This window comes from Polycladospora coralii (genome assembly GCF_014773435.2).
GTDB lineage: Bacteria > Bacillota > Bacilli > Thermoactinomycetales > Thermoactinomycetaceae > Polycladospora > Polycladospora coralii.
In genome coordinates, this window is sequence record NZ_JACXAG020000002.1 from 1 (window position 1) to 57,671 (window position 57,671).

The following is a 57,671-nucleotide window of genomic DNA, read 5'->3' on the forward strand; positions in this document are numbered from 1 at the left end:
ATCATTGTGTTTGCGGCTATACCGCACATCGTGATGTGAACGCGGCTCGGAACATCTTACAAAAAGCTTTAGGCTCGGTTCGAGCCTTCGTGGAGGAGACGGCAGTAGCCGCCCAATGAAACGAGAAGCTCCCACCTCTTAGCGTTAGCGTAGGTGGTGAGTAGTTCACTAGGGGTATCAGTTGTAATAACTGTTATTGCAGTGGCATTATTTGGTGTAAGTATTGGGCTAAAAACTCCCGTGCCGTGGGCATCCATCATTAAGTGTATTGCTTTCCCGTATATGGCGGCATTCCCCATTCTTTGCATTCAGTTATGGTTATCTATGATTTTAAAGAATCAAGCATTTCTTATAACCATCGGTATTGCAGGGGCTTTTATTGGTGGTTCGTTATCCAATACGAAATTTGCAATTGCCGATTGGCTACCGTGGATCTATCCTTATCGCGCATTTGATCTGCGAATTACGCAATCTTTTATTGAAACATGGGCATTTACAGGAATTTGGGTAGGGTTGATATTGCTCATAATCGGGGCACTACATTTCTCCAGCAAAGAAGTAGTAGAGTGAGGGAGTGTATTTTATGACGTATAACCGTATTTGGATAGCAGAATGGATGAAATTGAGATGGAGCATCATACTCAGTTTGATCTGGATCGGTCCTTTGCTGGGCGCGATCAATAGTATAGCTTCTCGTTCATTAGCGTTAAATTTGGGTAATGAGTGGTTAGTTTTATGGATGGCCGGTTCCTTTCAGTATGCATATTTGTCCATCCCCATCATGACGGGTGTGTTTGTAGCTTTGATCTGCAGAAGCGAACACTTAAATGGTGGCTGGAAACAACTTCTTTCCTATCCGGTTTATCGTTATCAAGTTTATTTGGTGAAGTATTTCATTGCTGTCTCCTTGGTATGCATGATGCAGATCTTATTTTTTATCATGATTATACTCATGGGTTTATATGTGGGAATCTCTGATCCGATACCATGGACACAATTCTTAAAAAAGGTAGGTTTAGCATGTCTTGCGACGCTTCCACTCGCCGCTCTACAAATGTGGGTTTCTTATCAGTGGAAAAATTTCGCTGCGCCATTGGCCTTAAATATTGTTTTCACCATCCCGGTTGTCTTAGTTTCTTCCTCTGAAAAAATAGGGGCTTGGTATCCGTGGTCACAGCCTTATTTGTCCATGGTGCTCTATGATATGCATAAAAATCAAGTTCCCTATTCATTTTATACGATTATTGGATGTGGTTTTGTTCTTTTATTGATGATTGGAATGGTTCATTTCCAAAGGCGGGATTGGGTGTGAAAATGGCAATTTATCAAGATTAGGGGTTTGATAGCGGACATATATCATCGCTCTTATTTCGAGGGTCGATGATATTTTTGTAAACTTCAAAAGCGCAATGTGATCAAAGTCACATCATAAAGTTTGCTCATATACTAAAATAGCGTATATAAATGCCGATTTTCAGAAGTTATTCTGTTAAAGAAAGAAAATTTTATTTTATAATCGAAAGGGTATTCGTATTCATTGTAATAATATCAATTAATATGCAGGAAAAAAATAACTGTATATAGAAGTATATAACAGTAATCAAAAAATCAGGTTTTGCGTAATATCATGCAATGCTGATCGATATGAGCATACAATCATATCTAAGTATTAACTATATAGAATAAAAATTCATAAATATAAAAGATTGAATTTTTACATTTTACACTGAAGAAGAAATCATTTGTAAAGGTTTGTTGTTGTACTGAAACGAGGTTAATGAAATAAAAGCACTTAAAAATGTGATCGTTTTAGACACATAAGTAAAAAAGGAAATTTGTGTCTAATTTATAAATTTATATAAAATCTAGTTGAAATACAATAAACATTATTTACATGAATATAATCTTTACGTTAAAATTGTTATGTCTTACCATTTTTAATATGGAGAGATGACCATGAAGTTAATTCCGCGCATCGAAAGTATTATGATTAAACGAAGAGAAGAAGGGTTTACGATTGAGGGAGAAAAAGTGAGCCAAACTTCTCTTGCGAGAGAATTGGGAGTTCGAAAACAACAAGTTTCATTGTGGAGTAGAGGTGGTGCTCTCCCACGGCCTGATACATTATTTCATATGGCCTCTATTCTAAATGTACGTCCTGATGAACTGTATGAATTTATTCCACCAACCGAAGAAGAGCGCTTAGAGAATATTCGTAACTTTGAAGAGAAAGAAAAAGAAGATCTGCTAAGGCGTAAGCAGAAAAAAACGGAAGAGTTGGAAAAGCTAGGTTTAACAGAAGAGCAAATTCACTTCCAACTTCGTCAACTTGGTTTATTAAAGTATGATGAAGAACGCGTTTAAAACAAAAAAGCTGTCTCAGCAGGGACAGTTTTTTTTGTTTTTTCGAAAGCGATGCAAGTACTATTTTTGTTAGTACCAACAAATTGATTCCATAGAAATAAGTGAATAAGAATCTGCTTTTTTACCAGGCATATCAAGAGAATGGAAGTATTTAAATAGGAGATTAGAAAAATTGTGTATTGCCCCCTTGACGAATGGCGCAAACAGAGAAATAATAGTATTGAAATCAGTCATCAGGAGGGGCGAAATTTCTGTATCTTATGAATGGAATTGGTCTCTTTTGGTAATTTTCTTTATGTGTGTAGAACGTATTTGTGACCTATCCTAAGGACAGGTTTTTTTCTAACCATTAAGTGAATGACTGTTCATTCAGACGGCAGGCTCAACTTCAGAGAGGAGGAGCAAAGGTGGCACGGATTAAAAAAGCTGCAGTACTAGGTGCTGGTGTGATGGGGGCTTCCATCGCTGGACATCTAGCCAATGTAGGAATCCCAACCATTTTGTTGGATATTGTTCCACGTGAGTTAACGGAAAAAGAAGAGAAGAAAGGTCTTACTCTAGAGGATAAAGTGGTACGTAATCGCTTTGCTCAGACAGGAAAAGATCGCCTATTTAAAGAAAAACCAGCTCCGCTGTATACGAAAGAAACAGCTGAACTGATTACTGTAGGAAACTTAGAAGACGATTTTGATAAACTAGCTGAAGTAGATTGGATTATCGAAGTTGTTATTGAAAACCTTAAAATTAAGCAAGAATTGTTTGCTCGTATTGAAAAAATTTGGAAACCTGGAATTATTGTTAGTTCCAATACTTCAGGTATTTCAATTAACCAAATGGTGGATGGACGTTCTGAGGAATTTAAGAAGAACTTCCTCGGTACACATTTCTTCAACCCACCACGTTACATGAAGTTACTTGAAATCATCCCAACGGAATCGACAGATAGAGAACTTCTAAATGAGATGAAAGCGTTTGCTGAAGAAACATTGGGCAAAGGTGTCGTATTTGCAAAAGATACACCTAACTTCATCGCGAATCGTATTGGGACATATGGACTTCAAATTACGCTCGATGTGATGAAAGAAATGGGACTGGGTGTAGATGAAGTTGACGCGATTACCGGCCGTGCAATGGGACGACCTAAAAGTGCTACTTTTCGTACATTAGATCTAGTAGGGCTAGATACATTTGTTCATGTTGCTCAAAACGTACATGATACCGTAGAAGATGCTGAGGAAAAAGCGGCTTTTGCTACTTCGCCAATCTTAGCGAAGATGGTAGAACACAAATGGCTTGGAGATAAGACCGGACAAGGCTTTTATAAAAAGGTAAAGACCGAAAAAGGCAAAGAAATTTTAGCTCTTGATATTGAAACAATGGAATATCGTCCGCGTAAGAAGCTAAAAGCGCGTTCCTTAGATAATGCCAAACGTGCGAAAACATTAGCTGATAAATTACAAGCATTAGTGTATGCAGATGATGTAGCAGGCAAGTTTGCTTGGGAAGTCATGAAAAAAGCACTTCTTTACTCCGCAAATCGTTTACCAGAAATTGCTGACGATATCGTAGCGATTGACGATGCGATGAAGTGGGGCTTCAATTGGGATTTTGGACCATTTGAAACATGGGATGCGATTGGCGTAGAAAAATCAGTTGCACGTATGCGTGAAGAAGGCGAAACCATTCCGAAGATGGTGGAAGACTTACTCGCTACTGGTGAAACTTCTTTCTACAAAACGGTTGATTATAAACCACAAGCATTTTCAATTGGTGGCCAATTCGGTGAGATCGATCTAAATGAGAAAAATATCTCACTTCACTCCTTGAAAGAACAAGGTAAACTAATCAAAGGTAATAAAGGAGCTAGTTTAGTTGACATTGGAGATGACATCGCATGTCTTGAATTCCATTCACCTAAACAAGCAATTGGTTCTGATATTATCAGCCTGATTAATTACACCGTTAAAGAAGCACCTAAGAATTATCGTGGAGTTGTCATTGGGAACCAAGCGAACAATTTCTGCGTAGGTGCCAACATTATGATGATGTTGATGGAAGCACAAGATTATAACTGGCCAGAAATCGATATGATGATTCGTCAGTTCCAAGGAGCAATGGGTGGTCTACGCTACATGGATATTCCAGTGGTTGCGGCTCCATTTGGTATGACGCTTGGTGGAGGTACAGAAGTCGTTCTTCCAGCTGATCGCGTGCAAGCTTCTGCTGAAACCTATATGGGACTTGTTGAGGTTGGTGTAGGACTCATTCCTGGTGGTGGCGGTAACAAAGAAATGCTACTACGTTGGACTGAAGGGGTAGATCCAAAAGATAAAGTCTCCTTGCAACCTCTCGCAAACCATGTCTTCATGACCATCGCACAAGCAAAAGTGTCGATGAGTGGTGAAGAGGCTCGTAAATATAAGTTCTTACGTCCTTACGATGGCATTACAGCTAATAAAGATCATTTGATCCACGATGCGAAACAAGTAGCACTTGGACTTGCGAATGCTGGATATAAAGCGCCTCAAGCTCGTAAAATTCCAGTTGTTGGGGAAACCGGTTATAGTGTACTCCGTCTTGGCGCATACGGCTTGTTGAAATCGGGCTATATCTCAGAGCATGATTATAAAATTGCAAGTAAACTTGCTTTTGTACTCTCTGGTGGTTCAGTACCAGAAGGTACATTAGTAGACGAACAATACATCCTTGACCTTGAGCGCGAAGCCTTCTTAAGCTTGATTGGTGAGCCAAAAACTCAACAACGGATGCAATATATGTTGGCGAAAGGTAAGCCATTACGCAACTAAGAAATGGAAAGGGAGGAGAGAGACTTATGCGTGAAGCAGTGATTGTTGCAGGTGCCCGTACTGCTGTGGGCAAAGCAAACAAAGGATCGCTTCGAAACGCTCGCCCTGATGACTATGGTGCGGCAGTAATCGAAGATTTGTTAAAGCGTGTACCACAATTAGATCCTAAAGAAATTGAAGATGTGATTATTGGATGCTCTTTCCCAGAGGGAGAGCAAGGGATGAACATGGCACGTTTGATTGCACAACGTGCAGGTTTACCAGATGAAGTACCTGGTATGACTGTAAACCGTTATTGTTCTTCTGGATTAAACACCATTGCGATTGCAGCTGAAAAAATCATGAGTGGTTTTGCTGATATCATGGTTGCAGGCGGTGTAGAAAGCATGAGTATGGTACCAATGGGGGGTTACAAACCAGCTCCAAACCCGTATCTCATGGAAAATAAGCCAGAAGCATACATGTCAATGGGACATACGGCTGAAGAAGTAGCTCAGCGCTACAATGTGTCACGTGAAGAGCAAGATGCATTTGCAGTCGACAGTCATCGTAAAGCGGCAGCGGCGATTGCCGCCGGCAAATTTAAAGATGAGATTGTACCCATTACAGTTAAACATCAATATATTGATGAAAACGGTAAGCTACAAGTGAAAGAGCAAGTCTTTGATACGGATGAAGGCGTACGTCCAGATAGCAATACGCAAGTACTTGGTAAATTACGCCCAGCGTTCCATATTAAAGGGAGCGTAACAGCAGGTAACTCTTCACAAACATCTGACGGTGCAGCTGCTGTCATCGTGATGTCACGTGAAAAAGCAGAAGAACTTGGTATTAAGCCGTTAGCGATTTTCCGTGGGTTTACGCTTGGCGGCGTAGCTCCAGAAGTTATGGGAATTGGTCCAGTGGTTGCGATACCTAAATTGCTTGAAAAAACGGGTATTAAACTAGAAGAAATTGATTTAATCGAACTAAATGAAGCATTTGCTTCTCAGTCGATTGCGGTTATCAATGAGCTGGGTCTAAACAAAGACATCGTCAATGTAAATGGTGGCGCGATTGCGCTTGGTCATCCACTTGGATGTACAGGAGCAAAATTAACGGTTCAAATGCTTAATGAGCTTGAGCGTCAAGATAAAAAGTATGGATTAATCTCAATGTGTATTGGTGGCGGTATGGGAGCTGCTGGTATTATCGAGCGCGTTTCATAATAGATGGGAGGAAATAACATGTCCACAGATATCAAAAAGCTTAAAGGTGGCGCGTTTCTGGTTGAAGAAACTGAGCCAAAAGATATTTTTACACCAGAAGATTTAACTGAAGAACACAAGATGATTGCGAAAACCACTGAGGATTTCGTAATGGAAAAAGTACGTCCAGTACTAGAAGAGATTGAAAACCATAACTTCGATCACTCTGTGAAATTATTAAAAGAAGCTGGGGACCTCGGACTTTTAGGTGCAGATGTACCTGAGAAATATGAAGGGCTTGGCTTAGACAAAATTAGCTCTAGCTTAATTACAGAGAAAATGTCCTTAGGTCGTTCTTTTGGTCTTTCTCATGGTGCACATGTTGGAATCGGTACGCTTCCAATCGTTTTCTTTGGTAATGAAGAGCAAAAGAAAAAATATTTGCCTGATTTAGCAACAGGTCGTCGTCTTGCGGCATACTGTTTAACTGAGCCTAGCTCTGGTTCGGATGCCTTAGGCGCAAAAACAACTGCTGTGCTAAGTGAAGATGGCAAACACTATATCTTAAATGGTGAAAAACAATGGATTACCAATGCTGGCTTTGCTGAAGTATTTGTTGTCTATGCGAAAGTAGATGGAGAGCATTTCTCCGCATTTATCGTTGAAAAATCATACGATGGTGTTTCTGTTGGGCCAGAAGAAAAGAAAATGGGTATCAAAGGTTCTTCTACACGTACACTTATCTTAGAAGATGCAAAAGTACCTGTTGAAAACTTGCTATATGAAGTAGGCAAAGGGCATCAAATCGCTTTTAACATTCTAAATATCGGTCGCTATAAATTAGCTGTAGGTACGGCTGGATCAGCAAAACGTATTATCGAAGTATCTGCCAAGTATGCAAACGAGCGTAAACAGTTTAATATACCAATCGCCAAATTTGGCTTAATTCGTGAAAAAATAGCAAACATGTCGATTAAAACTTTTGCTGGTGAGTCCATGTACTACCGTATTGGTGGCATGTTCGAGCAAGGACTTGAGGGCGTACAAGACGCTGAAGGTTCTGTAGTTGCCAAAGCAATTGGTGAGTATGCGATCGAGTGCTCTATTGCTAAAGTGTTCTGTTCTGAAGTGCTTGACTATGTAGCAGACGAAGGTGTTCAAATTCATGGCGGATATGGCTTCATGAATGAGTATGAGGTTGAAAATGCTTATCGTGATTCCCGTATTAACCGTATCTTTGAAGGAACAAACGAGATCAACCGTCTCTTAATTCCAGCTACTTTAATGCGTAAAGCGATGAAGGGTGAAATTCCACTCTTACAAGCAGCACAAGAGCTACAAGAAGAAATCTTAACCATGATGCCTTATATGGCGGATGAAGATGCGCCTACACTTGAAGAGGAAACTGTACTCGTAGAAAATGCGAAGAAAGTTTTCCTCATGATTGCTGGCCTTGCGGTTCAAAAGTATGAACAAAAACTAAATCGTGAACAAGAGATCTTACGTGACTTAGCTGATATTGCAATGGAAGCATTTGCAATGGAAAGTGTACTTTTACGTACGAAAAAAGCGATTGACAAAAATGGAGAAGAAAAAGAACAAGCGAAGATCGATCTTACTCGTGCGTTCATCTACGAATCCTTCCAACGCATCGATGCGCATGCTCGTCATACCATCGCGGCTGTAGAAGAAGGAGATACGCTCCGCACGACCTTGTCCGTGTTGAAAAAATTAACGCGTATCAATCCATTGAACGAAGTAGAATTAAAGCGTAACATCGCAGATCGTGTTCTTGAAACTGAAAAATATACCGTTTAATCCATGATATGAAAAGCCACCTAGCGCTGGGTGGCTTTTTTGACATGGGAATATCTAGATGGGCAAATATTAAGTAATATTAAATTATTGTTTGAAAATCATAAACATGTACAGATCATACTAGCATTCTAGTATAATGATAAAGGATGTTCACCTTGTTATAAAACGGAGGGAATACATAATGAAGAAAATGCTACGTAACCCATTTGTATTAAGTACAGCAGCAGTAGTGTTGGCTGTTTCTACCATTGGCTTTGGACAAGTTAAAGCTGGAGATCAAACCTACAAAAAAAGTGATCCAGAAATTAAAAATGTGATCTTTATGATTGGCGATGGTATGGGACCGGCTTATATGAATGCGTATCGCTATATGAAGGACAACCCTAAAACAACGAAAATGGAAAAAACAGAGTTTGACAAATACTATGTGGGTGCACAGATGACCTATGCCAACGACGCAGAAGAGAATATAACAGACTCTGCTAGTGCAGCAACGGCAATGTCTACTGGTAAAAAAACATATAATTCAGCGATTGCTGTAGATGTACACAAAAAGGAACTGACGACGGTACTAGAAGTAGCCAAAAAGCGCGGTAAAGCAACTGGGCTTGTAGCAACTTCACAGATTACACATGCCACACCTGCTTCATACGGTGCGCATGATGAAAGTCGTCGCAATGAAAACCAAATTGCGGATGACTATTTTGATGAGCGTATTAAAGGCGAACATAAGATTGACGTTATGTTAGGTGGCGGAACAGTCTTTTTCAATCGTACAGACCGTAATCTAGTTGAGGAATTTAAAAAAGATGGCTATAGCTATGTAACCAATAAAAATGAATTACGTAAAGATAAAAATGGACAAGTTTTAGGTTTGTTTGCGGATAAAGGATTAGACAAAGCGATTGACCGTAGTGCCGAAGTACCAGATTTAGCAGATATGACGAAAGAAGCAATTAAACGCTTGAACCAAGATGAAGATGGTTTCTTCCTTATGGTAGAAGGAAGCCAGATTGATTGGGCAGGACATGATAATGATATTGTTGGTGCAATGAGTGAAATGGAAGACTTTGAAAAAGCATTTAAGGCAGCCATTAACTTTGCTAAAAAAGATCGTAACACATTAGTCGTACTTACTGCCGACCATTCTACGGGTGGACTAACCATTGGAGCAAACGGTGAATATAACTTCTTTACGGAGCCGATTAAAGCAGCGAAGCATACACCAGATTATATGGCAAAACAAATCTTAGCGGGTAAAGATGTTGAAGAAACATTAAAGGAAAATATTGCACTTGAATTAACCGAAAAAGAAATTGAAAGTGTAAAAGAAGCAACTAAGTCGAAAGATTTTTATACGATAGATGATTCGATTGAAGCGATTTTTTCTGCACGTAGTTTCACAGGCTGGACGACTAGTGGTCATACAGGTGAAGATGTACCAGTTTACGCATATGGGCCTGGAAAGGAACGCTTTACGGGCTTGATTGATAATACAGATCAAGCGAAACATATCTTCCAAATCCTAAAACGCGGACGTTAATTGACACAATCGAGCTTTCATTCGTTAAATCGCGAATGAAAGCTCGATTGAGTCGTTTATTTGAAGAGATAGGACCAAATAATCTTAATTCGAAGGAAAATAATTCATTTATTCAAAAAATTTTGTTTTTATTTTATTATTTAAACATAGTGTATCCTAAATGATACACATTTTAGAAAAGAGTACGTATATTTATACTCGAGGGGGGATTACGATGTTAAAACAAACATTCGTAATATTATTTTTGTTAACGGCACTTGTTGCGTGTAATTCAAATGTAGAAGAGAAGAATGCAGCGTCACCAGAAACGACAGACAGCACAGCAAACACAGAATCATCGAATACGAATGAAACAAAAGAAATGGAAGAAACAGATGCGAATGCCGATAAACCCAAGCAACCTACGGAATCACAAGAAACTTCTACGAAACAGTCTACGGAATCAGAAAAACCTTCTACAAAAGAACCGATAAGCCTGCAAGGTATGGAATATGATGTAGCGCCAAAACAGTATGTAAAAGGAGATTTAAGTGTACGATATCCACTTGTGAAAAATATGCGTGGCCACAGTGATATCAAAATCAACTTTAAAGACAAGGAGAAGAAGGTTAATCAACTCATTGAAAAACATGCCTTGGCCATTTTAGCCCAGTACGACTTTAGTAGTGAAAGTTCATATTTAGATATTGATTACAAGGTGACTTGGAAGAGTGGTAATGTGATCAGTATTCAATATAAGGGCACAAGTTATAGTGGTGGCGCTTATCCGATTAATGTATTTTATACAACGAATATTGATATCGCCAATGAAAAGACAGCACGTTTGAAAGAATTTATGAAATTTGATAGCGCGTTACTTGCGAAGTTACGGAGCGATCATTTTAAAGTAGAAGATCCTGCACAAGGAAATTTGACCTTGCACCTGAGTGATCATGATCTATTAACACGATTACAGCAAGCCGATACGTTGGGCAGTTCCAATCCTGAGCAAGTTTTTAGTTCCTTTACGCCGGGCAAATTCGTCATTAGCTTTGGTGTACCGCATGCACGTGGAGACTATATGTTGCATAAAATCGACTATCATCATTTGGATGACCATATAAAATATGAAAGTGAGATGTGGGTTGATTTAGGTCCAGAGCATTAGAGGAGGGCTGCACTTGAGACGTATTTTATTTAGTGTTTTTATATTTGTAGTATGTGTTAGTATGTCAGGGTGTACGGCTCCACAAACAGAAGAATCAGAACACGTAGCTGTAGAAGAAACGAAATTTAATTATCAAATCAAGCCACAAACGTATAAAAAAAGTGAGACAGAAGTGATTTATCCACAAATAGAAGGCAATATGCCTGCCAAAGAGGATAAGATCAACTCCATTATTCGTGACAATGCTTTAAAAATATTATCGGACTATGAATCATATGGGAAAAGATATTTCCTCAAAATCAATTATGAGATTGCGTTGAAAAACGAAAAGCTGCTTAGTATTCGTTATATAGGTTCTGATGATGTAGATGATGAAATGTATAATAAAGGCGTATATTATACTTCTACCATTGATCTTCAAAATGAATCAGCTATCAAATTAACAGATGTCTTGAAAGTCGATCAGCAATTAATTGACCTTCTGCAAAGTGAGCAACCCATCGTCATGCGAGACGATTATTTGGCAGATGCACACCGGCAAGATATACAGATGATGCCACAGAATACGTTATTATCAAAATTAAATGAAGCGGATCAACTAGATTTTTCTGATTATGATGACTTCGGTTTGTACAGTTACTATACAGATAAACGATTAGGAATAGGTTATGCCACAGGTGGTCATGCGTTAGGAGAGTATGCAATCTTTGAACTGCCATACACCCAATTGAAATCGATTCAAAAAAAGGATCATGTATTATGGGACATTGTAGATAAATAATGAAAGGCCGTGCGACAAGGATAGAGGAGTATGGTTGTTGCACGGTCTATAAAACCTCTGGAAGAAAGTGGACGATATCAATCGATAATTTAGAAGAATACAAAACCCCGGAACGTTATGATTTGGAATATGGTCAGGCGCATGAAGTGAATCTAATTTGCAAGTGGGCTTCTGCCACGGATGATGCATCGATTCTAGATTTGGCCTGTGGTAGTGGCCGCCTAACGATACCGTTAGCGGAAGCAGGCTTTCAAACAGCCGGAGTTGACTTACATCAGGGCATGTTGGAGCTGGCTAGCAAGAAAGCAGATCGATTAGATTTGTCTATTCCTTGGTATCAGCAGGATTGTACTCAACTTAAATTGCCCGCTTCCTATTCATTCGTGACGATGGTAGGGAATGCTTTTCAGCATTTTTTGACCAATGAGAGTCAAACAGCTTTATTGCAATCGGTGTGGAAAGTACTGCGTGAGGACGGCATTTTTATTTTTGATGCCCGCTTCCCATCTGCTTACGAATTACGAGCGGGGGAAGAAGAATATGAGCGCACTTATCACGACTATGAAGGACATTCCTATGATGTTTATTCCAAGAGTACATATGATTCCATTACACAAGTTCAGCATAATACCATTAAACGAAAGCAACAAAGTGGAAAGGAAGAAATCACACATATCGACTTACGCTATACCTATCCACAAGAATTAAGACGGTTATTACAAATACAAAACTTTCGTCTCCTACATATTTATGCAGATTGGGAGGAAACGCCACTTCATCCTCAGTGTCGTTCAATGGTTGTTATTTGTCAGAAAGAAAAACATATATAAAAGCATTCGGAGCATAAATGCCCCGAATGCTTTTTTAATTACCCATGGTGATGGATAGGTTGCTTATTCTTTTGTTTCTTCACAAAACGTTCAATGCGATTTAGTGCTTCACCAAGTGATTCAAGTGATGTGGCATAGGAACAGCGAATGTGATCGGTTCCACTTTGACCAAATACATCTCCAGGAACAACGGCTACTGACTCTTCAAGCAGAAGTTGCTCAGCAAATGTATGTGCGTCTAATCCCGTGCTTTCGATGCTTGGGAATACATAAAACGCACCTTGTGGTTCATGACATGTGAAGCCCAAGTCTTGGAACGCTTTTACAACCAAGCGACGTCGCCGATCATATTGTGATGCCATTGCCTCACACTCAGGTAGTCCATGTAATAAAGCTTCACGGGCTGCTACCTGGCTCGTAATAGAAGCGCATAGTGCAGTATATTGATGAATTTTCAACATTTGTTGTGCAAGTGGCAGTGGAGCGGCTACATAACCAACACGCCATCCAGTCATAGCAAATGCTTTTGAAAAACCGCTTACTAAAATGGTATGCTCCTTCATGCCAGGGAACGATGCAATGGAAGTATGCTTATTTCCATAAGTGAGCTCCCCATAAATTTCATCAGAGATCACAATCAGCTCATGTTTTTTTACAAATTCGACAATTGGTGCCAAATCTTCTTTGTTCATAATGGCACCCGTTGGATTATTGGGATAACACAAGATAATAGCTTTGGTGTTGGGGGTTAATGCACGTTCCAGATCTTCTACTTTTAACTTGAAACCGTGATCCGCTTTGGTGGGTACAGGAACAGGGTTACCACCTGCTAATTGTACACATGGAATATAGGAAACATAACAAGGCTCTGGTACCAGAATCTCATCTCCTGGGCAAATAAGTGTGCGAAGTGCTAAGTCTATCGCTTCACTGGCACCAAATGTAATCATCACTTCTGTTTGTTCATACGAAAGTGTAAATTGGGATTGTAAGTAGTGACGAATCGTTTCAATAAGTTCTGGCATACCCTGATTAGAAGTGTAGGAAGTCATTCCCCGCTCTAAGGAAGCAACTCCAGCTTCACGGATATGCCACGGTGTAATAAAGTCGGGTTCACCCACACCAAGAGAAATCGCATCTGGCTTGGAATTAACCAAATCAAAGAAACGACGAATTCCGGAAGGTGGCATATTACGGACGATAGGTGAGCATTTTTCTTCTAAATTCATGGGGTGATCACCAACCGTTCATCTTTCTCAGGCTCATCGAGAATGACACCATCTTCTTTATATTTTTTCATGACAAAATGGGTCATGGTACTGACGACAGAATCAATAGGGGCTAATTTCTCGGTTACAAATTTTCCGACTGCTTCCATGGAGTCCACTTCAAGTGCTACGGATAAGTCATAAGAGCCTGACATCAAATATACGCTACGAACTTCTGGGAAAAGATAGATTCGTTTGGCAATGGCGTCAAATCCATGTCCTCTTTGTGGTGTCACCTTTACATCAATTAAAGCAGCCACTTTTTTGGTAGAAGCTTTTTGCCAGTTAATCAGGGTGCCGTATTTGACAATTACCCCTTTTTTTTCCAGCTCATCAACAATTTGTATAATTATTTCCTTATCTTCATCTAGCATCGTAGCAATTTGATCTAGTTCAATGCGTGCATTCTCTTCCAGTAATGAAAGCACAGCGTGCTCAAGCTTAGCTGACATGGTAAATCCCCTCTCCAAAAAGTGAAGTTCTTCGTATTATACAATATATTTCACTTCAATTTGGATATAAAATCGGATTGATAACCAATGTTTTCCCGTTTGTTCAAAAGATCGATCCGATTGATCATTTGATTTTACTTGGATCCACCACGGGTAAAGGGAAATTTGTAGGTGTACTAGCAAAAAATAGTTCCTCATTACTCAAAACAATATTTCGTTTTATCACACGACCATTTACCAGTTGGTAAACGAGGGCATGAGAAATAAATGCTTTCTGAAGCACCTGGGAGCCACTTTTCTGAATGATGTTAAGTGGCTGTGATTGTGTTTCTGTCATGATGGATACATTTGGAAATTTAGCAGTACCTACTCTCAATATGAAGTTTCTACCTACAGTAGGGATAGTTTGGACATCGCCATTAATGACGACAATCTGCCGTACCATAAAAACACCTCCTCCATATGATTTATATCCATGGTATGAAGGGGATTTTTAATATGATTGGACGATTGATAAAGCCTATTTCCGTGGTCTAAATAACTTTTCCATTAATGGATCCAATAGTTTTTTAGGCATTAGGTGCGTTAATCTTGCAAGTGCGCGATTGTGATATCCAGGAATAATTACGCGCTTTCCATGTAGATGGTGTTTAATCGCGATTTGAGCCACTTTTGTAGCAGACATGGCTTGTTTTTGTGTGAATCCAGACTGCATTGCAAATTCACTTGATGTACTGCCGGGACAAAGTATGGAAACTTGAATACCTGCTGGAGCAAGTTCGATGGCAAGCGATTCACCATAGGATTGAATAAAAGCCTTAGTTGCTGCATAAGTGGTCATATAGGGAGAAGGGTAGAAGGCTAAGACTGATGAAACAAATAAAATACCACCATTTTGGCGGTTAAGCATTTGTGGTAACATAGCGCGTGTAAGTTTTATGTTCGCGTCTATATTTAGTTTTGTCATCTGGGCCTCTGTTTCAGAATCTCTTTCCATGTAGGAACCAGATTGACCCATCCCTGCATTTAAAATAAGTAAATGGACTTGAATTTGAGAAATCTGTGTCGTTAAAGCTTCCAATTGGCCATCATCGGTCAGATCAGCAATAATGAGGGTGGCTTGTCGACCGATTTGCATCACTTTTTGTTGGACGAATTCCAACTGTTGTTTACGCCTAGCGATCAAAACTAAATTATAGCCTCGGTTGGCAAGTTCATATGCTAGGGCTTCTCCAATGCCTGAAGAAGCCCCTGTAATTAATGCGGTTTGTTGAATGATTAAAACTCCTTTCTACTTTTGGAAGAAGCTTTTGAGGACGAAAAGTGCATTAGCCGGTCGCTCTGCAATACGACGAGTGAAGTAAGGATACCAGTCTTTCCCATAAGGAACATAAACACGTACGCGATAACCTTCTTCTACCAGTTGTTTTTGGAGTTTACTGCGAACGCCATAGAGCATTTGAAACTCATATCGCGCCTTATCGATTTTCTGTGTGTCAAACCAAGATTTTAAATCATTGATTAAAGCTTCATCATGCGTTGCGATGGCTGTGTAATGTCCACCACTTAGATGTTGTTGCACCAGTTTAATATAATTTTGATCCACATCTTTTTTGTCTGGGAAAGCTACTTCAGTAGGCTCTTTATAGGCACCTTTTACAATTCGTAAATTTACGTCACGTTTGGCCAGTTCTTTACAGTCATTTGCGGAGCGGTATAAATAAGATTGGATGACAGTACCGACGTGCTCGTGTCCATGTTGATCAAGCAAACGATTTAAAATATCTAAAGTAATCTCAAGTCTAGGTGTATCTTCCATATCAATACGGACAAAGTTATTATATTCTTTTGCTTTTGCTACAATTCGATTTATGTTTTCATAGCAAAATGTAGGATCAATATCTAAACCGAGCTGGGTGAGCTTCACAGAAACGTTAGAGTTGATCTTTCTTTCATGAATCGCATCAAATAGCTTAAGGGCAGCTTCTGTAGCGGCAGTTGCTTCTTTCTTTTTGTAAACGCTTTCACCCAAATGATCAAGTGTGACCATTAAACCTTGATCATTGATTTTTTTAATGCCTTCTAATGCTGTTCCTAGGGTTTCACCTGCTACAAAACGGGATGCGCCTAGCTTCATACCGTATTTAGATACGAGAGAGGTGATCAAACGATTTCCGGCTACTGTGAGCACAAGTTTTCGCGATAAGGACATAGGTGAGTCCCTCACTTTCCATAATCAACTTCAGTAAATAATATGCACAAACATAAAAATCGACTTTATTATAATGATGTTCCACAAATATTACAATAGATAAAGAAAAGTTGTCGATTGGTCGCCGTGTCGAATAACCAAAATGTGGAAGTGAGTTTTGAACGGAAATGCCACCTCACTGCTACTTAGCGTAGCCAAAACCCGAGGGAAGAAGCGATCTTTTCAGTTCCATTGCAAATTAAAAGTGCAGGGAAAGCAAAATACACAGTGGTCAAATATGAAAATGATGCCAATCAAAACGATATGAAAATAAATAAGAGATACGTGATGCTTCATTATTCAAGCTATTAGTGGCATAGACGGAATGTGTAATTTCGTTTCAAGAGATTGTGTGATTCTGATTGAAGTTGGTAGAGATATTAAGGTAAAATGACTCTTGGGGTTGTTGAACCTTAAGGAATGAAAAGTCGGGAGGAATGTACATGTTAGTCGAATATAGAAATGAGCCATTTACGGATTTCTCAAAAGAAGAGAACCGTCGAGATTTTGAAAGCGCTTTAGCAAAAGTGAAAGAAGAACTGGGTAAAGAGTATTCAATCATCATTGATGGTAAGCGTATTGCAACAGACAAAAAGGTGACATCACTTAATCCATCTAAACTAGATGAAGTGATTGGATATGTGTCAGAGGCTGATCAAAATATTGCAGAACAAGCGATGCAAAATGCATTACAAACATGGGAAACTTGGAAAAAGTTTAGTCCAGAGGCACGCGCAAGCATTTTGTTTAAAGCGGCTGGGATTTTACGTCGTCGTAAACATGAGTTTTCGAGCTGGATGGTATTAGAAGCGGGTAAAAGCTGGCCAGAAGCAGATGCAGATACAGCTGAGGCGATTGACTTTATGGAATTTTATGGTCGCGAAATGCTACGTCTTAGTGAACCACAGCCTTTAACGCCCATGCCTGAAGAAGAAAATAAATTAACATACATACCACTTGGAGTAGGAATTATTATTCCACCTTGGAATTTTCCGCTTGCGATTACAGTGGGCATGACAACTGCCGCTATTGTAACGGGGAATACAGCGATCTTAAAGCCTGCAACGCCAACCAACGTGATTGCTTATAAATTTATGGAGATATTAGAAGATGCAGGGCTTCCTGCTGGAGTTGTGAACTATGTACCAGGGGCCGGTCCTGAAGTGGGTGAATACTTAGTGAAGCACCCTCAAACACGCTTTATTTCTTTCACAGGCTCACGTGCAGTAGGACTACGTATTAATGAGTTAGCAGCACAAGTAGGAGCAGGACAAAAGTGGATTAAACGTGTAGCCGCTGAGATGGGTGGAAAAGATTCCATCATCGTAGATGAAGATTGTGATATTGATGTAGCTGTAAATTCCATCGTGAAATCGGCATTTGGGTTTGCAGGACAAAAATGTTCCGCTTGCTCTCGTGCTATCATTCATGAAAGCAGATACGACGAAGTACTTGAGAAAGTAGTTGCCAAAACAAAAGCATTAAAAGTAGGAGAAACAACGGATCTAAGTATTGATTTGGGTCCAGTCGTAGATGATAAGGCCTACAACAAAATTCTAGAGTACATTGAAATTGGAAAATCAGAAGGTAAGTTGATGGCAGGTGGCGGTAAAGCAGAAGGAAATGGATACTATATCCAGCCAACTGTATTTGCTGACGTGGATCCAATGGCACGAATTTCTCAAGAGGAAATCTTTGGTCCAGTACTTGCTTTCTTCAAAGCAAAGGACTTTGACCATGCACTTGAAATCGCAAACAATACCGAATATGGTTTAACGGGAGCGGTTATTACCCGCAATCGTACACACCTTGAAAAAGCACGCGAAGAGTTCCATGTCGGAAACTTATATTTCAATCGTAAATGTACAGGTGCAATTGTAGGTGTACATCCATTTGGCGGATTTAACATGTCGGGTACCAACTCCAAGGCAGGTGGACGTGACTACCTACAACTCTTTATGCAGATGAAATTCGTTGGTGAACAACTATAAGTGAGATAAGGAGGATGGGTGTGAATCATCCTTCTTTTTTACAAAATTGAAGACGAGTCATCATTTTGTCTCATTTCCATTGTATACTGTACGTATGGTCTAATTGGAGGGAGTGGTTTAAAATGCGCGTATCACATCGTACGGAGAGTATTCTCATTCCAGCATCGGAATCAAAGATGTGTTCCATGTGTGGAGATCATGCACACTATGTAGAGATTAGTTTTGAATCACCGATCTGCTCCATAGATTGTGCGAAACAGATGTGGAAATTGTATGTCGATACACAAGTGTCGAGGCAATATAAAATATCAGAATTTATGCCGAAAGATCAAGTTTAAGGATTAAGATAAAAAAACCCCGCTACGATATGCAAGTAGCGGGGTGTTCTGCTTAGTGGGTTAATATCGTTTTCAATTTCTCTAGTAATAAAATTAATGCGCCACCTATGATAAAAAAGAGGATACTAAATGTATCAAAACTCATCGGCTCTTTAGGAATTTCTAAAGAGGTAGGTCCCATTACGACTGCATATAAGGAACCGATCATAAGTCCTAAAATAAAATATAAGGTGATCGATCGATAATGCATCAAGGCATATTTCACACCGCGGATGGTGAGTGCAACTCCTGTTAGAATACCTAGAGCAAATATCATGACAGCAGGTAAATAAGCAAAGTTTAGACTTAATACTTCTTTGATCGCCATGATAACGGGGGCATATAAACCAAAGATTAACAAAATAGTAGAACCTGAAATGCCGGGCAATACCATAGCAGATATGGAGACCATGGCTGCAAAGAATATATATAAACCAAGTCCAAAGCTTAATCCAGAGACTGCCACCGATATACTTTCGTCACTAGTGACTGGATTGAAATAGATAATGCCCCAAACCACTACAATTCCGATGAGGAGGAAAAAAAGGTTTTGGTATTGTCCGACTAAATTTTTTTTCTCTTCTTTCCATATCAAAAATATGGCAATGATGATGAATCCGAGAAATAAGGAACTTACTTCGTAAATATTTGATTCCAGTAACGATGCAATAAATAGGATAGAGAGAATAAAACCAGTAATCCAACCGATTCCTAACTTGAGTAAAAATTGAAGGGATTCCATTCTTTCTTTTTTGGTACCAGAAATGACATGATTAAGTGAAAGAATAAACTTATCATAAAATCCGAGAACAAAGGCAATCGTCCCCCCTGATACACCAGGTACACTATCCGCTAAAGCCATGAAAAATCCTCTAATAAAATTAATAAGGTACATTTGATCGCTCCAATTCAATTATGCTATGCAGATGATCATAGAGTGGTTTTGATACACTAGAATAATAGCATAATTATATCCGTTAAGCATGTTAATTCCTTTTATTGCGAAATTTAGCTTAAGATGTTTATAGGCTTCAAAAAAAAGAGAAAGCCCTTGCCAGGAAGCTTTTTTTGTTAGCGCCCCTTCATCGTTCACTCTTTTCAGCAGTTATGAAGCTATGATTTAATGCATAGGATGTTGTGAATGTAGTGAAAAGGTGAGGAGAATGGTGTTATGGACGAGCTGATTCGGTTCATTCTGGAAAGCTTGATTAGTCTCGGATATTTGGGTATTGTACTGGGTTTGATGGTCGAGGTGATTCCGAGTGAAATTGTACTTGCTTTCGCAGGCTTTTTAGTTGGACAAGGGGAGTTATCATTTGTGGGGGCCGTGGTAGCGGGAACGATTGGTGGCGTACTGGCACAATTATTTCTGTACGGGATCAGCTACTATGGCGGACGACCTTTATTAAATAAATACGGCAAATATATCCTTATTCAACAACAGCATTTGGCGATTTCAGAAGCATGGTTTCATCGTTATGGTACAGGTGTGATTTTTGGTGCACGTTTCATCCCGGTGGTGAGACATGCGATCTCGATTCCGGCAGGATTGGCTAAAATGTCGGTGATTCGGTTTACAGTCTTGACGACTTTAGCTGTTATACCGTGGTCGATTTTTTTTATATGGTTGGGAAAAGTACTAGGGAATAATTGGGGAGAGATTAGAGCGGTCTCCTCACCATACATCGTTCCAGTGGCTATTGGCGCGTTCGTACTCCTTGTGCTTTATATCATGATCAAACGATATTATGGAGACGGTGTTTCTTCATAAAAAGGTAGGCGTGTTGATTATCCAAATTTAGGAAGTGTATTTTGAGCCGTACCTAGCAGCGGACAACCTGTTTGACCAATAGGGAGTTTTTGGAGCGCCGTAAGGTTTTGGCGGAGCGGTCTTTTCAGCTGCTTTGCAAGGCGAAAGTGCATGGAGAACAAAATACACGACGATAAAATGGAAAAATAATGCAAAACAACACGCTTGGTCTAAAATACAAAAATCGACATGTCTGATAAAAAATCTAGATGTGAGATGTATTTCGCTATCCTTTCATTGTATAATAAAGTTTAGTACAAAACGTGTAGCGTTAGGTAAAGAAGGTGGGAAAATGGGGATACAACCCATGGAGTGGGTGTTGATCATCGTCGTGGGATTATTGTTGTTTGGCCCTAAAAAGTTACCAGAGCTCGGACGTTCTCTCGGGAAAGCGGCCCGTGAGTTCAAAGAAGCAACCTCAGGCTTGTTAAAAGAACTGGAAGAAAAAAAGTCCGATCAGATGCAGACCAAAGAAGACCGTCCAGTAGAATTGAAAGAAAAAGAGAAAACGACTCGTCCTGAATTAAAATAGACCACTGCCTAGACCTTTCCAATAGGAGGGGTCTAGTACCATTTTGGTGGCGGAATTATGCTATACTGTGAAAAGAAATGAATGGGTAAACTGGTGGAAAGGTTACCTGAATAAAGGCGAGGTGGACATATGTCGATTCAAAAGGAAGATGTATATAAAGTAGCAGCATTAGCTCGATTGAAGCTGAGTGAGCAAGAGGCGATTCAATATACCAATCAACTTAACGATATCCTTCAATTTGCTGAAAAATTAAATGAGCTGGATACAACGGATGTTAAACCTACTAGTCACGTCATTCCCGTTTCCAACGTGATGCGGACAGATGAAGTAAAAACATCATTATCACAGGAGCGAGCACTCTTTAATGCACCCGATCAACAAGATGGGTTTGTAAAGGTGCCACCCGTGTTTGAGGAAGAATAGGAGGGAAATAGTATGACATTGATGCGTCATTCACTTAAATCTTTACATACCGAGTTAGCAAACGGATCACTTACTGCTTCTGATTTAGTCGAAGCATCGTTAAAAGAAATTGAACGAGTGGACGGTCAAGTAAAAGCATTTTTGAAAGTAGATCATGAAGGTGCTCGGGCTGTAGCAAAACACATAGACGAAAATCGTTCAGCAAAGCGTGGCTTATTACATGCCTTACCGATGGCACTAAAAGATAATATTTGTACCGATGGTTTAACCACAACGTGTGGGAGTAAGCTCCTTGCCAATTATACCCCCGTTTTTGATGCGACTGTGACGAAGCAACTACGTACACATGGTTCGATTCTGATGGGGAAATTAAACATGGATGAATTTGCTATGGGTTCATCTAATGAGAACTCGGGCTTTTTTCCTGTACATAATCCATGGGATCTAGAGCGTGTACCTGGTGGTTCGAGTGGTGGTCCTGTGGCAGCAGTAGCAGCTGGGGAAGTCTTTTTTTCACTCGGTTCAGATACGGGAGGATCGATTCGTCAACCTGCCTCTTTTTGTGGAGTGGTAGGATTAAAGCCCACTTACGGGCGCGTTTCTCGTTATGGTTTAGTAGCGTTCGCCTCATCGTTGGATCAAATTGGACCGATTACCAAAAATGTGGAAGATGCGGCTTACGTGATGCAAGCGATCTCAGGTTATGATCCGATGGATGCTACTTCTATTCCACAAGATGTGCCGGACTATTTATCGGCTTTGACTGGAGATATTAAAGGGCTTAAAGTAGGCGTTCCCAAAGAAATGATGGGTGAAGGGATTGACCCTGGTGTTCGAGCACAAATTCAGAAGGCACTTACGCAACTAGAGAAAATGGGTGCAATCGTGGAAGAGGTTTCACTTCCTCATGCGGAGTATGCTGTTGCCACCTATTACTTAATTGCACCTGCTGAGGCTTCATCCAATCTGGCTCGATATGATGGTGTACGCTATGGTATGCGTCAAGAAGGAAAAAATTTACTTGATTTGTACTTGGAAACACGTAGTCAAGGATTTGGAGACGAAGTGAAGCGCCGAATTATGCTTGGGACATATGCTCTCAGTTCAGGATACTATGATGCCTATTACTTGAAAGCACAAAAGGCACGTACATTAATTAGCCAGGATTTTGAGAAGATCTTTGCCAAGTACGATGTAGTGGTTGGCCCGACAACACCCAACACGGCTTTTAAATTTGGCGAAAAAACAGATGATCCATTAACGATGTATCTCAATGACATTTGCACCATCCCTGCGAATTTAGCAGGCTTGCCAGCGATCAGTGTACCATGTGGACTTGCTGACGGATTACCAGTTGGTTTGCAAGTTTTTGGAAAAGCATTTGATGAAGCAACCCTATTACGTGTTGCCCATGCTTTTGAACAAGAGACGGAGACGTTAGAAGCTCCAACCTTGGGAGGGTCAGCGGTATGAGTAAGTATGAGACCGTAATCGGTTTAGAAGTTCATGTTGAATTGTCTACAAAGTCCAAGATTTTTTGCGGATGCTCAGCATCTTTTGGTGCTCCTCCCAATACACAAACATGCCCCATTTGTCTGGGGCACCCAGGGGTACTTCCTGTATTAAATAAAGAAGCCGTCAATTTTGCGATTATGGCGTCGATGGCTTTAAACTGTGAGATCGCGGAACAGAGTAAGTTTGATCGTAAAAATTACTTTTATCCGGACTGCCCCAAAGCTTATCAGATTTCGCAATATGATAAGCCGATTGGTGAAAATGGTTGGATCGAAATCGAGGTAAACGGTGAAACCAAAAGAATTGGGATCACACGGGTTCATTTAGAAGAAGATGCGGGTAAACTAACTCATATGGATCATGGGGAAGGTTCGCTAGTCGATTTTAATCGTGTAGGTGTGCCTCTGATTGAAATCGTGTCAGAGCCAGACATGCGCTCACCAGAAGAAGCGAAGGCATATTTAGAGAAGCTGAAGTCCATTATTCAGTATACGGGTGTTTCGGATGTAAAAATGGAGGAAGGTTCTTTGCGTTGTGATGCTAACATCAGCTTACGTTCAGTCGGACAAGCGGAATTTGGTACCAAAACAGAGATGAAAAATCTAAACTCTTTCCGTAATGTAGAGCGCTCCTTACAATATGAAGTCAAACGACAAGCTGAAGTGCTTGATTCTGGCGAACGTGTAATCCAGCAATCAATGCGCTGGTTGGAAGCAGAAGGTAAAACGAAGTTAATGCGTAGTAAAGAAGAAGCGCATGATTATCGTTACTTCCCAGAACCTGATTTGGTTGATTTGTATATCGACGAAGAGTGGAAAGCGGAGATTCGTGCTCAGATCCCAGAATTGCCAGATGCACGTAAAAAGCGCTATATGGAAGCGTACGGGCTTACAGCATATGATGCAACAGTCTTAACTAATGTGAAGCCAGTAGCGGAATTCTTTGAACAGACCCTTGCAGAAAAGGTGGATGCGAAGTTAACTGCAAACTGGATTAGTAGTGGGATTTTAGGGTATCTCAATGCAGAGGGCAAAGAAATCGAGGAGATTGTCACATTACCAAAGCACTTGGCACAAATGATTCAATTGATCCAGACTGGCACCATCAGTACGAAAATTGCTAAGAAAGTATTAAGCATGATGTTAGCTACAGGTAAAGATCCGAAGCAAATTGTGAAGGAAGAAGGGCTTATTCAAATTAGCGATGAAGGGCAGCTAAAGGAAGAGGTTCAGAAAGTACTGGCTGCACATCCACAATCGATTGAAGACATTAAAAACGGGAAAGATCGTGCTTTAGGCTTCTTAGTGGGACAAATTATGAAGGCAACAAAAGGAAAAGCAAACCCACAACTGGTAAATAAATTGATTCGAGATGAAATCGGTTTATAATGGCGAAAGCGGCTCATTCCAATAGGAGTGAGCTGTTTTACCAGCAAGGAATAGGAGGAAATAGATTGCGTTTTTTCCAAGTACTTATTATGGCAGCTTTTATCGGACTTGGGATTTACTATTTATTTGAAGCTGAAAATGAACGTGCGGTATACTACTTATTAATCGGGCTTTACTTTTTTGTTAGTTACTTAGAAATGTTAGGTCGTCCTTTTTCGAGAGGCATCTATCTCATTGTTTTTATATTGCTAAGTACGAATGGTATTGTAAGTTTATTTTTCTTACAACCAGCAGAAGTATTTAGCGGGCTGATTAGTTTGTTTTTAGCTATTATGCTGTTACAGTCTTATCGTCGCATCAGGCGTATTAGTAGTCATAAAGAATGATGGAAAGCCTTGAACATCAGAATCTACCACGATGCTCAAGGCTTTTTATTTGTGTTAGTATTGAACACCATAATCTCGAATTTCGATATGGGGTCGAATGGTTACCTTGGATTTTGCAAAATCTTTGGGCCAATCATTTTTTATTTTTTTCCATTGTGGATAACAATACGCTTTGGCGTATCGACCGAAACCGGCTGGATCTAGTTCATCTTGCTGGAACTTGGCAATTAGTTTTTCAAAGTCCTCTGCGAGTTGTTTGTCTAGTTGTTTTTCAAAATCCTGCTTGCGATTCTCCATATCGAAATAGAATAGTTTTTGTGTTATATCACCTTTTATATCCATGTCAATCATCAATTCAAAATTTTCTTGGTCACAATTGACCTGAGTTTCATAGTTAATATTATCAATGTTGATGCTCATTTCAGTTCGTTCGTTCTCTGCTTTAACGAAATCTTCGGGTAATCGAAAATCAAGTGAGAGCGGATTGTTGGTTTGCCGTTGTAGCATGAGTAGAAGTGAGCTTTCTCTGCGGTTGATTGATTGGGCATACAAACCTTCACGATTTAATAGAGCCGTTCCCGTTACGATCAGTTCATCTTCCATTTTAGTCATTTCTGACATGGAAGGTGTTACGCGTTTATCCATCATCTGGCGATGATAGTCAAGTAGAAGTGTATCTACAGTGCCACCTACACGATGTGTCGTTCGCATAATATCAGGAATGACGATGCCAATGCGACCTTTATCTTTCATATCTGCTCCTAGAAATTGATCGACATCTCCATCGACTACGAGCATACGCGCATTAATTTCATTTTTGGGATCACGGAAAAGTACGTCCAGGTGTGGATAAATATTTTTCTCCTTGAGTAGATTTTTTCCTAAAATCACAAGCTGAATCTTTCCGCCAACGGTATGTCCTGTTGCCTGTGCATTTAAAATGTTGCGCGCCTCCCGTGCAGAATGAGCTACTGCTTTTTTGATGTTATATTTTTTATCTGCTGTTTCACTAAACACAGGAGATGCCTCAAAGAAAGTGAATGCCCCTTCTTTGTCTGAGGTGTCTAGACCAAAAACGATAATGGTATCGACTTCCTCTATTAAAAGGAAATCATCACATCCGGTAGTCCACAATAATAAAATCAATATGAACATGATTTGGAGGTATTTCATTAGCCTAATCCTCTCTTTTGCCACCGGTGATAGATCAAGCTATACCCCCATAAAAAGACGGAAAAATAGAAGACGATGTAAATAGAAGCTTCCGTCCACCAGTCGGAAACGATCCCCAATGTGTTGATAGAGGGGGTGTAAAATATAGATAAAATGGTCCAAGCGAGTAAGACGATCCACAAATAAGGAATGTGATTCGACTTTTTAGTAAGGGTTGTAATGCCTAGTAAGCTAATATATAAGTAAGTGACAACGGATATTAATACAACGGGTAAATAAAAGGAAAGAAAGGGAATCTCCAAACGCTCTAACACAGGTGTTTGTATTGTTTTAAGCAGATTAAGCGTTGGCCAAATAAAGTCAAGAATTTCTTCTTGGCTAAATTTCGAGAAGCAGATGAGGGTTACGCTCAGCAAGATATTTAGACATAAGGTATTGGCGATAATGACGCCTCTAATGGCATGCTTTTTATCTTTTAGAAAAGGGTACAGAAAAAAAGACATTTCAAAACCCATAAAAGAAAATAAGGTCCCTCTTACACCTTCCAATACATGGGGAATACCTTCAGAAAATATGGGTAAAAAATTTAATATTTCTGCATCATATATAGTTGACATGATAAGTAGGGGTTGCCACATGGTAAATAGAAAGACAAATTGTGCGTAATTACTCATATTACGAACACCTTGTTTGGTAACCAGATAAACAGGTACCAGAAACAAGAGCATTAATACAAATTGATGCGACTTAGGCATGGACCACACTTGTACAATCGAGATAATGCCAAATATGACGATGCTGGCACCGATCAGCGTAAAAAGAATTAAAATGATATTGATTAAGTTTCCAACCCATTTTCCAAAAAAACAGGGAAGAATTTCATACAGCGTTTGATCGGGATGTTTTTCCATTAATTTAATAACGAGAATGCTGACGATATTGGAAAGCATATAGCCTAATAGGATCGAAATCCAACCATCGTGTCCCACATCTTCCGCTACGATGCGTGGTAGTGTGAATACCCCGATCCCCAGTTGTGTTTTATAGAGCAGGAAAATGTACTGCATGAGAGAAATTTGGTTATATGCATACTTCTGCATTATTGATCCCCACTTTGTCTTGAATTCCCATCACGTTGTGCTTGGACTGTATCAGCAGAAACCGGACGCTCATGTATTTTCCAATTGGGAAAGCGGATCATTAGATCCTTCCATTCATGAAGATGGATAGGCGATACAGGATTACCAAAAGAAACGCCAAATGATTCCATATTGATGATGAGTGCTGCGATGATCATATAACCGATCGAAATCCCGGTGAAACCAAATAATGAAGCGATGATCATCATTGGAAAGCGAATGATTTGTACGGATGATGATACATCTGTATTCGGAATGATAAAGGTAGATAAAGTTGTGATCGCGATCACGATGACCATAATATTACTTACAATCCCAGCTTGTACAGCCGCTTGTCCCAAGATCACACCACCCACAATCCCAACCGTTTGTCCGACTGGTGCAGTGAGGCGTGCACTGGCGATGTTGATGGTTACACTAGAAACCTCCATGATTAATGCTTCAATGAGCGGATGAAAAGGAACTTGGATTCTTGATTCACCGATAGAAAAGAGGAGATCAACAGGTAATATTTCATAACTAAACGTCAAGGTAGCGATATAGAAAGCGGGTAAACTAGTGGCAATAAAAAAGCCCCAGTAGCGTAAAAAACGAAAGAAAGTAGTCGTCATCCAACGGTTACTATAATCATCAATGACACTAAAGAAGTTAAAAAATGTCATAGGAGCTACAAGTGAATAAGGTGAATGATCGACTAAAATGGCGAAACGTCCTTGTAGTAAATGGGAAGCGACAGCATCAGGGCGCTCTGTTTGTAGAATTTGTGGAAAAACAGAGCTAGGATGATCTTCGATGTATTCAATTAATTCACCGGTGTTGATGATACTATCTACTTGGATTTGTTGAATGCGATCCTCCACTTCAGCAATAATTTCAGGATTGGCTACATCGTGTAAAAAAATTAGTGCCACTTGTGTAGGTGCACGCTTTCCTACGCTATAAGATTTGATCATCAGTTGTCGGTTAGGAAGATAGCGACGAATGAGTGCTATATTTTTACCGATTGACTCAATAAAACCCTGTTGTGAACCTTTTAGTGTAGATTCTGTTTTGGGTTCGGATATACTACGTAAAGGAAAATTTTGTGTGCTAAAAATGAGGGCGTTTGTCTGACCTTCTTCGAGTAATACACTATTGCCGGTTAATAGCGCATTTTCTAAATCAGATATTTTGTTTTTCTCTTCGATTCGATCAAAAGGGATAGCGTCTTTATTGACTTGATTAATATCGTATTGCAGGGGTTTTAAAATTTGGTTGTTCAATTTTTCTTGATCGACTAGGTTATCCAAAAATAAGAGCATACAATGAGAGCCAGACTTGGACATAAATGATTTATATGTGAAATCAGGAGCATAGGAAAAAAGGGATTGAATATGTTTAAAATTAGCCGTGAGATCATGGCTTAAGCTTTGCATAGATGAATCTTGATGATGTTTTGTAGATAGACTTTGTAATTGTTTTTTAAAAAAGTGGAGCAAGCTCAAGATTTTCACCTTCTTTTCTTCAAGTCTCGCTATTAGCATGTGTAGGTTCAAGTTGTATTATCCATTTGTTGGTAAAGATTTTCTTGTGAAATGATTTTCAGGAAAAAGGGTTGAATATATCTCTAAAAACGAATATTATAATGTTGTAATCATAAAATATTCGTTTTTAGAGGGGTTATAATCATGTTTCAACTCGAAAAATGGGGTTCTTCACCCAAAACGGAGATACTGGCTGGAATCACTACATTCTTAACGATGTCTTATATTATGATTGTTAATCCTATTATCCTATCTGACGCAGGAGTGCCGTTTGAGTTAAGTTTTTTTGCCACGATTATTGCCACGATTGTAGGTACACTCATTATGGGCCTATATGCGAATTATCCGATTGCGGTAGCACCGGCAATGGGGCTAAATGCTTATTTTGCCTATTCAGTCGTCCAGATGCATCAAGATATGGGATATAAAGCCGCTTTTTCTGCGGTATTTGTAGCAGGTATCTTATTTGTACTGGTGTCGATTACACCACTTAGAACCAAACTTATTAAAGTGATTCCTCCTAATCTGAAGAATGCCATTTCAGCAGGAATTGGTCTTTTTATCGCTTTTATTGGACTGCGATTATCTGGATTAATCCAAGATCATCCAACAAACTTGGTGACATTAGGAGATTTACATTCGACCTCTGCACTTTTAACCTTTATTGGACTTGCCGTTACACTCGTATGTATGGCACTTCGCATTCAAGGCGGTTTATTTATTGGGATGTTGGTTACGGGGATCGTCGCTTTTATGATGGGTGATCTTACTTTTACAGCGGGGTTTGTATCTATGCCTGCGCTACCTGATCAGCTGGCTATCAGCAGTCCGATCCAAGCGTTTACGGATATTGTGCATTATGGATTATATGGTGTGGTATTCTCATTACTTTTGGTCACCTTATTTGATACGACTGGCACAGTACTAGGAGTAGCCAAACAAGCCAATTTAATGGAAGGAGAACACTTACCTAGAGCTGGTCGGACTGTAATTGCTGACTCCGTGGCGACCTTAGTCGGCTCCATATTTGGTACGAGCCCTACCTCGGCTTATATCGAATCATCTGCTGGTGTGTCTGCTGGGGGACGTACAGGGTTAACTGCTGTAGTGGTTGCCTTTTTGTTTGCTTGTGCTGCTTTTTTTAGTCCGATGATCGGAGCAGTCTCCGGCATCATGGCCATTACAGCTCCCGCTTTAATCGTAGTGGGATCGCTTATGATTGGTCATGTGCAACATATTCGATGGGATGAATTAGATGAGGGGTTTCCCGCCTTCTTGGTCATTTTGAGCATGCCACTCACTTCCAGTATTGCAACTGGGATTGCACTTGGTTTTATTACCTACCCGCTATTAAAAATGATCCGTGGTAAATATAAAGAGGTTCATCCACTGCTTTATGTGTTTGCACTATTATTTATTGTTCAACTTGTCTTTTTACCGCATTAATTGCCAAGAGAGTTGGGAGCATCAGTACCTACCCAAAAAGGGGTAGGTACTTTTTGCGTTTTTTAAAATATCTAGTATGATATGGAGAGTGAGACAATAGAGATGAGGGATAAGATGAAACGTGCACGTCTTATTTATAATCCAACGTCAGGACGAGAAGTAATTGAGAAGGAACTATCTAAATTGCTAAGCTGTCTAGAAAGTGCCGGGTATGAGGCCTCATGTGCGGCTACAAAGCAAGCGGGTGATGCACGTATGGAAGCGATGGCTGCAGCTGAGCGTCATTTTGATATTGTGATCGCAGGCGGAGGGGATGGAACAATACATGAAGTGGTAAATGGTCTGGCATGTCATCCTCATCGACCTAAGCTGGGCATACTCCCAGGTGGAACGACAAACGATTTTGCAAGGGGATTAAAACTTCCAAAAGATTTAACTGAAGCATGTGCGGTAATCGCTAGAGGAAAAACCCAGGCGATTGACGTCGGTAAATATAGAGATCGATATTTCATCAATGTGGCAGCAGCAGGAAAAATTACAGAAATTACTTATGAAGCTCCTAGCCGACTTAAAACGATGGTAGGTCCCTTGGCTTACTATGCGAAAGCGATGGAGAAAATCGGAACGCTTCACAAACCATTCGTCGTCCGTGTAGAAGCGGATCACAAAACCTTGGAGCAGGAGATTTTACTCATGGTCGTAGCAAATAGTGTCTCAGTTGGTGGATTTGAGAAATTGGCGCCTACTGCCGATTTAAGTGACGGGCTACTGGACGTGTTAATTTTACCTAAGCTGCACATTCCTGATTTACTGCAATTAGCGGCACTTGCTTATAGAGGAGAACATATCCACGACTCGCGCTTAATTTATTTCCAGACCAGCCAGCTAAAAGTAGATACGCCAGAACCTTTCAAACTGAATTTAGATGGGGAATGGGGAGGCGAGTTACCAGGTACGTTTGAATTGCTACCGCGTCATTTAGAAGTGTTTTGTCCATAATTTGATAATTGAACGGAGTATGGTGAAATGAAAGTAAAAGCGCCCGTTGCAGTAGGCGATGTGATAGAGATTGAAGTAACCGGCCACGGACATAATGGATCGGGTGTCGGCAAATATCATGGCTTTACAGTATTTACACCTTTGGTTATACCTGGAGAAGTGGTGCAAGTACGCATTAATCAGGTGAAAAAAACATTTGCTCAAGCTGAACTTCTTACCGTAGTCGAGGAGTGCAATGAACGGGTTGCGCCGCCTTGTCCGATCTTCGAATCGTGTGGAGGTTGTCAGTTACAACATATGGCTTATGAAGTGCAGCTTTTGATGAAAGGGCAACAAGTTGTAGATAGTTTTAAACGAATCGGTGGGTTGGATCATTTACATATTGAACCGGTAATCGGCATGAAAAATCCTTGGCGTTATCGGAATAAGGCTCAAGTTCCCGTTGGTCTTCGTAATGGGAAATGGGTTGCCGGATTTTATGAAGCAGGTACACATGAAATTGTAGATATGGAAACATGTCTCATTCAAGACCCACAAAATGACCATATGATTGCAACAATCAAACAATTAGCAGCAGAGTGTCATATCCCGCCATATAATGAACGGACAGGGGAAGGTATCTTACGCCATGTGATGGTGAGACACGGCTTTAAAACAGATGAAACGATGGTCGTACTCGTAACTACGCACAATGATTTTCCGGGCAAGAAGAAGTGGCTACGCAAGATACAAGAAACATTGCCTTCCCTTACCTCATTGATCCAAAATGTAAATGCCCGTAAAACAAACGTCATCTTAGGTAAAAAAAATGACCTAATAGCAGGCAACGAAGTGATTGTTGATCAAATCGGCGCCGTGCAGTTTAAGATCTCGCCACATTCTTTTTACCAAGTAAATCCGGTGCAAACGGAAGTATTGTATGACCAAGTACGTCAATTTGCTGAGCTTACAGGAGCGGAAACGGTCATCGATGCCTACTGCGGAATCGGGACCATAGGAATTTATCTAGCTGCACAAGCCAAAGCTGTCTATGGCGTAGAAATTGTAGAAGCGGCTGTTCAAGATGCGATCGAAAATGCTAGGCTAAATCAGATGAGACATGTTCACTTTACAGTTGGTGCAGCTGAAAAAGTGATGCCACAATGGGTCAGAGAGGGAATCAAACCCGATGTGATCATATTAGATCCCCCCCGAAAAGGCTGTGATCAAGCACTCCTTTCCGCCAGCGTTTCGATGCAACCCGATCGCATTGTCTACGTCTCCTGCAACCCAGCCACCCTTGCTCGCGATGCTAAATTTTTAGCGGAAGCAGGGTATGAGATCAAGAAAGTACAACCGGTTGACATGTTTCCGCATACTGGGCATGTGGAGTGTGTTGTGTTATTTTCAAGGATGGAGAAATAAGGTCTACGAAAAGCGATAGGAAATAAAGGGTTTCCAAGGTTGGAAGATTTTGTGCTGGGTGGATGGCAACAGGTGATGATAGGGGTTTACGATCATCACCTGTTGCTGTTATATAATAAAATATATCGAAAATAATTATTTGAATCGGATCGATTTAAAAAAGGAAGTAAAAGTCGCTTATAAAGACGTAACTTTCTTTATTTTATGCCAGATGTATAGTTTGGCTCGTATGCTTTTAATAGTTAGATTTATGCTTTGTAAGTGGACAAGTGTACAATCAAGCATTCATCCTTTTTCATAGAATAGATTGTAAGCTATGAATCTATGAGGAGTGATCCAGTGAATCATAAGTTAGCGCAGCGAATTAAAAGAAAGTTGCGAAAAACAAGTGGACACGATTTAGAAGGGCTACCGTCGGTTCCGGAGGGGTTAGGTCTTGCCAGTGCCAGCGTGACAGTCGTTCGACTCGGCAATCGTTATTTAATAGTGGCTTCAAGAGATAATTTTCAAGAAGATATTCGCTTTGCTGATATTACAGACCAAGTAACAGCTTTGCTAGCATCACCAGGAATTCCTTAGATAAGAACATAGATTAATATCGACCTTTCATCTTATCGATGAAAGGTTTTTTCTCTGAGAGTAGGTCAACCCCTTAGCGTTAGTCATGATTGGGAGGATTGTTACAAGGGGATAGAGAATATTTTATTTTCATAGGGATAAAGACATATCGAGCGTATACGGATTGCAATAACCACAGCGAAAAAGTGAGGGTTTTTGATGGATGCTCTAGAAAAACGAATGACAGCACTAGAAGCGTTGGCGAGTTCACCTCGTACGGTGGGTACATTTGATCACGTTACAATCAATCATATGGAAGCGGGTATTATTTTATCGTTTCTCCAATCACATCAGAAAACACCATTATATCCCGTATTTTTGAATCATGTGGTCCGCCATTTTGCCTGGATTGCTGCTCTTGCCAAGACAGATTGTTTAATTCGTTTACGAAAAGCACGTAGAAATCGAACACCTAATGACCGGCAATTTATGATGTGGTACAACAATCAGAGCAAACTTGCAGTCCCCAGTTTGCTAGAAGTGGATCATCTTTCAGAAGATTATTTTATGAACAAAGATTTCTGGGGAAAAGCGATAGCAACGATCACTGCAATTGAAGCGTATCTTGGAGTATTAAACACTGAACACATCGCAGCGAGAGATTTTCAAGACTTACTCACCTTTCAAGAAGGGTTGCTCTTTATTTGCAAGAAAATGAAAGAGAAACAGACAAATATTGAAGGACCTGTACATACAGCAGATTTACATATGATTTTTCGTACGGCTACGTACGCAAATGCAGTGATATTAATGAGTGCGATAGATCACCACATCTATTCGTTACAGGAACAGCAATAATATAAAAAAGTTGCTTGCACGATTATATAGATATAAAATATAACTATACTTTTCATTTCAAATAATATTGAAATATATATGTAGGATTATGTTTCTTTTGGTCGGAAGAAGGAATTCTATATGGGGAAAATGGAACGTGTTTTTTCATCTTATCATCCTCTGGTATGGACGCTACTGATCGGTACGGGTTTTTCGCGAATAGCCATTTTCATGAGTTTACCTTTTATGGCGATTTACTTACATGAGCAAGGTCTTTCTCCTTTTCTAATTGGATTGGTAATAGGAGCAGGGCCTTTATGTGCTACTTTCGGTGGTTTTATCGGGGGGTATTTGTCGGATCGCTTAGGCCGAGAGAAAATCATGCTCGGTGCTTTATTTGTATGGTCTGGTGTGTTTATGGGTTTTTCATTTACAAGTGAAGCATGGATATTTTTAATGCTCAACATACTTAACGGTCTATGCTCCTCATTTTTTGAACCGACGGGTCAAGCGCTAATGGCTGATTTAACACCGCAAAAAATGCGGAGACGTATGTTTGGTTATCGCTACTTTGCAATTAATGTGGGTGGGGCGCTGGGGCCGATACTGGGTGCTGTTCTTACCTCTACATCGGCAAGCTTAGCTTTTTTAATTACGGGTCTTTCCTTTTTTGTATACATGCTTGCTTTAATGGTGATGATGAAACGATATCATACGAATGAAAGGGAAGAAACGGAACGAGTGACGCTCACAAGAGCGATCAATGTATTACGAAAAGATGTGAAGTTTCGGTATTTCATACTGGGAGCCATTCTGTTTATCATCGGTTTTTCACAATTACATTCCAATCTATCACTCTATATCAACCAGGAATCAGAAAACGCAACTTGGATTTATCCGATGTTAATATCTGGAAATGCGATTATTGTCATTTTGCTACAAATCCCCTTAACTCGCTGGACTGAAAAATGGCCTGTCGTGCGCAATATGACCTTAGGGACCTCTTTGTTAGCATTAGGTTTATTTTGTTTTGGTATGGCGGGTCATTGGGCTTGGTTTGTAATTGGTTTATTATGGTTTACGATAGGAGAAATTCTTGTCTTTCCAACGAGTAGTGTCTTTATTGATCAATTGGCTCCTCCAGCATTACGTGGTACTTATTTCGGTGCAGCTTCCTTTCAAAGGATAGGCAATTTCTTGGGACCAGTACTAGGAGGATGGCTATTACAATATTTAGGTGGCTTTACCATGTTTAGCATCATTAGTATGTGTACTTTAGTGGCTATCGTTTGCTATCGGAAAGGTGCAAAACTCCACCAAAATGTGTTATTGGCTAAAAGTGCTTAACGAACGGAAGGGGATGTGCAATGGATATTCAATTTACTACCCTAAGTCAATTATCCATGACTGAGGCGCTTAAGCTTCATAACGATGGCTTTCAAGATTATTTTGTTAATATACAAATGGATCTTGATACTTACATCAGGCGTTTAGGAACATTATCTTTGTCACCCCTGCACTCTCCCGTTATCCTTGTCGATCAGAAACCGGTAGGATTTGTATTAAATGGTTTTCTAACAAGTGATGGGAATTTATTAGCTTGGAATGGTGGGACAGCGATTCATCCAAACTATCGGGGGATTGGACTTGGGCAGTCTTTAATGGAACGTACCATAGAGATATATGAAGCATTAGGCGTAGATCGGGCTTTTTTGGAAGCGATCGCAATGAATAAAGCTGCTATCGCCCTTTATGAGCGGATAGGTTATCAAATGAAGGGTGATTTGCTTTCCATGAAACATGTTGGCCCTTGGGAAGAGTCTATACAAACGAATGCGTTTCGATTTGAAAGTGGGTTAGGAAAGATTGTTACTATGCTTCCTTTTTACGATCAAGATAGCCAATGGCAAACCAAAGCTGAGCATATTGCAAACGGTGAAGCCATGATTGTGTATAATGTATGTAACGAAGCTTTAGGTTATATCTTGTTTGCAAAGAAGCATAATGAAAGTGGTGAAGAGGAGCACATACAAGTCTTTCAGTTTAAAATTGAACCTAATGTACGAGATCAAGACGGGGTCGCAAAAGCTTTACTTAATCAGTTATTTAACAGTACTTCTTCGAATGCAGTACGCCAAATCTTTAATTTGCCTCGTGAGCATAAGCAGGTAGTAGAAGTGCTCGTACGTCACGGATTTGAGAGGATGGTGGAACAGGTCCATATGGTGAAGTGTTTTACATGATCTTTAGAATTATCTCATGTATAATAGTGTGATATTGCGTTTAAAGGGGTAAAGCACTTGTCACAGCACACTGATTTATATGATTTATTGGTACGACTTGCCCATAAAAAAGAAAAGTCACGGACACGGGTAGCTGATCGCTTTGCTGAGCGTTCCCGTGATGAACAGATAAAAGCGATTCACATGGCTCAGCAAGCACTTGATCCCCAAGTGCGTCGAGTGGGATATGCTATTCTGGGTGAAATGGGTGATTCGATCTTCATTCATGAGGCAGTTAAGGGATTGCATGATAAACGAACAGATGTGATTCAAATGGCGGTCTGGGCACTCGGGAAAATGAAACATAAAGAGGCATTGCCACATTTATTGCGTTTATGGCATGAAGGTCATGGTTTTAAGGTTGTAAAGACAATCGTGTGGGCAGTTGGTGAAATTGGTGATCCAACTATGGTTCCTGAGTTAGCGAAAGAATTGGACGGAGCGAGTGCTCGCCTGTGTGAAGGGGTTTTAGTAAGCGGCATAAAAATGGGACATGCGGCTTTTATTACATTAATTCGATCATTAGTACATGAACGTGCTGAGGTGCAATCTGCTTTACGAGATGCCTCGTTTGCTAGTCGTACTATCCGTTCTGCCATTATAAGGAGTATACAAGAAACGAAGGAGCGGGAAGTACTAGCGGATATTCTTGCTGTCTTTCCATATATCACGTTAGAAAGACGTGATTATCAACGTTTGCTACAAGATAAACGTGAAACGGTTCGCATTGTGGTTTACCAGTCGATTCATCATGCAGCTTTAGAACGTAAATATAAACAGCGATTATTGATGCAAGCCTTAGATGATGAGAGTAATCGTGTGGTGAAGGTCGGTCTTACATATCTGAGTGAATACCTATCCTATGTCTCGGTAAGGCGCCATGTTGAACAGATTTCCAACAATCATCTTTCTCCGCAAGTTCGTGCTGAAGCGAAGCATCATATGCAGGTATACGATAAAGTACGCACCTTACAAGCTTCTGTATGCTACTGGGATCGATTTCTACTGAAGACACTTCCGGGAATCGAGCACTTTGTTATACGAGAAGCAAAACATTTCGGCATTGCACTTCAGATCGAACAAATGGGGAAGGGGTGGTTAGCCATCCATTTGAAAGAGGAAGGCATTCAACTAGAAGCTTTCAAATGGATGCACACCATCAGTCGAATTTGTGGCATTGTATCGATCCATCGTCATGCAACGCAAATTGAACATAACCCTTACATCCAACGAGATACCGATATACGACTTGAAAGTGTATACATCGGAGATGATCGCTACGAAGTGGTGACCGTCCTAGCAGAAGGAGAAATGCATCGCCCATCCCGAAAAATACGTTCAACCTCGCTAGATTGGCGTGTCGCACGAACGATGGTACTTTGTTCTGATCCCAAGCCAGATGATGTCATTGTGGATCCAACGTGCGGATCAGGAAGTTTACTACTTGATCGCATCAGTTGGGGAGATTATAAAGGTATCGTAGGCGGAGATCGTGATGAGAAAGCAATCCAGGTGGCAACCCAAAACTTACGTACTTATTCAAGTGTAAACTTGTATCAGTGGGATGCCAGTCAAATGGGTGTAGATGATGATTCAGCTACAGTGGTGATGGCCAATCTTCCATTTGGGAGGCGTGTGGGCAATCATGAAGAAAACATAGCTTTATATCCGCAATTAGTTCGTGAAATCGTACGTATCTTACATGCGGGTGGCCGAGCTGTGTTATTGACGCAGGAAGTCAAACTTCTCCATGAAGCTTTAAAACCTTACCGAAAACAATTAGTTTGTGAATGGGAGCAAGCCATAGAAATGGGGGGGCTTACGCCACATATCCTTCGTTTACGAAAGTGTTGATCAACCAAATCTTTGAGGAGGGACCTCCCTCCTCATTCTCTAATCATTCAGCCCAGGCTGAAACGAGTTCACCAAGTGAAGCTCACTTTTACCCTTAAGTTGACGTTCGATCATCACCTTGAGTTCTTGTTCGAATTGCGTTACAATTAAGATAGAAGGAGGGCGAGGAGATGCATATTCGGGCTTGGTTTGGAGCAATGCAAGATTATGAATCAAGAGGGCAAGGAGATGAATCTCTCGATCGCTTACTCCGTCTATATGCACAAGCGATTATGCGGTACTTTACGATTATCAATACGATAAATATGAAGGTAACTTTAAATGCTGCTTCATCACTAGGTCTAAGTGTAGAACAGCATAAATTGATAGAATGGTTCGATAACAAAGGGATTTCTCAGCTGAAATTATTGGCGGAAGCAACGATACCTAATGATGAGCAACTGCTTGCAATCATCGACTATGAACGTTTTATTTTGCAACAAGAAATGGCGTTTGATTATCCAGAAGATGTGAGAGCGACATGCATTCACATTGCTACTGAGTTGCCTCAAGTGGTTTATAATGCGATTGAAAGTGCCGTAGCGTTGGAAGAGGGTTATATAGAAGGGATTTCATAATCAGGTGGATGGATCCACCTGATTTTTGAATTGGAAGATGGGATAAGCATATGGATAAAAACAAAAATCGTGTTACCTTTGAGCGGAGAGATTTTCCATTACCCCATCACATTGAATCGACTGCTTCTGAATTAATCGCTTACTTTAAGGTTACGAACTTGTATCTTCCACAAATATGTAGCATGATTCAAATTTCAAAAAGATGGACGATAGATACATTACACGTACATTTAGGGAGATGGAAACAAGCTTTCGCAAAATTGAAAAATACAGCGCGCCTCCTAGCCACTCTAGAGAGCGGTTTTCTAGATTGTCGTAATGACGGAGAGATACATTTACTGCGTGGCGCGTTATTAGAATCTATACTGCTTGGACGGTACCAATCCTCTATCCACTTGCGTGGATCATTTGGACAAGGCGTACAGGTGATTATACATAAAGATAAAGAAAGACTACCCGTTCATTACCAATGTAACCAGAAAATCTCGAAACGCTGTCACGATCGCATGACGGTTGATTTTGGGCACTGGGATGGGAAGCATGGGAACTACTTTGAATGTAAAGTTCAGCCTAAAGGATTCGGCTGTAAAGAAGTGATGTATATGCGTGAGCTCAAGAAACAAATGGAACAAGCGCAATTGCCACATACCTGTTTTTTTGTAAGCATTTTCCAAAGTGATGAATTGCATATCCGATTAGTAAATTGGTCTGTTCAAGGATTTGTGGTACCAGTTGGAATAAGCGAATTAAAGTTATTTTGAAATGGATGGTGTCGAGTAAATGTAGCCGGATCGAAGTATACTAAGTGCGTCCTCTCATCCAAGCCAATAAGAAACAAAGTAAGTTAGAAAAAATACTTATCAAATGAACATCTTTTTGTTATACTGTAATCCAAGTTAACATTCATAAAGGAGCTTATTTATATGTCTACAGCAATTGAAGCGATGCAGGAACGCCGCAGTGTGAAACGCTATGAAGATTATGTTATTCCGGAGCAAGACTTACAAGATATTTTAGCGGCTGCAGCGAGTGCACCATCATCATGGAACTTACAACATTGGCGTTATTTGGTTATTACTTCTAAAGAAATGAAAGAAAAAATTCTTCCCATTGCATACAATCAGCAACAAGTTGTTGAAGCATCAGCTACCATCGTAATGTTAGGCGATCTAGAAGCAAATAAAACCGGAACCGAACTTTTTGGATATGCAGTTCAGCAAGGCATGCTCACACAAGAAATTCATGATTCGTTATTAGGGCAAATTAATGGAGTTTATCAAATTCCACAAATCGCCCGTGATGAAGCGATTTTAAACACAAGTTTATCCGCTATGCAACTTATGTTAGCAGCGAAAGAAAAAGGATATGATACTTGCCCGATGGGTGGGTTTGATAAGGAAGCCATTGTGAAGGCCTTAAACATCCCAGATCGTTACATACCTGTTATGTTGATTACTGTGGGGAAAGCAGCTGAACCTGCACGACCAGCAGGCCGTCTTCCGCTTGAACGCTTGGTAATCAATGAGAGCTTTTAAGTTTACGATAAAAATCCACTGTATATAAGCAGTGGATTTTTATGTATAATCTCCTCCATCAATTAAAACAATAGGAATAGATTGGAATCCATTGTCGGAGGAATTTAGCATGCAAAACACACAGATTAGCCCTCGAAATTTATTTTCGCTTGTGATTTTATTTGAATTGGGATCCTCATTGGTTGTTGCACATGGTTTAGCGGCACAACAACATGTCTGGCTAGCTATCGTAGTGGGTTTAATTAGTGGTTTACTGTTTTTCCTCCTCTATTCCTATTTTTATAAAAAATACCCCCAAGACTCGCTTTCGACGATCACACAAAAGATAATGGGGAAAGTATTAGGTCGATTGATCAACCTTCTTTATATTATTTATTTCTTGTATATTGCTTCACTCGTTTTTCGTGATTTTACAGAGCTTTTTACCACAACACTTTTCCAAGAGCATCCTTCCTTGGCCATACAAGTTCCGATGTTACTGGTTTTAATGTTTGCCGTATTTTTGGGAGTGGTCGCTTTGGCTCGTGTTTCCCAACTGATTGCATTACTATATTTATTTGTGATATTGTTTATCTTGTTTGTGGTGGGCTATATGTATTTTGATCTTATGCACTTATTTCCGCAATTTGAGCAAGGTTGGGTAGAGTCAGTAATAGCTACGATGCCGGAAGTCATCACTTTTCCCTTCGGAGAAATGATTGTTTTTACTGTTTTTTTTCAGTATGTGGTGAAACTAGATCAAGGTTTGAAATGGATTTGGATCGGGATTTTAGTAAGTGGATTTTTGATCTTATTAAGTTCAACCGTCATTTATGGGATATTAGGTGAGGCGAGTCTACAGGAGACCTATCCTTTTGTGTCAATGGCTAAAATGGTTGGGAATCAGTTCATCTTTTCACTAGATCCATTCCTTATTGTGGTGCTTTTTATTGGTGGATTTATTAAGACGGCTTTATTTTTATATGCTTCAACGACCATGATGCAAGAGATGGTGCCGATCCCTAAAAGCATTACAATAGCAATTGGAGCAGGTTTGTTACTTGCCGCTTCTAATCTATTGTCTGAGTCCTATATGGAGCATATTGCAAAAGGATTAAAGCTTACTTCCCTATATATGGACCTCCCTTTTCAGATTGGTATTCCACTATTATTATTTTTCGTATCCATTGTAAGAGGTTTTGTCAAGCCCCAAAAAGCATAACGAGTTTGGAAATTCTTATTTTGGGGAAAAGATAGGATGACACAAGGCTTAGCGATAAATTTGAACTAGGGGTTCAAACGAGGTGATGAGATATGATAATCGGTCTGGACCCAGGTGATAGCAATTCCGATCAAACGGTAATGGAAAAAGAGATCAAGTTGGATATAACGAAGCGTTTAAAAGACTTATTAGAAGCATTTAATGGAGTAGAAGTTCTGATCATGAATGTTGAACAATTGCAGACTGTAGATCTATTGATCAGTATCCATTCGGATGATGTTATGAAGCACAGGGAACGTTGTTTTACTTCTTTTGTAAGTGTTTTAGCGGATGGCAGAACAAGAAGAGTTCAGTGCTGGCTTCACAATTTTATTATGACACGTTTACGAAAATATCAAATTATAGATAATGGTAAAAGAAATGATACAGAGTTAGAAACAGGTAAGTTAGAGATATTAAGACATATAAAAGTGCCAGCCATTGCGCTAACAGTCTTACAAATGAAGAATAAAAGCGATCAACAATTGTTGATGAATGAAGAGTTCCGCGCTTTCTATGCACAGGCCATTGCCGATGGCATTGCAAACGTATATCAGTATAGCAAATAGGAGACCTATCCCAAGTCGGGAGGTCTCCTATTTGTTTGTTCATTATTCTTCCCAAACTTTTACTTCTTTCATTTTGTCGCCATTTCGCAAAGCTTTGGCATCTTCGAGACCTGAAGTAACTTGACCGAAGACCGTATGTACACCATCAAGATGCGGTTGAGGTTCATGGACAATGAAAAATTGAGAAGATCCTGTGTCTTTTCCGGCATGAGCCATTGATAGTGCTCCGGCACTATGGCGATGTGGATTGTTATCCGTCTCACAAGGGATGGTATAGCCAGCAGATCCTGTACCTGTACCATGTGGACAACCACCTTGACTTACAAAACCAGGAATGACACGATGAAAGGAGAGACCATTGTAAAAACCTTCGTTAGCTAACTTCTGAAAGTTTTTTACGGTACCTGGAGCCTCTTGATCAAAAAAATCAATATGGATCATTTTACCGTTTTCAAGTTCGATGCTTCCTTTAATGCTCATGTTTGTATATCCTCCTTAAAAACATGGACTTGGTATCCAATCTGTATTCTATCATTTTTTCTGAAAGAGTACACCCACTTCAAGCCTACATGATAATCGATCAGGCTGTATCTGAAAAGGTAAAGCAGATGTTTCAGTATATTTTAGACTGTTAACGTGGAACCACGATCAAGATCATATTCATGTGTTGTTCAAAGCACATCCCAAAACTGAGCTTTCCAAATTCATTAAGCTCCCGTATGATCAAAAAAGCGTTTCCTCATGTCAGAAAACAGTTGTGGAAAGCGTATTTCTGGTCAGAAGCTTCTGGGGATGCTCCCATTCATGTAGTAGAGCTGTACACTCTAAATCAAGGAAATTGGGCAGTTGTAGTAGTGCTGAAATGAATGTGAACTACTCACCACTAAAAGTGGTTGAGCTTCTCGTTTCATCTGGCGTAGCATCCTACATCCATCCACGAAGGCACATTCCATGCCCAAAAAGTCAGAAGCGTCAATTCGCTACACAGGAATCATTTTACGGTCGGACTGTTTCTTCCAACCAACCCAATACGATTCAGTTATCAAAGATCACTCGCACAATGGGACTTATTGTAGCAGAGTTTGTTGCTCTAAGCACCCTCAAAAAGCAGGAGGTACCGAGCAACGCTCACTTTCATCTACCCCATTGAAATGGGAAGGATTCTCGTTCGCAAATCCTAAAAGTCCTATCGCTCTATCCTTATTTATCGAGTATACTTAATCAGTACTATATACCTGCATAATTTGATGATTTGTATCAGTAGTGTTGATTAACCAAAACACAAGACAGTAAGATGGAAGAATCATGCAAATCAACACACCTGCATTTGTATGTCTTTTAAAATAGGGAAAATACACAGAAAGGAAGATGGAAATGCAATTAAATAAACTAAATAAGAAAGAAATGGAGCAACTATTTACTGCCATTTTAAACTTAAAAAATATGGAAGAGTGTTATCAGTTATTTGAAGATCTTTGTACGGTGGGTGAAGTGAAATCAATTGCACAGCGCTTAGAGGTGGCACGGATGCTAGAAGAAGGGTGTACATATAGCCAGATTGAATCGGAGACAGGTGCAAGTACGGCTACAATTTCACGCGTAAAAAGATGTCTCCACTATGGTACAAATGGTTATAAATTGGCATTAAAGCGACTTAAAGAAGAGAACGTATAATCGGCTACCGTCGTGTAGATTAACCAAAATATACGACGCTTAAATAAGGGAATCATGTAAATCAACTTGTTCTTTTACGATTTTTTCTTACACGCACCTATATCAGTTCTTTTACAAAGCTTGCCAATCGGCAAGTTTTCTTTATCTTTCGGATGCGTTCAGACTTCTACTTCTATAAGTGGAGCTTTAAACAGATTGATTCTCTGATGTTTCAGCCTTGGCTGAAACGAGTTCACTGTCATAAGTTGAGTAGTGTATAATGGAGCTTATGAGGATGGCCACGGACAAGCAATTGTATGGATAATTTGGATAGGAGCGTTGATGATGCATATATCAGAATCTATGGCAGATCAATTATTAACGGGACTCAATCCCGCACAACGACAGGCGGTTGAAACAACAGATGGACCCGTTCAGATCGTAGCGGGGGCGGGTAGTGGCAAAACGAGAGTTTTGACGCATCGTGTTGCGTACTTAATGGCTGATAAAAAAATACATCCTTGGAATATACTAGCTATAACTTTTACCAATAAGGCAGCGCGTGAAATGAAAGAGCGGATTGTAAAATTGGTGGGAGCAGTAGCAGAGGATATTTGGATTTCTACATTTCATTCCATGTGTGTGCGTATTTTACGACGAGATATAGATCGAATGGGATATTCACGTAGCTTTACAATTTTAGATACATCGGATCAATTGACCACGATCAAACAAGTTCTGAAAGAACATAATCTCGATCCCAAAAAATATGAGCCACGTGCCCTATTAAATAAGATTAGCTCCGCTAAAAATCAGATGCAGGGACCTGAGCAGATGAAATCAGGAGCGACTTCCTTTATGGATGAGGTGGCTGCGGATGTATATGAACAATACCAACGGAAACTACGTGCGAATGAATCATTAGATTTTGATGATCTACTCATGAAAACAGTACAACTGTTGACGCAAGATGATGAGGTGCGCGCTTATTACCAACGTAAGTTTCAATATATTCATGTTGATGAGTATCAAGATACTAACCACGTACAATACATGTTAGTTAAGCAATTGGCCGAGCATCACCAGAATATATGTGTCGTAGGAGATTCTGATCAGTCGATCTATCGTTTCCGTGGTGCAGACATTCAAAACATCTTAAATTTTGAGCGAGATTATCCGCGGGCATGCTTCATCAAATTAGAACAAAACTATCGCTCGACCAAGAAAATCTTAGCGGCTGCTAATCATTTGATTGCACATAACACAGAGCGTAAACCAAAAGATTTATGGACAGAAAATGATAGTGGCACCCCCATACAACGATTTGAAGCGGGTACGGAGCATGAAGAGGCTTTCTATGTCGCTGATCAAATCATGAAGGGGCGCAAAAGTGGTAAGACATATTCCGATTTTGCTGTGCTTTATCGTACAAATGCGCAATCACGTGTCCTAGAAGATGTACTTATGAAAGCGAATATTCCTTATACCATTGTAGGTGGCATCAAATTCTATGAAAGAAAAGAAATTAAGGATGTTTTAGCTTATTTACGATTGATCGTAAATCCACAAGACGACTTAAGCTTAAATCGTATTGTAAACGTACCACGCAGAGGTATAGGTGCTGCAACCATGGACAAAATCAGCACGTATGCCAATAATCATCAGCTCTCCTTGTTTCAAGCATTGCTAGAAGTGGAGCAAATCGGGCTAACGAAAAGAATAACAGGATTACTACAAAATTTTATTCGACTCATCCAAGAGTTACACGCGATGGCAGATTATTTGTCAGCACTTGAACTAACTGAAGAAATTTTAGTTCGAAGCGGCTATCGAGAGGAATTAAAAAAAGAAAATACACTAGAGGCAGCTAGCCGCATTGAAAATATTGAGGAGTTCCTATCGGTTGCTCAAGAATTTGAAAAACAAAATGAGGACAAGTCCTTAGTGGCTTTCTTGACTGATCTGGCTTTAATCTCAGATTTGGATCAAACAGATGATGCGGAAAAGCCAACCGAATCAGTCGCATTAATGACGTTGCATAGTGCTAAAGGGCTAGAATTCCCGCAAGTCTTTTTAGTTGGGATGGAGGAAGGAATTTTTCCACATAATCGCTCTTTGGGTGATGATGTAGAGATGGAAGAGGAACGTAGACTAGCTTATGTGGGAATTACACGAGCGGAAGAGATTTTACATGTTACACGGGCCAAATCACGTACGATCTATGGTCAGACGAATGCCAATCTACCCTCGCGTTTTCTAAAAGAAATTCCGGTAGAACTTACTGAGAACGTAGGAGAAAAACGTCCCCAATCTATTAAGAAAAAGGCCGTTATCCGTCCTCAAACGAATATGTCTCAATCCTGGCAGGTTGGAGATAAAGCACAACATCAGAAGTGGGGTGTCGGCACGGTAGTGAAAGTGCACGGAAGTGATGAAGAAATCGAACTAAATATTGCTTTTCCAGCACCTATAGGTGTGAAAAAGTTGTTAGCCAAATACGCTCCGATTCAAAAAATATAATTAAGAAGGGATACGACCCCATTGAAAGCTGATCAGGTACAAGAGCGAATAGAGAAGTTACAGAACGAGCTCAATGAACACAACTATCGCTACCATGTATTAGATGATCCTCTCATTCGTGATAATCAGTATGATGCTTTAATGAAAGAATTAAAAGAGTTAGAGGCACAGTTTCCACAATTCCAGACACCGGATTCACCCACACAGCGTGTCGGTGGTGCAGTCTTGCCTCACTTTGAAAAAGTGACACATCGTTCACCCATGCTTAGTCTTGGAAATGCTTTTGATGAGAAAGAATTACGAGAATTTGATGCGCGTGTACAAAAGCTGGCCCAAAGTGCTACTGTGCGCTATGTGTGTGAGTTAAAAATCGATGGTTTAGCCGTCTCCCTCCAGTATGAGGAAGGTATTTTTGTTCAAGGGGCAACACGGGGTGACGGGCAAATTGGTGAAGATATTACACAAAACCTAAAAACGATACGTTCCCTTCCATTACGCTTAAAAAGACCGATTACGATTGAAGCACGTGGTGAAGCTTTTATGCCGAAGGAAGCTTTTGCCCGTTTAAATCGAGAGAAAGAGGCCAGAGGGGAAGTCTTATTTGCTAATCCACGTAATGCAGGTGCGGGTTCATTACGTCAGCTTGATTCAAAGTTAGCGGCTGAGCGCACATTGGATTTGTTCATATATGGTTTAAATCATACGGATGAGAAAGGATATGAAACCCATTCAGAGGCCTTACATGGTTTAGTTGACTTAGGTTTTAAAGTAAATCCAGAATGGAAAAAAATAGAAGATATTGATGGAGTAATTGCTTATATTAAACACTGGACAGAGCGACGCTCTGATCTTGGATATGAAATTGATGGTATTGTGGTGAAAGTGGATGATTTGAAATTACGAGAAAAAATGGGTTACACGGCCAAAAGTCCGCGTTGGGCAATCGCATACAAATTTCCTGCGGAAGAGTCTGTAACAAGGTTAACGGATATTCAATTGAAAGTAGGGCGCACTGGAGCGGTTACGCCTACTGCTTATCTAGAGCCGGTTACGTTGGCAGGTACTACGGTGAAGCGTGCAACTTTACACAATGAGGATTTTATTCACGAAAAAGGAATTCGCTTAGGTGATTATGTGATTGTTAAAAAAGCGGGTGACATTATTCCAGAAGTGGTAGCTGTAGTAAAAGACAGACGCACAGGAGAAGAAAAAGCGTTTACGATGCCTACTCATTGTCCGGAATGCCATAGTAAACTTGTACGACTAGAAGGAGAAGTGGCACTTCGATGTGTGAATCCAAATTGTCCTGCACAGACACGTGAAGGGATTATTCATTTTGTATCTCGAAATGCGATGAATATTGACGGTTTAGGCGAAAAAGTAGTGACACAATTATTTGAGCGCGGGCTGGTACGAGGAGTAGCTGATTTATACGATCTAGATCGTGACCAACTACTTGAGATGGAAAGAATGGGTGAAAAGTCGGTCGATAACTTATTACAAGCGATTGAAAAAAGCAAAGAAAATTCGCTTGAAAAGCTGTTGTTCGGTATAGGGATTCGCTTTGTTGGTGCAAAAGGAGCAAAAGTTTTAGCGGCGCACTATCTGGATATGGACAAATTGATGTTAGCTACTCCCTCCGAATTGGAGAATATTGAAGAGATTGGACCTAAGATGGCGGATAGTTTGTATACTTATTTGAACAAACCTGAAGTTCTTGAAATGATTCAACGCTTGAAAGAAGTCGGCGTAAATATGAGATTTAAAGGGAACGTAGCAACGGTAACCTCAGAATCGGAAGAGACCTTTTTTAGTGGTAAAACGGTTGTATTAACAGGCACGATGGAAATCTTCACACGTGAAGAGGCTAAACACTTACTTGAATCATTAGGAGCAAAGATAACAGGTAGTGTAAGTAAAAAGACAGATTTACTTGTAGCAGGTGAAAAGGCGGGCTCCAAGTTGGAGAAAGCACAAAAGTTAGGGATCGACGTGTGGGACGAAGAACAACTTAAAAATGCCTTAGAAGAAACGGGTCAACTTTGATCGCATTTCTGTCAAATCACTACATCGATTGAATATGGATGTAGTGATTTTGATTGATATAAGCTAAACTCATATCATATCGTGCATAAAAAAAAGGTGTTATAATAAAATTGAAAAAAGAAAGATGAGTTGACTGAAGTGAACGCATTTCAGTCAAGGCTCGAATATCGGAGAATCAAGTGAAACGCCTGATCTGGAATCAAATCAATTATTTTCCTTTTAAATGATAAATGAGAGGCAGACTAATATGCATTTGCATCGAAAACGTTTTATTCCTATTGGATATCTTTTGCTTAGTATCATTGTGCTAGTGGCATGTGAAAACCCTTTAACCTGGATATCACAAACGCCCAATCAGACCGTTTCGGATGATCCATTTGACCAAATGGCTTATGAGAAGAATAAGGAATTAAGGCTAGAGAAACAAGAATTAACAGGATATGCAAAGGATTTATCCATACAAATCGATTCTCCAATGTATAAAGAGTTTGCTGCCAACAGTACAGTGCTGGTATCTGGAAAGATCGGAAAACATAAGCAACTTAGTCAACGTCATCTGTGGATTAAAGTTGAGAAAAAAACAGATTTAATCGAAGATATGCCTATGCAGTTTAATTACTATCTGCCAATAAACAGTGCCGATTTTTCAAAAAAAATTCATCTTTTTGCTGGGATAGGAGAGTATCAACTTACCTTGCTTGTTTCGGGAGAGAATAAAGAAGAATACTATCCACTTTCTACTACACATGTTATCAATGTAAACCCAGCGATTAAACGAGATATTAGCTATAGTTTCGAAGCAATTGAGAACGGACTGAAGCTTCATACACCCCATGCAGGTATAGAAGAGCAAGAAGGTGTTTTCCAATTAAATGGTGTTACGAACACAGATGAATTATTAATAGAGACCCGTAAAGGAAATCAAAAATGGCAACAGGTGTTGCGTGTAAAAAATAAAACATTTCGGGTAGATATTCCTTTGTTATTTGGTGAGGGTAAACATGATATAAAAGTGATGCTTCCTGATTCGTCGAAGAAGAACTACTATCTTGATGGCGCTTCCTTTATTGTAGATAACCGTTCTACAGCGGTACGCAATCCCATTCGATTTACTGCGCTATATCAACAACGAGGCGTACACCTAACCAAACCGATAGCAGGTGGTGAACTAGCTTCGGATAACTTACCGTTTGAAGGTACGATTGATCCAGATGGTAAAAAGGCGCGGGAAACCGAGTATATGATTGTACAAACTGTAAAAGGGAAAGATAAAGCAACTTACTTTATTCCAGTTCGTGATTTTGCATTTACAGGAGAAATTCCGTTCCGCTTTGGGGCAGGTCAGTATGATGTATTATTATTTGTCCCTGAGATAACAGATGAAAACCGTGATTTTTTTCGTTTTTTTACCGTAGCTAGTTTTCAGATAGAAAGCAAGAAGCAAGAAGATCTACGAGATTTACTACCTTCTCGAGGTATTCCGTCTGACAATGAGAAAATCATTGCTTTAGGTAAAAAGATTACGCCTGACAAGACAACCGATTATGATAAAGCGAAGGCGATTTATCAATATGTAGCACAAAATATGAAATATGATATGAAAAAACTACGTCATAATACGTTTGCTTGGGATGATGGAGCACTTAAATCACTTGAACGACAATCAGGGGTTTGCCAAGATTTTGTCTTCCTAGCGATTGCTTTATTACGTGCTGAAGGGATACCCGCTCGCTTTGTTGAAGGAGAAGCGGGTAATCAGCAGCATGCATGGATTGAAGCGAGGATAGATAATCGCTGGCTTACCATGGATCCGACATGGGGATCTGGTTATATTACACACCATGGTACATTTGTCCGTCGTTATGACGCGAAGTATTTTGATCCACCAGCTACACAATTTAAACAAACGCATAAAAGAAATGGTTTGATGTACTAACACAGCTGCGAAATCATTCGCGGCTTTTCTTTATGAATGCGTGTCTGCTGTTGCGATTCTCTTTTACTCGCATAAGATAATGGGATGAATGAGAGAAGGGGGAACGAATTATCGCAAACTATCATGAAGCCATTATCGTGAAAAAGGCTTGGGAAAATCGATTATTAGGTCAAGCTGGCATATTTGGTGTGGGTATAGGCGCATTAGATAGTAGGAGAATAGCAAGCGGATCTGCCATTATGATTTATGCAGATCGCAACGCAACGATGCCTGCTACAGGTAATCTTGAAACCCGATATCGAGGAAGATTGATTGTAGTCCCTTTTCGGAAGATTCAAAGTGGTCGCTTTATAGCTAGACAAGAAAGGTTTTCGGAACGATTTCAGAGACGAATTCGGCCGGTAATTGCAGGATATAGTGTGGGAAATGAACAATCTACAGGTACTGTAGGGGTTATCGTTACGAATTCGACATCTCCAAGCGTAAATTTGTTTCTGCTAAGTAACAATCACGTATTATTAAAGGATAATACGGGGAGAAATGTGACGCTACAACCTGGTCGTGTTGATGGTGGACGTGCCCCAAATGATGTAATCGGTGTTACTGGTAAATTTATAAGACTAGAAAGGAATAACTTCAATGTATTAGATGTTTGTCTAACCAATCCGATTTCTGATAGGACCCTTGCTCCTCTATATGCAACAGTGGGAGGAGTACCAGGCCACATGCGAAATTTTAGTATCGGTGAGCTGTTTTATAAAGTAGGGAGAACGACAGGAAGGACGGAAGGATTTGTTGAAGCAGTCGATGTCACCTTAGAGGTTTCATTTGGTGAAGCCTTAGGAAACCTTACATTTGTCAATCAATCTATTATTCGTTCGCAAAATGGAGCGGTCTCGCTACAGGGAGACTCAGGATCTGTATGGCTAAGACAAGAAGATAACTTTGCAACTGCAGTAAATTTTGCTGGTGATGAAAGTGGTTTATTCTCTGTTTCTTTTAATATTCATTGGGCCTTACAAGTGTTGAATCAGACGATTGCGCAGCCAGGGGGCGGAAGTGGGCAAGTGAAAAATACAGCTGTAGGTAGTCGATATACACGTACACGACCGCTGACGATTGCAGAAAGAGAACAGATTCGTGATGCATTGGTTACTTTTTCTTGAAAAAAACCAAGTGGAAGATCGTTTCCACTTGGTTTTATATTAGATAAGTGCTTCTTCAATTTTCTGGGTAAGCTCACGCCATCCCGTGGCTTGATGTTTCTTTTGACGTTCATTCATAGGAATAGAAACATGAAAAACATGACTTACTTGAAGCGGAGAGGCGTGACATACATAGATACGATCAGACAGCAAGATGGCTTCTTCTATACTATGGGTGATAAATAAGACGGTTCGCTTTTCTTCTTTGAGAATGAGTTGGAGCCAGTTCTGCATCTTAGTACGCGTGAGCGCATCAAGGGCTCCAAAAGGCTCATCTAGACATAGTATTGGTTTATCTTCGGCTAAGGTACGGATAAAAGCGACTCTTTGTTGCATGCCGCCAGATAGCTGATGGGGATAGTGATGGGCTACTTCTGCTAAACCAGCACGCTCCAATAATTGATGAATCTCACTTAATGCGGGTTTCTTCTTTCGAATCTCGTATGCAATCTGTACATTTTGCTGTACGGTACGCCAAGGTAATAAGGATGGAGATTGTGGCATATAGGAGACTTGACCACGTTTTCCTACAATAGACTGCGATTCTAATAAAATTTGACCGGATTGGGGTTGAAGTAAACCACCGATCAAATAAAATAAAGTACTTTTTCCGCTCCCAGATGGCGCGATGATCGATACGAATTGACCATCAGTCACCTCTAAGGACAGATTTTTCATAATCGTGGTAGTTCCATACGCAAAGGAGATGTTTTGAACGGATAAATGCATGGTAATTCTCTCCTTATGGGTTCTGTTTCCAGTGTAAAATGAAACGCTCAATCCATGAAATTATGATGAAAAAACATATACTCAATATGACGATAAACGTGATTGCCACAAAAACACGATCTGTTCGAAAGGATTTAGAAGACAAGGTTAATAGAACACCTAACCCTTTTTGTGAGCCGAGCCATTCTGAAATCACTGCACCCATCACACTGTAAGTAGCGGATAATTTGAGACCTGAGAAGAAAGATGGGAGAGCAGATGGCCACTCTAACTTAATAAATCGTTGCCACCTTGAAGCGCCTGCCATCTTCAAATAGGTTTGCAAAGTAGGGTCTGTCTGTGTGAATCCATCTAATGTAGAGACGACAATAGGGAAAAAGCAAATCAACATGACAATGGTAATCTTAGGTCCAACGCCAAAACCAAACCACATGACCAATAAGGGGGCAAGTGCAATTAATGGGATGTTTTGTGAGATCAGAATAAAGGGATAAAAAATGCGTTGTAAAAAAGGAATGAGATAAAGCACCGTGGCTATGCCAACACCCAACACTAAGCCACTCATTAGTCCGAATATGGAAATGGTAAACGTACTGCGTAAATTTTCAAAAATACGATCGCGTATTTCCCAAGTTTCTCGCAAAATATCATATGGGGAGGGAAGTAGCCATGTCTCTATCGCAAATAGAATCACAATCGCCTCCCACAGCAGTAGGAAGACGATAGATGTGATCAAGACCGGAAACCATGTTTTCATCTTATTCATCATATTTTGCAGTTAATTGGTTCATGGAGATGCCATTTTCATCATAACAAACCTTGATTTGAGCCAACATTTTTTTACAGCCGATCTGAACGAGTTGATCTTTAATTTCCGGGATGAGCTGAAGTAACTGAGCCAATTCTCCCTCAATTGTTGTTTCTAGCGGCCCTACGCGATAAGGAACACCGGCTTGTTGAATGACGGAAATGGCATGGTTAATATAAGGGATAGGGTCTTCGCCATTAGCAGGTTGTGGAATGATTTGAACGCTTACAAGTGATTGCGCCATATTATTTGCCCCCTTCAGGTAGAAATTGATTGGTGAAGGCCGATTTGGCATCAAATTTCCCCTCTAAAACACCGTGTTTACGCATCCAATCAGCATAATTTGTCCATATTTCTTCTTTTTGAGTACCCCACTGTGTTGCATCCGCTTGATAGCGAGGGCTGAGCCACTCCTGACTTTTTTTCACGAGTTCTCCATTTAGATCGGGTTCAGCTTGGATTAAAATGTCAGCGGCTGCTTGTGGTTGCTCAATGGCAAATTGATATCCTCTACTTACGGCTTTCATAAAAGCAGCAACGGTTTCTGTATTTTCTTTAATATTTTTTTCGTTTGAAATGATGACGGGGGTATAATAATCTAATTCTTTTGCGTAATCCGTCAAATAGATCATATTTAAGTCTTGACCGCGCAGTTCTGCTTCTATACCCGTCCATCCATAATATATCCAAGAAAAGTCAATGTTTTTCTTTATAGCGGTAAAGAAATCGACATTACCAATCGGCGTAATTTGTACTTTCTTTACATCAGCTTGCTCTTCACTCATTAGTGAAGCGATCATTTGTTCTTCAACCGGTGAACCAAATCCTCCATAGACTTTCCCTTCAAAGTTTTTGGGTGTTTCAATGTTTTTCTCTTTTAAAGAAGCAAATCCCGAAGTATTATGCTGTAGGATGGCGGCAATCGAAACGATCGGGACATTCTGGGTACGTGCTTGAGTGACGCCTTCCTGATAACTTACACCAAAATCAGCTTGTCCAGCAGCAACCATCTGTTCTGCTCCTGCTTCTCCAGGCTGGATAATGGATACATTTAACCCTTCTTCTTTAAAGTAACCTTTATCACGTGCAACATAAAGTCCAGTGTGATTCGTATTTGGTGTCCAATCTAAAACGAGCTTTACTTCTTTTATGTTCGTTTGCTCTTGCTCTCCTGTGGGTTCATTCGTAGGGGAGCAAGCGGTTAATGTAAACATCGATGCGAGTAATATCAAAAGCCATTTCTTCATTCTCTTATTCTCCTTTAAGTGATGGGATGTACCAGATAACAACTACATATAGGTATCCAAATATAGGGAGTGGTCTCGCGCACCATTATACGAAACGGAATCTCGTTTGTCTACTTAAGTGATGGTATACTGTTGAATATCTTAAGATAAACGAGAGGTATGTTGGATGACGAATCAAAAAGTGATGACGACCTATTCGCATCTGGTAGAAGAACAAGATGATGGAAAAATGTTACAGCAAGTTTTACAGAATAAGTTTCGATTCTCACGTAAAATGATGACACGCATGAAACTAAGCGGCATGGTTACGGTCAACGGAGAATCGATGTTCTTTACAGCACGCGTGCACAAAAATGATCATATTCGTATTCAAATCTTTCAAGAAGAAGCGGCTTATATTCTACCTGAACCGGTCCCATTTGTCGTAATTGATGAAGATGAGGATCTATTGATTGTGGCGAAGCCACCGGGTGTAGTGGTCCACCCGACCAATGGTTATCCTAATGGGACACTGGCAAATGGGGTCATGCATTACTGGAAGGAGCGAGGGGAAACGTATTTGTTTCGGCCAGTGACAAGGTTAGACCGTGATACATCAGGGTTGATGGTAATCGCTAAACATGCTTATGCACATGCTTTTTTAGCAGAACAAATGAAAAAGAAAAGGTATCAAAGAACTTACTATGCGGTCTGTCACCATCCCATTGCACAGGCAACCGGAACCATTCACATGCCGATTGATCGAGATCCTGACCAACCGATGTATCGGAAAGTGGTGGAAGCAGGACATGGTTACCCTGCTATCACGCATTATGAGGTTGTTGAACAGTTTTCATCTGCCAGCTGGGTGCGTCTTCAATTGGAAACAGGACGTACGCATCAGATTCGTGTGCATTTAAAAGCAATTGGACATCCCATTTTTGGAGATGCATTATATGGTACTGGAGATGACCATCTAGAAATAAATCGACAAGCCTTACATGCTACATCTCTGAAACTTTTCCACCCCCGCTTACGAACGTGGAAAGAATGGTCGATGCCCTTACCAGAAGATATGAAGCAGTTAGTGAGTCAATTAAGATCTAATGATCATGTATAAGAAGTTTTTGGACGTAAATACTAGAGATAACTTTAATCATTTAGGAGGATTCACTTGCATAAACGAGAGCAGCAATATGATGGTGACATCGATAATCTTTATCGGGACATACAAACTTTGTCAAATACCTTCCATGCTTTCCCAACTGTGTCAAATGAAGACGAACTAGATGAAGAACGTGCCGATTAGACTGTAGATTTGAGGTGAGTTTTTTGTTATTTGATAGTAATGGTCCTTTCTTTTCCATTTTGGAATGGCAAGTAGTGGGGGCGTTAACGATATGTAGTTGGTTGTTTCACTGGATAACTAAAAACCGCTTTTTAGGGACCGTTGCAATTGCAAGTACAGCAACTATACTGTTGGCATCTGCTTTATGGGAAAGTTTGGAGCCTCTTGGGATGATAACTTGTATGGTGGGTGCAGCTGTCATGTTGGTATGGATGGCAAAGCGAATACTGGAGACAAAAATAAATTAAGCCAAAGCCACACTTCGTGGCTTTTTTATTTATACTTAGGCTGTGAACAGCGTATAATGTGATAGAATACTGTATGTCATTTCATTTCTGATACAGGTACTGGGGGTTTCACAAATTTAAACTTTCATGTAAAATAAGCATAAGGTTAATGTAACATTCCTGTAATATTTAGTTGAGAGAATTTCGGGTGAAATGATTTATGACACCCGACATTTTGTAGTTCGTTTACGTATCCGGAGATGAACGTTTAAAAAACCAACCTAATCCAAACCAAAAACCGGAACCCACCAGTCCAAGTATGAACAGACTGGTGCCTGCTACTTTCCATAGAAAGAATGAAGCGAGTAGCGCTAAGACCCCGGTAAAATTACATGCAAAAACGGCAGCTTTCATATTCATGCTTGTCACCTCGCCCATCATCATATCATAGTCAGTAAGTAAGTTGAATTACATTTTTGACCAGAACTTATCTCCGTGATTTTTTACTACATGGGCAGGAGTGAGTTATTTGAATTTGTTAAATTATGGATAATCAGAGAGTTGGATTGCCGTAGGAGGTTAGTAATATGAGTGATATACACAATCGCAATGGAAATGATGGAGCGCCTCCTCTGCGAACGAGAAGTGAACGAATTGGATCACGTTCTCGTTCGGGGCGTTCAAATGGTTCGGGCCGTAAAAATGGCAAAGGCCCGCAAAAAGGCTGGAAGCGCTTTTTTAACTGGAAATGGATTACCTTAGTCGCGATTACAACCATCTTATTGATGATTGGTGGATTTTCAGCAGTTGTACTTGCAGGTACAACATATGGCGACAAGCTTGAGAAGATTCAAAAAGGGGATTTCGGAAACGCGAGTAAAATATTGGCGAATGATAACAAAACCATTATTGCTCGGATTGGCTCTGAAAACCGAGAGTCAGTGGATATCGAAGTCTTGAAAGAGAAGAATCCGATGTTGCTCGATACTTTTGTCAAGACAGAAGATCGTCGTTTTTATGATCATAGTGGGCTTGATTTTCAAGGTTTGGCGCGAGCTGTTGTAAAAAATATCTTTACTGGTAGTCGTCAAGGCGCAAGTACCTTAACACAGCAATTATGTAAGAATGTGGTGCTGGAAAACACAGAACAAACGTATACGCGTAAAATCAATGAATTGGCATGTGCCTTAAACTTAGAGAAAAAAGCATCAAAAGATGAAATTCTTGAAGCATACCTAAATTATAACTTCCTAGGAAACCGTGTCCACGGGGTACAAATGGCTTCTAAAATTTATTTTAACAAAGATTTGACCAAACAGACACTTGACCCTCACGAAGTTGCATTACTCGCAGGATTGCCTAAAGCGCCAACTGCCTATAATCCATATGCAAATCCAGAGAAGGCAAAAGTCCGGCGTAATGTCATTTTAATGGATGTGATGCCATTGGATGATGAGATTAAGCCACTCATTACGGACGAAGAAGCCAAAAAATATGCTGAAAAAGACCTCGGTGTGGATAAGAAATATGTGGATCAACATTTAAAGACAGCTAAATATGATGCATATAAAGATTACGTAGAAAAAGAGTTAGAATCACGTTATGGTCTTAAATATGATGATTTACAGTCAGCCGGTTACTTAATTAAGACTGGTTTTGATGTAAAAACGCAGCAAGCAGTGGAAAATGCTTATGCTAATAGTAAATCTTTACTTAAAGATAAAGGGAAATATTTAGGGGACAATGCAGATTTCGGTGTTACGATGTTAGATCCAAAAACGGGTCTGATTAAAGCGATCGGCGGTGGCCGTAATTATACGGCTAAAGCAAGTATTCGTTCACTAGAACTTAAACAACCAGGTTCATCGATTAAACCCCTCACCGTTTATACACCGGCTATTATGGATCAGGATATGAACGAGTACAG

General features: G+C 40.1%; 55 protein-coding genes and 1 pseudogene (1 of these 56 running past the window's edge). 41 read left to right on the forward strand and 15 right to left on the reverse strand.

From position 1 onward, the window contains the following. Positions 1 to 153 precede the first annotated feature (153 nt). The 10 genes from IC619_RS04120 to IC619_RS04165 all read left to right on the forward strand — a co-directional run bounded on the left by IC619_RS04120 (position 154) and on the right by IC619_RS04165 (position 12,477). The gene (locus tag IC619_RS04120) at positions 154 to 570 is read left to right on the forward strand and encodes an ABC-2 family transporter permease (RefSeq protein ID WP_191139345.1); all 417 of its coding nucleotides are present in this window, start codon (positions 154 to 156) and stop codon (positions 568 to 570) included. A gap of 13 nt (positions 571 to 583) precedes the next feature. Next, the gene (locus tag IC619_RS04125; RefSeq protein ID WP_191139344.1) at positions 584 to 1,312 is read left to right on the forward strand and encodes an ABC transporter permease; all 729 of its coding nucleotides are present in this window, start codon (positions 584 to 586) and stop codon (positions 1,310 to 1,312) included. A gap of 644 nt (positions 1,313 to 1,956) precedes the next feature. After that, the gene (locus IC619_RS04130; protein WP_191139343.1) at positions 1,957 to 2,364 is read left to right on the forward strand and encodes a helix-turn-helix transcriptional regulator; all 408 of its coding nucleotides are present in this window, start codon (positions 1,957 to 1,959) and stop codon (positions 2,362 to 2,364) included. Positions 2,365 to 2,813: 449 nt separating this feature from the next. Then, a complete protein-coding gene (locus IC619_RS04135) occupies positions 2,814 to 5,171 on the forward strand; it encodes a 3-hydroxyacyl-CoA dehydrogenase/enoyl-CoA hydratase family protein (protein ID WP_224749456.1) in 2,358 nt (785 codons plus the stop codon). A 26-nt stretch (positions 5,172 to 5,197) separates the two neighbouring features. After that, a complete protein-coding gene (locus tag IC619_RS04140; protein ID WP_191139341.1) occupies positions 5,198 to 6,379 on the forward strand; it encodes an acetyl-CoA C-acetyltransferase in 1,182 nt (393 codons plus the stop codon). Positions 6,380 to 6,397: 18 nt separating this feature from the next. After that, complete coding sequence (locus IC619_RS04145; RefSeq protein ID WP_224749455.1) at positions 6,398 to 8,176, forward strand: acyl-CoA dehydrogenase family protein; 1,779 nt, start codon at positions 6,398 to 6,400, stop codon at positions 8,174 to 8,176. Between the two features lie 181 nt (positions 8,177 to 8,357). Beyond that, complete coding sequence (locus IC619_RS04150) at positions 8,358 to 9,719, forward strand: alkaline phosphatase (protein WP_191139339.1); 1,362 nt, start codon at positions 8,358 to 8,360, stop codon at positions 9,717 to 9,719. Positions 9,720 to 9,933: 214 nt separating this feature from the next. Beyond that, entirely contained in the window at positions 9,934 to 10,866 is a 933-nt protein-coding gene (locus tag IC619_RS04155; protein ID WP_191139338.1) for a hypothetical protein, read from the forward strand. 13 nt (positions 10,867 to 10,879) lie between these two features. Beyond that, positions 10,880 to 11,647 (forward strand): polysaccharide deacetylase family protein, encoded by a 768-nt coding sequence (locus tag IC619_RS04160; protein ID WP_191139337.1) that lies wholly within the window; start codon positions 10,880 to 10,882, stop codon positions 11,645 to 11,647. Next, entirely contained in the window at positions 11,647 to 12,477 is an 831-nt protein-coding gene (locus IC619_RS04165) for a class I SAM-dependent methyltransferase (protein ID WP_191139336.1), read from the forward strand. The genes IC619_RS04160 and IC619_RS04165 overlap by 1 nt, the downstream gene beginning before the upstream one ends. 38 nt (positions 12,478 to 12,515) lie before the next feature. Here IC619_RS04165 and IC619_RS04170 read toward each other — a convergent pair whose 3' ends face one another. The 5 genes from IC619_RS04170 to IC619_RS04190 all read right to left on the reverse strand — a co-directional run bounded on the left by IC619_RS04170 (position 12,516) and on the right by IC619_RS04190 (position 16,409). Further along, complete coding sequence (locus IC619_RS04170; protein WP_191139335.1) at positions 12,516 to 13,706, reverse strand: aminotransferase class I/II-fold pyridoxal phosphate-dependent enzyme; 1,191 nt, start codon at positions 13,704 to 13,706, stop codon at positions 12,516 to 12,518. Then, complete coding sequence (locus IC619_RS04175) at positions 13,703 to 14,197, reverse strand: Lrp/AsnC family transcriptional regulator (RefSeq protein ID WP_191139334.1); 495 nt, start codon at positions 14,195 to 14,197, stop codon at positions 13,703 to 13,705. Before IC619_RS04175 ends, IC619_RS04170 begins: the two co-directional genes overlap by 4 nt. 124 nt (positions 14,198 to 14,321) lie before the next feature. Further along, a complete protein-coding gene (locus IC619_RS04180) occupies positions 14,322 to 14,642 on the reverse strand; it encodes a hypothetical protein (RefSeq protein ID WP_191139333.1) in 321 nt (106 codons plus the stop codon). A gap of 75 nt (positions 14,643 to 14,717) precedes the next feature. Next, positions 14,718 to 15,476: an SDR family NAD(P)-dependent oxidoreductase gene (locus tag IC619_RS04185; RefSeq protein ID WP_191139378.1), complete on the reverse strand. Its 759-nt coding sequence runs from the start codon at positions 15,474 to 15,476 to the stop codon at positions 14,718 to 14,720. 12 nt (positions 15,477 to 15,488) lie between these two features. After that, positions 15,489 to 16,409 carry a proline dehydrogenase family protein gene (locus IC619_RS04190; protein WP_191139332.1) on the reverse strand — a complete coding sequence of 307 codons (921 nt, stop codon included), beginning with the start codon at positions 16,407 to 16,409 and terminating at the stop codon, positions 15,489 to 15,491. Positions 16,410 to 16,891: 482 nt separating this feature from the next. On the opposite strand from IC619_RS04190, the gene pruA reads away from it, so the two are divergent. Then, positions 16,892 to 18,439, forward strand: a complete 1,548-nt coding sequence (pruA, locus tag IC619_RS04195; RefSeq protein WP_191139331.1) for an L-glutamate gamma-semialdehyde dehydrogenase — start codon at positions 16,892 to 16,894, stop codon at positions 18,437 to 18,439. A gap of 122 nt (positions 18,440 to 18,561) precedes the next feature. Then, positions 18,562 to 18,777 carry a hypothetical protein gene (locus IC619_RS04200; RefSeq protein ID WP_191139330.1) on the forward strand — a complete coding sequence of 72 codons (216 nt, stop codon included), beginning with the start codon at positions 18,562 to 18,564 and terminating at the stop codon, positions 18,775 to 18,777. A gap of 52 nt (positions 18,778 to 18,829) precedes the next feature. Here IC619_RS04200 and IC619_RS04205 read toward each other — a convergent pair whose 3' ends face one another. Continuing rightward, positions 18,830 to 19,678, reverse strand: a complete 849-nt coding sequence (locus tag IC619_RS04205) for a DUF368 domain-containing protein (RefSeq protein WP_213260835.1) — start codon at positions 19,676 to 19,678, stop codon at positions 18,830 to 18,832. Positions 19,679 to 19,987: 309 nt separating this feature from the next. Here IC619_RS04205 and uptA point away from each other — a divergent pair, with 309 nt between their 5' ends. From uptA to IC619_RS04235, 6 genes are all read left to right on the forward strand, one after another. Next, positions 19,988 to 20,587: an undecaprenyl phosphate transporter UptA gene (gene uptA, locus IC619_RS04210; protein WP_191139328.1), complete on the forward strand. Its 600-nt coding sequence runs from the start codon at positions 19,988 to 19,990 to the stop codon at positions 20,585 to 20,587. Positions 20,588 to 20,918: 331 nt separating this feature from the next. Next, positions 20,919 to 21,158 carry a twin-arginine translocase TatA/TatE family subunit gene (locus tag IC619_RS04215; RefSeq protein ID WP_191139327.1) on the forward strand — a complete coding sequence of 80 codons (240 nt, stop codon included), beginning with the start codon at positions 20,919 to 20,921 and terminating at the stop codon, positions 21,156 to 21,158. 129 nt (positions 21,159 to 21,287) lie between these two features. Beyond that, a complete protein-coding gene (gatC, locus tag IC619_RS04220; protein WP_191139326.1) occupies positions 21,288 to 21,581 on the forward strand; it encodes an Asp-tRNA(Asn)/Glu-tRNA(Gln) amidotransferase subunit GatC in 294 nt (97 codons plus the stop codon). Between the two features lie 21 nt (positions 21,582 to 21,602). Continuing rightward, positions 21,603 to 23,054 carry an Asp-tRNA(Asn)/Glu-tRNA(Gln) amidotransferase subunit GatA gene (gatA, locus tag IC619_RS04225; protein ID WP_430624097.1) on the forward strand — a complete coding sequence of 484 codons (1,452 nt, stop codon included), beginning with the start codon at positions 21,603 to 21,605 and terminating at the stop codon, positions 23,052 to 23,054. Then, a complete protein-coding gene (gene gatB / locus IC619_RS04230; RefSeq protein WP_191139324.1) occupies positions 23,051 to 24,484 on the forward strand; it encodes an Asp-tRNA(Asn)/Glu-tRNA(Gln) amidotransferase subunit GatB in 1,434 nt (477 codons plus the stop codon). Before gatA ends, gatB begins: the two co-directional genes overlap by 4 nt. A gap of 65 nt (positions 24,485 to 24,549) precedes the next feature. Beyond that, positions 24,550 to 24,870 (forward strand): hypothetical protein, encoded by a 321-nt coding sequence (locus tag IC619_RS04235; protein ID WP_191139323.1) that lies wholly within the window; start codon positions 24,550 to 24,552, stop codon positions 24,868 to 24,870. A 54-nt stretch (positions 24,871 to 24,924) separates the two neighbouring features. Here the strand turns inward: IC619_RS04235 and IC619_RS04240 are convergent, their stop codons facing one another. Genes IC619_RS04240 through IC619_RS04250 form a run of 3 tightly spaced genes read right to left on the reverse strand, consistent with a single transcriptional unit; the run spans position 24,925 to position 28,666 of the window. Beyond that, complete coding sequence (locus tag IC619_RS04240) at positions 24,925 to 26,043, reverse strand: Ger(x)C family spore germination protein (RefSeq protein ID WP_191139322.1); 1,119 nt, start codon at positions 26,041 to 26,043, stop codon at positions 24,925 to 24,927. Next, complete coding sequence (locus IC619_RS04245) at positions 26,043 to 27,143, reverse strand: GerAB/ArcD/ProY family transporter (protein ID WP_191139321.1); 1,101 nt, start codon at positions 27,141 to 27,143, stop codon at positions 26,043 to 26,045. The genes IC619_RS04240 and IC619_RS04245 overlap by 1 nt, the downstream gene beginning before the upstream one ends. Further along, positions 27,143 to 28,666, reverse strand: coding sequence for a spore germination protein (locus tag IC619_RS04250; protein ID WP_191139320.1), 1,524 nt, complete (start codon positions 28,664 to 28,666; stop codon positions 27,143 to 27,145). The genes IC619_RS04245 and IC619_RS04250 overlap by 1 nt, the downstream gene beginning before the upstream one ends. A 183-nt stretch (positions 28,667 to 28,849) precedes the next feature. On the opposite strand from IC619_RS04250, the gene IC619_RS04255 reads away from it, so the two are divergent. From IC619_RS04255 to IC619_RS04315, 13 genes are all read left to right on the forward strand, one after another. Beyond that, positions 28,850 to 30,151: an NCS2 family permease gene (locus IC619_RS04255; RefSeq protein ID WP_191139319.1), complete on the forward strand. Its 1,302-nt coding sequence runs from the start codon at positions 28,850 to 28,852 to the stop codon at positions 30,149 to 30,151. Positions 30,152 to 30,265: 114 nt separating this feature from the next. Continuing rightward, positions 30,266 to 31,150 carry a diacylglycerol kinase gene (locus IC619_RS04260; RefSeq protein ID WP_191139318.1) on the forward strand — a complete coding sequence of 295 codons (885 nt, stop codon included), beginning with the start codon at positions 30,266 to 30,268 and terminating at the stop codon, positions 31,148 to 31,150. Between the two features lie 27 nt (positions 31,151 to 31,177). Further along, a complete protein-coding gene (gene rlmD, locus IC619_RS04265) occupies positions 31,178 to 32,554 on the forward strand; it encodes a 23S rRNA (uracil(1939)-C(5))-methyltransferase RlmD (protein ID WP_191139317.1) in 1,377 nt (458 codons plus the stop codon). A 339-nt stretch (positions 32,555 to 32,893) separates the two neighbouring features. After that, positions 32,894 to 33,133 carry a hypothetical protein gene (locus IC619_RS04270; protein WP_191139316.1) on the forward strand — a complete coding sequence of 80 codons (240 nt, stop codon included), beginning with the start codon at positions 32,894 to 32,896 and terminating at the stop codon, positions 33,131 to 33,133. 198 nt (positions 33,134 to 33,331) lie between these two features. Then, a complete protein-coding gene (locus IC619_RS04275) occupies positions 33,332 to 33,970 on the forward strand; it encodes a hypothetical protein (RefSeq protein ID WP_191139315.1) in 639 nt (212 codons plus the stop codon). A gap of 120 nt (positions 33,971 to 34,090) precedes the next feature. Then, entirely contained in the window at positions 34,091 to 35,296 is a 1,206-nt protein-coding gene (locus IC619_RS04280) for an MDR family MFS transporter (protein WP_191139314.1), read from the forward strand. 20 nt (positions 35,297 to 35,316) lie between these two features. Then, a complete protein-coding gene (locus IC619_RS04285) occupies positions 35,317 to 36,192 on the forward strand; it encodes a GNAT family N-acetyltransferase (protein WP_191139313.1) in 876 nt (291 codons plus the stop codon). Positions 36,193 to 36,249: 57 nt separating this feature from the next. Beyond that, positions 36,250 to 38,085, forward strand: a complete 1,836-nt coding sequence (locus IC619_RS04290; RefSeq protein WP_191139312.1) for a HEAT repeat domain-containing protein — start codon at positions 36,250 to 36,252, stop codon at positions 38,083 to 38,085. Between the two features lie 170 nt (positions 38,086 to 38,255). Continuing rightward, on the forward strand, positions 38,256 to 38,702 hold the full coding sequence (locus tag IC619_RS04295) for a hypothetical protein (protein WP_191139311.1): 447 nt from the start codon (positions 38,256 to 38,258) through the stop codon (positions 38,700 to 38,702). 50 nt (positions 38,703 to 38,752) lie between these two features. Continuing rightward, positions 38,753 to 39,463 (forward strand): hypothetical protein, encoded by a 711-nt coding sequence (locus tag IC619_RS04300; RefSeq protein WP_191139310.1) that lies wholly within the window; start codon positions 38,753 to 38,755, stop codon positions 39,461 to 39,463. A 162-nt stretch (positions 39,464 to 39,625) separates the two neighbouring features. Then, positions 39,626 to 40,237, forward strand: coding sequence for a nitroreductase family protein (locus IC619_RS04305; RefSeq protein WP_191139309.1), 612 nt, complete (start codon positions 39,626 to 39,628; stop codon positions 40,235 to 40,237). Positions 40,238 to 40,346: 109 nt separating this feature from the next. Then, the gene (locus IC619_RS04310) at positions 40,347 to 41,438 is read left to right on the forward strand and encodes a GerAB/ArcD/ProY family transporter (RefSeq protein ID WP_191139308.1); all 1,092 of its coding nucleotides are present in this window, start codon (positions 40,347 to 40,349) and stop codon (positions 41,436 to 41,438) included. 92 nt (positions 41,439 to 41,530) lie between these two features. Beyond that, complete coding sequence (locus tag IC619_RS04315; protein WP_191139307.1) at positions 41,531 to 42,046, forward strand: N-acetylmuramoyl-L-alanine amidase family protein; 516 nt, start codon at positions 41,531 to 41,533, stop codon at positions 42,044 to 42,046. Positions 42,047 to 42,088: 42 nt separating this feature from the next. Here the strand turns inward: IC619_RS04315 and IC619_RS04320 are convergent, their stop codons facing one another. Next, entirely contained in the window at positions 42,089 to 42,526 is a 438-nt protein-coding gene (locus IC619_RS04320) for a peptidylprolyl isomerase (RefSeq protein WP_191139306.1), read from the reverse strand. Between the two features lie 148 nt (positions 42,527 to 42,674). Here IC619_RS04320 and IC619_RS16715 point away from each other — a divergent pair. The 6 genes and pseudogenes from IC619_RS16715 to IC619_RS04350 all read left to right on the forward strand — a co-directional run. Then, a pseudogene (locus IC619_RS16715) lies at positions 42,675 to 42,912 on the forward strand (IS200/IS605 family transposase); the annotation flags it as partial. Positions 42,913 to 43,420: 508 nt separating this feature from the next. Next, entirely contained in the window at positions 43,421 to 43,720 is a 300-nt protein-coding gene (locus IC619_RS04330; protein WP_191139305.1) for a YerC/YecD family TrpR-related protein, read from the forward strand. A gap of 324 nt (positions 43,721 to 44,044) precedes the next feature. After that, entirely contained in the window at positions 44,045 to 46,219 is a 2,175-nt protein-coding gene (gene pcrA / locus IC619_RS04335; protein WP_191139304.1) for a DNA helicase PcrA, read from the forward strand. A 21-nt stretch (positions 46,220 to 46,240) separates the two neighbouring features. Next, positions 46,241 to 48,265: an NAD-dependent DNA ligase LigA gene (gene ligA, locus IC619_RS04340; RefSeq protein WP_191139303.1), complete on the forward strand. Its 2,025-nt coding sequence runs from the start codon at positions 46,241 to 46,243 to the stop codon at positions 48,263 to 48,265. Between the two features lie 247 nt (positions 48,266 to 48,512). Next, positions 48,513 to 50,201, forward strand: a complete 1,689-nt coding sequence (locus IC619_RS04345; protein WP_191139302.1) for a transglutaminase-like domain-containing protein — start codon at positions 48,513 to 48,515, stop codon at positions 50,199 to 50,201. Positions 50,202 to 50,338: 137 nt separating this feature from the next. Then, positions 50,339 to 51,367, forward strand: a complete 1,029-nt coding sequence (locus IC619_RS04350; RefSeq protein ID WP_191139301.1) for a hypothetical protein — start codon at positions 50,339 to 50,341, stop codon at positions 51,365 to 51,367. A gap of 39 nt (positions 51,368 to 51,406) precedes the next feature. On the opposite strand, the gene IC619_RS04355 is transcribed toward IC619_RS04350, so the two are convergent. The 4 genes from IC619_RS04355 to IC619_RS04370 are packed head-to-tail and all read right to left on the reverse strand — an operon-like array spanning position 51,407 to position 54,190. Beyond that, on the reverse strand, positions 51,407 to 52,135 hold the full coding sequence (locus tag IC619_RS04355; RefSeq protein WP_191139300.1) for an ABC transporter ATP-binding protein: 729 nt from the start codon (positions 52,133 to 52,135) through the stop codon (positions 51,407 to 51,409). A 13-nt stretch (positions 52,136 to 52,148) separates the two neighbouring features. Beyond that, positions 52,149 to 52,892 carry an ABC transporter permease gene (locus IC619_RS04360; RefSeq protein ID WP_347239759.1) on the reverse strand — a complete coding sequence of 248 codons (744 nt, stop codon included), beginning with the start codon at positions 52,890 to 52,892 and terminating at the stop codon, positions 52,149 to 52,151. 1 nt (position 52,893) lies between these two features. Continuing rightward, positions 52,894 to 53,187 carry a thiamine-binding protein gene (locus tag IC619_RS04365; RefSeq protein ID WP_191139298.1) on the reverse strand — a complete coding sequence of 98 codons (294 nt, stop codon included), beginning with the start codon at positions 53,185 to 53,187 and terminating at the stop codon, positions 52,894 to 52,896. A gap of 1 nt (position 53,188) precedes the next feature. After that, positions 53,189 to 54,190, reverse strand: coding sequence for an ABC transporter substrate-binding protein (locus IC619_RS04370; protein ID WP_191139297.1), 1,002 nt, complete (start codon positions 54,188 to 54,190; stop codon positions 53,189 to 53,191). 166 nt (positions 54,191 to 54,356) lie between these two features. Here IC619_RS04370 and IC619_RS04375 point away from each other — a divergent pair, with 166 nt between their 5' ends. Genes IC619_RS04375 through IC619_RS04380 form a run of 3 tightly spaced genes read left to right on the forward strand, consistent with a single transcriptional unit; the run spans position 54,357 to position 55,765 of the window. Then, on the forward strand, positions 54,357 to 55,289 hold the full coding sequence (locus IC619_RS04375; protein ID WP_191139296.1) for an RluA family pseudouridine synthase: 933 nt from the start codon (positions 54,357 to 54,359) through the stop codon (positions 55,287 to 55,289). A 54-nt stretch (positions 55,290 to 55,343) separates the two neighbouring features. Beyond that, positions 55,344 to 55,478 carry a hypothetical protein gene (locus tag IC619_RS17025; protein ID WP_283770925.1) on the forward strand — a complete coding sequence of 45 codons (135 nt, stop codon included), beginning with the start codon at positions 55,344 to 55,346 and terminating at the stop codon, positions 55,476 to 55,478. A 23-nt stretch (positions 55,479 to 55,501) separates the two neighbouring features. Further along, positions 55,502 to 55,765: a hypothetical protein gene (locus IC619_RS04380; protein WP_191139295.1), complete on the forward strand. Its 264-nt coding sequence runs from the start codon at positions 55,502 to 55,504 to the stop codon at positions 55,763 to 55,765. Positions 55,766 to 55,990: 225 nt separating this feature from the next. Here IC619_RS04380 and IC619_RS04385 read toward each other — a convergent pair whose 3' ends face one another. Next, positions 55,991 to 56,164, reverse strand: a complete 174-nt coding sequence (locus IC619_RS04385) for a hypothetical protein (RefSeq protein WP_191139294.1) — start codon at positions 56,162 to 56,164, stop codon at positions 55,991 to 55,993. 167 nt (positions 56,165 to 56,331) lie between these two features. Between IC619_RS04385 and IC619_RS04390 the strand changes: the two genes are divergently transcribed. Next, positions 56,332 to 57,671, forward strand: the 5' end (the start) of a protein-coding gene (locus IC619_RS04390) for a transglycosylase domain-containing protein (RefSeq protein ID WP_191139293.1). Its footprint extends 1,348 nt past the window's final position; only the first 1,340 of its 2,688 coding nucleotides appear in the window; it begins with the start codon at positions 56,332 to 56,334; its stop codon lies off the right edge, out of view.

Excerpts from the sequence above, each read along its gene's own strand:
- IC619_RS04310 (WP_191139308.1), top strand. The coding sequence starts at position 40,347 with ATGCAAAACACACAGATTAGCCCTCGAAATTTATTTTCGCTTGTGATT.
- IC619_RS04370 (WP_191139297.1), bottom strand. The coding sequence starts at position 54,190 with ATGAAGAAATGGCTTTTGATATTACTCGCATCGATGTTTACATTAACC.
- IC619_RS04125 (WP_191139344.1), top strand. The coding sequence starts at position 584 with ATGACGTATAACCGTATTTGGATAGCAGAATGGATGAAATTGAGATGG.
- gatB (WP_191139324.1), top strand. The coding sequence starts at position 23,051 with ATGAGTAAGTATGAGACCGTAATCGGTTTAGAAGTTCATGTTGAATTG.
- IC619_RS04365 (WP_191139298.1), bottom strand. The coding sequence starts at position 53,187 with ATGGCGCAATCACTTGTAAGCGTTCAAATCATTCCACAACCTGCTAAT.
- IC619_RS04165 (WP_191139336.1), top strand. The coding sequence starts at position 11,647 with ATGAAAGGCCGTGCGACAAGGATAGAGGAGTATGGTTGTTGCACGGTC.
- IC619_RS04130 (WP_191139343.1), top strand. The coding sequence starts at position 1,957 with ATGAAGTTAATTCCGCGCATCGAAAGTATTATGATTAAACGAAGAGAA.
- IC619_RS04240 (WP_191139322.1), bottom strand. The coding sequence starts at position 26,043 with ATGAAATACCTCCAAATCATGTTCATATTGATTTTATTATTGTGGACT.
- IC619_RS04385 (WP_191139294.1), bottom strand. The coding sequence starts at position 56,164 with ATGAATATGAAAGCTGCCGTTTTTGCATGTAATTTTACCGGGGTCTTA.
- IC619_RS04180 (WP_191139333.1), bottom strand. The coding sequence starts at position 14,642 with ATGGTACGGCAGATTGTCGTCATTAATGGCGATGTCCAAACTATCCCT.
- pcrA (WP_191139304.1), top strand. The coding sequence starts at position 44,045 with ATGCATATATCAGAATCTATGGCAGATCAATTATTAACGGGACTCAAT.
- IC619_RS04345 (WP_191139302.1), top strand. The coding sequence starts at position 48,513 with ATGCATTTGCATCGAAAACGTTTTATTCCTATTGGATATCTTTTGCTT.
- IC619_RS04135 (WP_224749456.1), top strand. The coding sequence starts at position 2,814 with ATGGGGGCTTCCATCGCTGGACATCTAGCCAATGTAGGAATCCCAACC.
- IC619_RS04190 (WP_191139332.1), bottom strand. The coding sequence starts at position 16,409 with ATGTCCTTATCGCGAAAACTTGTGCTCACAGTAGCCGGAAATCGTTTG.
- IC619_RS04205 (WP_213260835.1), bottom strand. The coding sequence starts at position 19,678 with ATGGCTTTAGCGGATAGTGTACCTGGTGTATCAGGGGGGACGATTGCC.
- IC619_RS04150 (WP_191139339.1), top strand. The coding sequence starts at position 8,358 with ATGAAGAAAATGCTACGTAACCCATTTGTATTAAGTACAGCAGCAGTA.
- IC619_RS04355 (WP_191139300.1), bottom strand. The coding sequence starts at position 52,135 with ATGCATTTATCCGTTCAAAACATCTCCTTTGCGTATGGAACTACCACG.
- IC619_RS04245 (WP_191139321.1), bottom strand. The coding sequence starts at position 27,143 with ATGCAGAAGTATGCATATAACCAAATTTCTCTCATGCAGTACATTTTC.
- IC619_RS04155 (WP_191139338.1), top strand. The coding sequence starts at position 9,934 with ATGTTAAAACAAACATTCGTAATATTATTTTTGTTAACGGCACTTGTT.
- IC619_RS04315 (WP_191139307.1), top strand. The coding sequence starts at position 41,531 with ATGATAATCGGTCTGGACCCAGGTGATAGCAATTCCGATCAAACGGTA.
- IC619_RS04145 (WP_224749455.1), top strand. The coding sequence starts at position 6,398 with ATGTCCACAGATATCAAAAAGCTTAAAGGTGGCGCGTTTCTGGTTGAA.
- IC619_RS04260 (WP_191139318.1), top strand. The coding sequence starts at position 30,266 with ATGAAACGTGCACGTCTTATTTATAATCCAACGTCAGGACGAGAAGTA.
- IC619_RS04360 (WP_347239759.1), bottom strand. The coding sequence starts at position 52,892 with ATGAAAACATGGTTTCCGGTCTTGATCACATCTATCGTCTTCCTACTG.
- IC619_RS04375 (WP_191139296.1), top strand. The coding sequence starts at position 54,357 with ATGACGAATCAAAAAGTGATGACGACCTATTCGCATCTGGTAGAAGAA.
- IC619_RS04305 (WP_191139309.1), top strand. The coding sequence starts at position 39,626 with ATGTCTACAGCAATTGAAGCGATGCAGGAACGCCGCAGTGTGAAACGC.
- IC619_RS04215 (WP_191139327.1), top strand. The coding sequence starts at position 20,919 with ATGGGGATACAACCCATGGAGTGGGTGTTGATCATCGTCGTGGGATTA.
- IC619_RS04300 (WP_191139310.1), top strand. The coding sequence starts at position 38,753 with ATGGATAAAAACAAAAATCGTGTTACCTTTGAGCGGAGAGATTTTCCA.
- IC619_RS04170 (WP_191139335.1), bottom strand. The coding sequence starts at position 13,706 with ATGAATTTAGAAGAAAAATGCTCACCTATCGTCCGTAATATGCCACCT.
- IC619_RS04295 (WP_191139311.1), top strand. The coding sequence starts at position 38,256 with ATGCATATTCGGGCTTGGTTTGGAGCAATGCAAGATTATGAATCAAGA.
- IC619_RS04285 (WP_191139313.1), top strand. The coding sequence starts at position 35,317 with ATGGATATTCAATTTACTACCCTAAGTCAATTATCCATGACTGAGGCG.
- IC619_RS04320 (WP_191139306.1), bottom strand. The coding sequence starts at position 42,526 with ATGAGCATTAAAGGAAGCATCGAACTTGAAAACGGTAAAATGATCCAT.
- gatA (WP_430624097.1), top strand. The coding sequence starts at position 21,603 with ATGCGTCATTCACTTAAATCTTTACATACCGAGTTAGCAAACGGATCA.
- IC619_RS04330 (WP_191139305.1), top strand. The coding sequence starts at position 43,421 with ATGCAATTAAATAAACTAAATAAGAAAGAAATGGAGCAACTATTTACT.
- gatC (WP_191139326.1), top strand. The coding sequence starts at position 21,288 with ATGTCGATTCAAAAGGAAGATGTATATAAAGTAGCAGCATTAGCTCGA.
- IC619_RS04275 (WP_191139315.1), top strand. The coding sequence starts at position 33,332 with ATGGATGCTCTAGAAAAACGAATGACAGCACTAGAAGCGTTGGCGAGT.
- IC619_RS04200 (WP_191139330.1), top strand. The coding sequence starts at position 18,562 with ATGCGCGTATCACATCGTACGGAGAGTATTCTCATTCCAGCATCGGAA.
- pruA (WP_191139331.1), top strand. The coding sequence starts at position 16,892 with ATGTTAGTCGAATATAGAAATGAGCCATTTACGGATTTCTCAAAAGAA.
- IC619_RS04280 (WP_191139314.1), top strand. The coding sequence starts at position 34,091 with ATGGGGAAAATGGAACGTGTTTTTTCATCTTATCATCCTCTGGTATGG.
- uptA (WP_191139328.1), top strand. The coding sequence starts at position 19,988 with ATGGACGAGCTGATTCGGTTCATTCTGGAAAGCTTGATTAGTCTCGGA.
- IC619_RS04175 (WP_191139334.1), bottom strand. The coding sequence starts at position 14,197 with ATGTCAGCTAAGCTTGAGCACGCTGTGCTTTCATTACTGGAAGAGAAT.
- rlmD (WP_191139317.1), top strand. The coding sequence starts at position 31,178 with ATGAAAGTAAAAGCGCCCGTTGCAGTAGGCGATGTGATAGAGATTGAA.
- IC619_RS04255 (WP_191139319.1), top strand. The coding sequence starts at position 28,850 with ATGTTTCAACTCGAAAAATGGGGTTCTTCACCCAAAACGGAGATACTG.
- IC619_RS04140 (WP_191139341.1), top strand. The coding sequence starts at position 5,198 with ATGCGTGAAGCAGTGATTGTTGCAGGTGCCCGTACTGCTGTGGGCAAA.